This is a genomic window from Cyclobacterium xiamenense, from assembly GCF_009467825.1.
Classification (GTDB): domain Bacteria; phylum Bacteroidota; class Bacteroidia; order Cytophagales; family Cyclobacteriaceae; genus Cyclobacterium; species Cyclobacterium xiamenense.
This window is the reverse complement of record NZ_WIOK01000008.1, coordinates 115,344-173,014: the sequence shown is the minus strand read 5'-3', so window position 1 is coordinate 173,014 and position 57,671 is coordinate 115,344. Positions and strand designations below refer to the sequence as shown.

General features: G+C 49.3%; 39 protein-coding genes, 4 tRNA genes and 1 other RNA gene (1 of these 44 only partly in view). 17 read left to right on the top strand and 27 right to left on the bottom strand.

All coding sequences use genetic code 11. From position 1 onward, the window contains the following. The 13 genes from rpoB to GCU44_RS08230 form a co-directional block, all read right to left on the bottom strand. A protein-coding gene (gene rpoB, locus GCU44_RS08290; protein WP_154855853.1) for a DNA-directed RNA polymerase subunit beta crosses the window boundary here: on the bottom strand, positions 1-2,760 show its 5' portion. Its footprint begins 1,116 nt before the window's first position; only the first 2,760 of its 3,876 coding nucleotides appear in the window; its start codon is at positions 2,758-2,760; its stop codon lies beyond the left edge, outside the window. Between the two features lie 157 nt (positions 2,761-2,917). Further along, positions 2,918-3,298 carry a 50S ribosomal protein L7/L12 gene (rplL, locus tag GCU44_RS08285; RefSeq protein ID WP_092174277.1) on the bottom strand — a complete coding sequence of 127 codons (381 nt, stop codon included), beginning with the start codon at positions 3,296-3,298 and terminating at the stop codon, positions 2,918-2,920. A 48-nt stretch (positions 3,299-3,346) separates the two neighbouring features. Further along, complete coding sequence (rplJ, locus tag GCU44_RS08280) at positions 3,347-3,886, bottom strand: 50S ribosomal protein L10 (protein ID WP_154855851.1); 540 nt, start codon at positions 3,884-3,886, stop codon at positions 3,347-3,349. A gap of 2 nt (positions 3,887-3,888) precedes the next feature. Continuing rightward, positions 3,889-4,587 carry a 50S ribosomal protein L1 gene (rplA, locus tag GCU44_RS08275; protein ID WP_092174271.1) on the bottom strand — a complete coding sequence of 233 codons (699 nt, stop codon included), beginning with the start codon at positions 4,585-4,587 and terminating at the stop codon, positions 3,889-3,891. Positions 4,588-4,597: 10 nt separating this feature from the next. Next, on the bottom strand, positions 4,598-5,041 hold the full coding sequence (rplK, locus tag GCU44_RS08270; protein ID WP_092174268.1) for a 50S ribosomal protein L11: 444 nt from the start codon (positions 5,039-5,041) through the stop codon (positions 4,598-4,600). Positions 5,042-5,044: 3 nt separating this feature from the next. Next, positions 5,045-5,602 (bottom strand): transcription termination/antitermination protein NusG, encoded by a 558-nt coding sequence (gene nusG, locus GCU44_RS08265; protein ID WP_092174265.1) that lies wholly within the window; start codon positions 5,600-5,602, stop codon positions 5,045-5,047. Between the two features lie 18 nt (positions 5,603-5,620). Then, positions 5,621-5,809: a preprotein translocase subunit SecE gene (secE, locus tag GCU44_RS08260; protein ID WP_092174262.1), complete on the bottom strand. Its 189-nt coding sequence runs from the start codon at positions 5,807-5,809 to the stop codon at positions 5,621-5,623. Between the two features lie 130 nt (positions 5,810-5,939). Then, a tRNA-Trp gene (locus tag GCU44_RS08255) sits at positions 5,940-6,010 on the bottom strand. A 113-nt stretch (positions 6,011-6,123) separates the two neighbouring features. After that, the gene (gene tuf / locus GCU44_RS08250; RefSeq protein ID WP_154855849.1) at positions 6,124-7,311 is read right to left on the bottom strand and encodes an elongation factor Tu; all 1,188 of its coding nucleotides are present in this window, start codon (positions 7,309-7,311) and stop codon (positions 6,124-6,126) included. 59 nt (positions 7,312-7,370) lie between these two features. Then, a tRNA-Thr gene (locus GCU44_RS08245) sits at positions 7,371-7,442 on the bottom strand. Between the two features lie 38 nt (positions 7,443-7,480). Next, a tRNA-Gly gene (locus tag GCU44_RS08240) sits at positions 7,481-7,553 on the bottom strand. Positions 7,554-7,723: 170 nt separating this feature from the next. Further along, a tRNA-Tyr gene (locus GCU44_RS08235) sits at positions 7,724-7,806 on the bottom strand. Positions 7,807-7,964: 158 nt separating this feature from the next. Beyond that, complete coding sequence (locus GCU44_RS08230; RefSeq protein ID WP_154855847.1) at positions 7,965-10,580, bottom strand: M1 family metallopeptidase; 2,616 nt, start codon at positions 10,578-10,580, stop codon at positions 7,965-7,967. A 602-nt stretch (positions 10,581-11,182) separates the two neighbouring features. On the opposite strand from GCU44_RS08230, the gene pyrH reads away from it, so the two are divergent. The 7 genes from pyrH (at position 11,183) to GCU44_RS08195 (ending at position 24,386) form a co-directional block, all read left to right on the top strand. Continuing rightward, the gene (gene pyrH, locus GCU44_RS08225) at positions 11,183-11,896 is read left to right on the top strand and encodes a UMP kinase (RefSeq protein WP_092174253.1); all 714 of its coding nucleotides are present in this window, start codon (positions 11,183-11,185) and stop codon (positions 11,894-11,896) included. Positions 11,897-11,902: 6 nt separating this feature from the next. Then, a complete protein-coding gene (gene frr / locus GCU44_RS08220) occupies positions 11,903-12,463 on the top strand; it encodes a ribosome recycling factor (protein ID WP_154855845.1) in 561 nt (186 codons plus the stop codon). A gap of 577 nt (positions 12,464-13,040) precedes the next feature. Next, positions 13,041-16,217 carry a SusC/RagA family TonB-linked outer membrane protein gene (locus GCU44_RS08215; protein ID WP_154855843.1) on the top strand — a complete coding sequence of 1,059 codons (3,177 nt, stop codon included), beginning with the start codon at positions 13,041-13,043 and terminating at the stop codon, positions 16,215-16,217. A gap of 20 nt (positions 16,218-16,237) precedes the next feature. Next, positions 16,238-18,097, top strand: coding sequence for a RagB/SusD family nutrient uptake outer membrane protein (locus tag GCU44_RS08210; RefSeq protein ID WP_092174244.1), 1,860 nt, complete (start codon positions 16,238-16,240; stop codon positions 18,095-18,097). Between the two features lie 155 nt (positions 18,098-18,252). Next, positions 18,253-21,591 (top strand): VCBS repeat-containing protein, encoded by a 3,339-nt coding sequence (locus GCU44_RS08205; RefSeq protein ID WP_154855841.1) that lies wholly within the window; start codon positions 18,253-18,255, stop codon positions 21,589-21,591. A gap of 3 nt (positions 21,592-21,594) precedes the next feature. Continuing rightward, complete coding sequence (locus tag GCU44_RS08200) at positions 21,595-22,968, top strand: vanadium-dependent haloperoxidase (protein WP_241684880.1); 1,374 nt, start codon at positions 21,595-21,597, stop codon at positions 22,966-22,968. Between the two features lie 32 nt (positions 22,969-23,000). Then, entirely contained in the window at positions 23,001-24,386 is a 1,386-nt protein-coding gene (locus GCU44_RS08195; protein WP_241684879.1) for a vanadium-dependent haloperoxidase, read from the top strand. 4 nt (positions 24,387-24,390) lie between these two features. On the opposite strand, the gene nadD is transcribed toward GCU44_RS08195, so the two are convergent. From nadD to GCU44_RS08175, 4 genes are read right to left on the bottom strand one after another with little or no spacing between them, the layout of a single operon-like run. Then, on the bottom strand, positions 24,391-24,957 hold the full coding sequence (nadD, locus tag GCU44_RS08190; protein ID WP_154855839.1) for a nicotinate (nicotinamide) nucleotide adenylyltransferase: 567 nt from the start codon (positions 24,955-24,957) through the stop codon (positions 24,391-24,393). After that, complete coding sequence (gene gmk / locus GCU44_RS08185) at positions 24,954-25,535, bottom strand: guanylate kinase (protein ID WP_154855837.1); 582 nt, start codon at positions 25,533-25,535, stop codon at positions 24,954-24,956. The genes nadD and gmk overlap by 4 nt, the downstream gene beginning before the upstream one ends. Before the next feature lie 6 nt (positions 25,536-25,541). Continuing rightward, the gene (locus GCU44_RS08180; protein ID WP_092174229.1) at positions 25,542-25,823 is read right to left on the bottom strand and encodes an anti-sigma factor; all 282 of its coding nucleotides are present in this window, start codon (positions 25,821-25,823) and stop codon (positions 25,542-25,544) included. A gap of 17 nt (positions 25,824-25,840) precedes the next feature. Continuing rightward, complete coding sequence (locus GCU44_RS08175; RefSeq protein WP_154855835.1) at positions 25,841-26,431, bottom strand: sigma-70 family RNA polymerase sigma factor; 591 nt, start codon at positions 26,429-26,431, stop codon at positions 25,841-25,843. A gap of 113 nt (positions 26,432-26,544) precedes the next feature. Here GCU44_RS08175 and GCU44_RS08170 point away from each other — a divergent pair, with 113 nt between their 5' ends. The 4 genes from GCU44_RS08170 to murA all read left to right on the top strand — a co-directional run bounded on the left by GCU44_RS08170 (position 26,545) and on the right by murA (position 31,783). Beyond that, entirely contained in the window at positions 26,545-27,399 is an 855-nt protein-coding gene (locus tag GCU44_RS08170; RefSeq protein WP_154855833.1) for a lysophospholipid acyltransferase family protein, read from the top strand. A gap of 61 nt (positions 27,400-27,460) precedes the next feature. Further along, on the top strand, positions 27,461-29,704 hold the full coding sequence (locus GCU44_RS08165) for an ATP-dependent helicase (protein WP_154855831.1): 2,244 nt from the start codon (positions 27,461-27,463) through the stop codon (positions 29,702-29,704). 94 nt (positions 29,705-29,798) lie between these two features. Further along, complete coding sequence (locus GCU44_RS08160) at positions 29,799-30,476, top strand: DUF4290 domain-containing protein (RefSeq protein WP_092174217.1); 678 nt, start codon at positions 29,799-29,801, stop codon at positions 30,474-30,476. Then, positions 30,476-31,783 carry a UDP-N-acetylglucosamine 1-carboxyvinyltransferase gene (gene murA, locus GCU44_RS08155; RefSeq protein ID WP_092174214.1) on the top strand — a complete coding sequence of 436 codons (1,308 nt, stop codon included), beginning with the start codon at positions 30,476-30,478 and terminating at the stop codon, positions 31,781-31,783. The genes GCU44_RS08160 and murA overlap by 1 nt, the downstream gene beginning before the upstream one ends. A 6-nt stretch (positions 31,784-31,789) precedes the next feature. On the opposite strand, the gene GCU44_RS08150 is transcribed toward murA, so the two are convergent. From GCU44_RS08150 to GCU44_RS08140, 3 genes are all read right to left on the bottom strand, one after another. Beyond that, positions 31,790-32,815, bottom strand: coding sequence for a PorP/SprF family type IX secretion system membrane protein (locus tag GCU44_RS08150; RefSeq protein ID WP_092174211.1), 1,026 nt, complete (start codon positions 32,813-32,815; stop codon positions 31,790-31,792). A gap of 58 nt (positions 32,816-32,873) precedes the next feature. After that, positions 32,874-42,650 (bottom strand): T9SS type B sorting domain-containing protein, encoded by a 9,777-nt coding sequence (locus GCU44_RS08145; protein WP_154855829.1) that lies wholly within the window; start codon positions 42,648-42,650, stop codon positions 32,874-32,876. Positions 42,651-42,961: 311 nt separating this feature from the next. After that, positions 42,962-43,534: a DUF3109 family protein gene (locus GCU44_RS08140; RefSeq protein WP_092174888.1), complete on the bottom strand. Its 573-nt coding sequence runs from the start codon at positions 43,532-43,534 to the stop codon at positions 42,962-42,964. Positions 43,535-44,037: 503 nt separating this feature from the next. Here GCU44_RS08140 and rnpB point away from each other — a divergent pair. Together rnpB and GCU44_RS08130 are read left to right on the top strand one after the other, a co-directional pair. Beyond that, positions 44,038-44,441: RNase P RNA component class A (rnpB, locus tag GCU44_RS08135), an RNA gene on the top strand. A gap of 24 nt (positions 44,442-44,465) precedes the next feature. Beyond that, complete coding sequence (locus tag GCU44_RS08130; RefSeq protein ID WP_154855826.1) at positions 44,466-45,623, top strand: sigma-54-dependent transcriptional regulator; 1,158 nt, start codon at positions 44,466-44,468, stop codon at positions 45,621-45,623. Between the two features lie 176 nt (positions 45,624-45,799). Here GCU44_RS08130 and GCU44_RS08125 read toward each other — a convergent pair whose 3' ends face one another. Then, positions 45,800-46,792 carry a LuxE/PaaK family acyltransferase gene (locus tag GCU44_RS08125; RefSeq protein WP_092174199.1) on the bottom strand — a complete coding sequence of 331 codons (993 nt, stop codon included), beginning with the start codon at positions 46,790-46,792 and terminating at the stop codon, positions 45,800-45,802. 76 nt (positions 46,793-46,868) lie between these two features. Between GCU44_RS08125 and GCU44_RS08120 the strand changes: the two genes are divergently transcribed. Next, positions 46,869-47,540: a hypothetical protein gene (locus GCU44_RS08120; protein ID WP_092174196.1), complete on the top strand. Its 672-nt coding sequence runs from the start codon at positions 46,869-46,871 to the stop codon at positions 47,538-47,540. 33 nt (positions 47,541-47,573) lie between these two features. On the opposite strand, the gene GCU44_RS08115 is transcribed toward GCU44_RS08120, so the two are convergent. Next, a complete protein-coding gene (locus GCU44_RS08115; RefSeq protein ID WP_154855888.1) occupies positions 47,574-49,988 on the bottom strand; it encodes an alpha-ketoacid dehydrogenase subunit alpha/beta in 2,415 nt (804 codons plus the stop codon). Positions 49,989-50,357: 369 nt separating this feature from the next. Here GCU44_RS08115 and ald point away from each other — a divergent pair, with 369 nt between their 5' ends. The 3 genes from ald to GCU44_RS08100 all read left to right on the top strand — a co-directional run bounded on the left by ald (position 50,358) and on the right by GCU44_RS08100 (position 53,814). Further along, the gene (gene ald / locus GCU44_RS08110) at positions 50,358-51,479 is read left to right on the top strand and encodes an alanine dehydrogenase (protein WP_092174192.1); all 1,122 of its coding nucleotides are present in this window, start codon (positions 50,358-50,360) and stop codon (positions 51,477-51,479) included. A 131-nt stretch (positions 51,480-51,610) separates the two neighbouring features. Further along, positions 51,611-52,960 carry an oxygen-independent coproporphyrinogen III oxidase gene (hemN, locus tag GCU44_RS08105; RefSeq protein WP_154855824.1) on the top strand — a complete coding sequence of 450 codons (1,350 nt, stop codon included), beginning with the start codon at positions 51,611-51,613 and terminating at the stop codon, positions 52,958-52,960. A 35-nt stretch (positions 52,961-52,995) separates the two neighbouring features. Beyond that, positions 52,996-53,814 (top strand): Cof-type HAD-IIB family hydrolase, encoded by an 819-nt coding sequence (locus GCU44_RS08100; RefSeq protein WP_092174883.1) that lies wholly within the window; start codon positions 52,996-52,998, stop codon positions 53,812-53,814. Here the strand turns inward: GCU44_RS08100 and GCU44_RS08095 are convergent. The 5 genes from GCU44_RS08095 to GCU44_RS08075 form a co-directional block, all read right to left on the bottom strand. Continuing rightward, positions 53,811-54,494: a DUF2461 domain-containing protein gene (locus GCU44_RS08095; RefSeq protein WP_154855822.1), complete on the bottom strand. Its 684-nt coding sequence runs from the start codon at positions 54,492-54,494 to the stop codon at positions 53,811-53,813. The two genes, GCU44_RS08100 and GCU44_RS08095, sit on opposite strands and share 4 nt — an antisense overlap. Positions 54,495-54,660: 166 nt before the next feature. Continuing rightward, positions 54,661-55,380: an SIMPL domain-containing protein gene (locus GCU44_RS08090; protein ID WP_161993914.1), complete on the bottom strand. Its 720-nt coding sequence runs from the start codon at positions 55,378-55,380 to the stop codon at positions 54,661-54,663. An 86-nt stretch (positions 55,381-55,466) separates the two neighbouring features. Next, positions 55,467-56,087: an alpha/beta hydrolase gene (locus GCU44_RS08085; RefSeq protein ID WP_154855818.1), complete on the bottom strand. Its 621-nt coding sequence runs from the start codon at positions 56,085-56,087 to the stop codon at positions 55,467-55,469. Continuing rightward, entirely contained in the window at positions 56,075-57,034 is a 960-nt protein-coding gene (locus tag GCU44_RS08080) for a ring-cleaving dioxygenase (RefSeq protein WP_154855816.1), read from the bottom strand. Before GCU44_RS08080 ends, GCU44_RS08085 begins: the two co-directional genes overlap by 13 nt. 50 nt (positions 57,035-57,084) lie before the next feature. Beyond that, positions 57,085-57,612, bottom strand: coding sequence for a YceI family protein (locus GCU44_RS08075; RefSeq protein WP_092174174.1), 528 nt, complete (start codon positions 57,610-57,612; stop codon positions 57,085-57,087). Positions 57,613-57,671 lie beyond the last annotated feature (59 nt).

Below are 57,671 nucleotides of genomic sequence, written 5' to 3'. Positions count from 1 at the left end.
GCGCTCTACCTCAGCTTTGGCCTTGGCCCGGAGATCCTTGTCTTTTTTCGGTCTGGAAAATAATTTGGTCTCAATCACCACTCCGTTTAAGGAGGGAGAGGCTTTCAAGGAAGCATCTTTTACATCACCAGCCTTATCACCAAAGATCGCCCGTAGCAGCTTCTCTTCCGGAGTCGGATCCGTCTCACCCTTTGGTGTAATTTTACCGATGATGATGTCGCCTTCTTTGATCTCCGATCCAACGCGGATAATCCCGTTTTCGTCGAGGTTTTTGACCGCGTCTTCGGATACATTCGGAATTTCAGAGGTTAGTTCTTCCTCCCCTCGTTTGGTATCCCGAACCTCCAGCTGAAACTCTTCGATGTGAATGGAGGTAAATATATCCTCCCGTACCACCCGCTCGGAAATTACAATGGCATCCTCGAAGTTGTATCCCTGCCAAGGCATGTAGGCCACCAGCAGGTTTTTACCCAAGGCCAGTTCTCCTTTATTGGTAGAATACCCTTCGACCAGCACCTGACCTTTCACTACTTTCTGTCCCTTCAAAACGATGGGAGTCAGGTTGATGGTAGTGTCCTGGTTTGTCCTTCTGAACTTAATCAGATCGTATGTTTTGTATTCGTCACTAAAATTGACCAACAGTTCGTCGCTGGACAGTTCGTATTTTAATACGATTTTTTCGGCGTCCACGTAGTCGACTACGCCATCCGCTTCTGCCAAAATAAGGGAACGTGAATCGATCGCGGCCTTGCCTTCGAGTCCCGTACCAACGATTGGCGCTTCCGCCTTCAAAAGAGGAACCGCCTGGCGCTGCATGTTCGAGCCCATGAGTGCCCGGTTGGCATCGTCATGCTCCAGAAACGGAATCAACGAAGCCGCCACAGAAACAATCTGGTTGGGCGCAACGTCCATGTAGGAAATCTCTTTGGGTTCCAATACAGGGAAATCACCCTCAAATCTGGCTTTTACCTTATCGTTAACAAAATTCCCTTTTTCATCCAAAGGTGCATTGGCCTGGGCAATGTTGTTATCATCTTCTTCTTCGGCCGTAAGGAATACAATGTCTTCCACATTCATACTCACTTTTCCCTCGCTTACTTTTCGGTAAGGTGTTTCGAGAAAGCCCATGCTGTTCACCTTTGCATGCACACAGAGAGAAGATATCAATCCAATATTTGGACCTTCAGGAGTCTCGATCGTACACAAACGCCCGTAATGGGTGTAGTGAACATCCCGAACCTCAAATCCGGCACGCTCCCTGGATAGTCCACCCGGACCCAAAGCCGACAACCTACGCTTGTGTGTAAGTTCGGCGAGGGGGTTGGTTTGGTCCATAAACTGGCTCAACTGGTTGGTGCCAAAAAAGGAATTAATTACCGAAGACAAGGTCCTGGCATTAATCAGATCAACCGGTTTGAAATCTTCGTTGTCCCGTACATTCATCCGCTCGCGTATGGTGCGGGCCATTCGGGCGAGTCCTACCCCGAATTGACTGTAAAGCTGCTCGCCCACCGTTCGTACCCGGCGGTTGCTCAGGTGATCAATATCGTCTACTACTGCTTTCGAATTGATCAAGCCGATCAGGTATTTTACAATCGAAATAATGTCCTCGGTAGTCAACACGATCTTTTCGGCATCGATGTTGAGCCCTAACTTCTTGTTGATTCGGTACCGGCCTACTTCTCCCAGGTCGTACCGCTTGTCAGAGAAGAAAAGGCCGTGAATGACCTCTCTTGCGGTGGCTTCATCCGGTGCTTCGGTATTTCTCAGCTGCCGGTAAATCACCTCTACCGCCTCCTTTTCGGAGTTGGAATTATCTTTCTGAAGGGTATTGTAGATGATCGAATAGTCAGCAATGTTTACGTCTTCCCGGTGTAGGATTACGCTTTTCGTGCCGGATTCAAGGATCAGATCAATGTCTTCGTCTGTAAGAATACTGTCCCTTTCGAGCAACACTTCGTTTCGGTCGATGGACACCACTTCCCCGGTATCTTCGTCGACAAAATCCTCCACCCAGGTCCGCAATACGCGGGCTGCCAGTTTTCTCCCAATAATTTTCTTCAGCGTTGATTTGTTGGACTCCACTTCCTCCGAAAGTCCGAACAAATCCAAAATTTGCTTATCCGATCCATAGCCAATCGCCCGCAACAGGGTTGTTACCGGAAACTTCTTTTTCCGGTCAATATAGGCGTACATCACGTTATTGATATCGGTCGCAAATTCGATCCAGGATCCCTTGAAAGGAATGATCCGGGCAGAATACAGTTTGGTACCGTTGGTATGTTTACTCTGGGCAAAGAAGACACCAGGAGACCGGTGCAGTTGGGAGACAATGACCCTTTCGGCACCGTTGATGACGAAGGACCCCTTTTCGGTCATGTAGGGAAGATTACCTAGGAATACCTCCTGCTCGATGGTTTCAAAATCCTCGTTGTCTTCGTCGGAGCAAAGCAGCCGCAATTTCGCCTTCAGGGGTACGGAGTACGTAAGCCCTCGGTCGATGCTTTCGGAAACATTGTATTTTGGGGGATCTACGGTATAGTCGATGAATTCAAGGGTGAAGTTTTCCCGGGAGTCACTGATCGGGAAATTCTCAGAAAATACCTTGAACAGACCATCCTGCCTTCTTTTCTCTGCAGGGGTATCCAACTGGAAGAAATCCTTGAAGGATTGCAGTTGAATATCTAAGAAATCCGGATAGTCTTTGACTACCTTTATGGATGAGAAACTTTTCCTTTCGGTTTGATTCTGGATAGCCAAGGCAGTATATAATTTTAGTGAAAGTTTTTATAAACAAAGGACAATTTGCACTTAAAAAAGTATAATTATTTTATTGTCCACAAACAGGAAAAGACCTGACTGATAAGTCAGGTCTGTTACCGGTAAACCAAATCCAATCGGAGTTGGCTATTCAATGTTATTTAAGCTCGACTTCAGCTCCGGCTTCTTCAAGTTGCTTTTTAAGCGCTTCGGCTTCTTCTTTGCTTACTCCTTCTTTTACAGCTTTAGGAGCGCTGTCTACCACTTCTTTGGCTTCTTTTAGTCCCAAACCTGTCAATTCTTTTACAAGTTTCACGACTGCCAATTTTTGTCCACCTGCAGCTTTTAAGACAACATCAAAAGAAGTTTTTTCTTCTTCAGCAGCACCTTCGCCAGCGGCTCCACCTCCAGCTACTACAGTAGCGGCAGCAGCAGCGGGTTCGATACCATATTCATCTTTCAAAATTGCGGCCAACTCATTTACCTCTTTTACAGTCAAGTTAACTAACTGCTCAGCGAATGCTTTAAGATCTGCCATTGTATTAAATATTTAAATTGATTGTTTTTACTAATTTGAATGATTTGATTAAGCTTCTTTCTCGGCCAGGGTTTTTACCAGACCGGCAAGAATATTTTTACCGCTTTGAAGCGCAGATACCACATTGGTAGCCGGAGATTGCAGCAAGCTGATGACTTCTCCAACCAACTCCTCTTTGGATTTCAATTTAGACAGGACTTCCAGATTTGCTTCTCCAAGAAATTGATCCCCGTCTACAGAGGCTCCTTTGAACACCGGACGTTTCTCCTTAGGTCCCAGTTTTTTCCGGAAATCAAGGATGACTTTTGCCGGCAGGTTACCCACTTCCTGTGAAAACAAGATGCCGGAAAATCCTTTCAGTGTTTGTTCGGCAAGTTCGGCATAGTCAGCTTCCAGGTTTTCAAGGGCTTTTTTGATCAGGGTATTCTTATACACCCGATATTCCAGTCCTTTTTCGAAACAAACCTTTCTGAAGCTATTAATTTGGGCCACGCTGAACCCCGACGCATCGGCAATGTAAAAATGCGGAGTAGTCTTCAGTTTGTCGGTAAGTTCTTCAATTATGGTCTTTTTATCTTCTCTCGTCATAATTATATACCTTGAATACTACTTTTATCGATGACGATACCCGGAGACATAGTGCTGGATAAATGAATACTCCTAAAATAAGTACCCTTTGCAGCAGATGGTTTCAATTTGGATATAGTCAGGATCAACTCCCGGGCGTTTTCCTGAATTTTTTCAGGAGTAAAGGAAACCTTTCCAACGCTTGCGTGAATGATACCAAATTTATCGACCTTGAAATCAATTTTACCAGCCTTCACTTCTTTAACCGCCTTCCCCACATCGAGGGTAACGGTACCGGACTTTGGATTTGGCATCAGTCCTCGCGGACCCAAAACCCTACCCAATCTACCTACTTTCGCCATTACATTTGGAGTGGTGATGATGACATCAATGTCGGTCCATCCCCCTTCAATCTTTGCAATGTACTCGTCTAAACCAACATAATCGGCTCCTGCCTCTTTGGCTTCTTCTTCTTTGTCAGGACTACAAAGCACCAATACCTTTAACTCCTTACCTGTTCCATGCGGCAGTGCTACCACGCCTCTAACCATTTGGTCAGCCTTTCGCGGGTCCACTCCCAACCGGATATCCAGATCTATGGAGGAATCAAACTTGGTGTTTGTAATTTCCTTAACTAACGACGAAGCCTCTGCCAGGGAATAGTGTTGGCTAGGGTCGTATTTAGAAAGAGCTTCTTTTTTCTTTTTTGTTAACTTAGCCATTTTTTACGAATTATTCCTCCCAAGGAGCTTTTCCTGAAACTGTGATTCCCATACTTCTAGCGGTACCGGCTACCATTCGCATGGCAGACTCTACCTGAAAAGCATTCAAATCGGGCATTTTCACTTCTGCAATTTCTTTCACCTGATCCCAGGACACTGCGCCTACCTTTTTCCTGTTGGGTTCAGCAGAACCACTCTTCAACTTTGCTGCCTCCAACAGCATGATCGCTGCGGGTGGCGTTTTTACCACAAAATCAAAGGACTTGTCCGAATAAATCGTCACAAGTACAGGAAGAACCTGGCCCATTTTATCCTGAGTTCTGGCGTTAAACTGCTTGCAGAACTCCATGATGTTCAACCCTTTTGAACCAAGGGCCGGACCAACTGGAGGAGATGGGTTTGCCTGGCCACCCTTCACTTGTAGTTTCAGATAACCAGAGATTTCTTTAGCCATTTCCTAATCTTGTTTTTCTACTTGTATAAAGTTTAACTCTACGGGAGTATTCCGACCGAATATCTTAACCATAACATTAAGCTTTTTCTTGTCTTCAAATACTTCCTCTATTACACCCGAGAATCCACTGAAAGGACCGTCCATTACCTTTACGGTCTCTCCAACTATAAATGGTGTATCCAGTTTTTCCGCAAACTCATCAATCTCCTCAACCCGACCTAAAATCCGGTTGATTTCTGACTGACGTAATGGCTCAGGGGTTTTGGAAGCCCCCCCTTGGTTTGACCCTAAAAAACCGATAACTCCCGGTATGCTCGTAATAACGTGATTGGCTTCTCCATGACTGAGGTCCGCATTGACCAAAACGTAGCCAGGAAAGAAATTTCGCTCCCGAACCCGCTTTTTGCCGTTACGCATCTCGTATACTTTCTCAGAAGGTATCAAAACTTCCGGAATGAATTCCTCGAGTTTCTGACGGGCAATTTCATTGTCAAGATAAGTCTTTGCCTTTTTTTCCTGACCCGCCACTACCCTGAGCACGTACCATTTGTGATCTGCCATCCCGTTTTTTAATTCTCTTTAGAATAAATCATAAAACCATGTCATGATGTTTTCGAAGGTCAGGTCAATTAGCCCAATGACCAAGGCGAAAATCAAGGAAGCCACCAACACCAATACAGCGCTGTTTTGAAGGGATGCGTACTTCGGCCAGGTGACCTTATTCTTCATCTCGTCAATTGACTCTACTACAAAATTTTTAACATTCATTCGTGTAAAATTGGTTAACAAAGAACCATTGTCGGCGCTCCATTTTTAGGAGCTGGTCCTTATTCAAAACATGTGTCCAAAAGCCCTGAAGTCAACCTCTGTCAACGATGGTTTTACTTACATTTTATTGCACGGGCGGAGAGATTCGAACTCCCATCAACGGTTTTGGAGACCGCTATTCTGCCATTGAACTACGCCCGTTTTTTTGCGAACTTCGAATAAGGAACGCAAAAGTAGTGATTAAAGGCCAAAGAAACAAATGCGATCCCGAGTAATTTCAGGATCGCATTCATACTATGATCAGCTAATCAAGCTTAGTCCAAAATTTCAGTTACCTGACCGGCACCTACCGTTCTACCACCTTCTCGGATGGCAAATCGAAGCCCCTTCTCAAGTGCTACCGGATTGATCAGTGTCACCTCGATGGTCACGTTGTCACCTGGCATCACCATCTCCACATTTTCGGGAAGCTTGATTTCACCTGTTACATCCGTGGTTCTCAAGTAGAACTGAGGCCGGTATTTGTTAAAGAAAGGTGTATGTCGTCCACCCTCTTCCTTCGAAAGAACGTAAACTTCTGCTTTGAAGTGAGCATGAGGCGTTACAGATCCAGGCTTACAAATAATCATACCTCGTTTGATCTGGCTCTTTTCGATACCTCTCAGCAACAAACCAACGTTGTCACCTGCTTCCCCACGGTCGAGGATCTTACGGAACATCTCCACACCAGTTACGGTAGACTTCAGTCCCTCGGCACCCATACCGATGATATCAACGCCTTCACCGGAATTGACAACACCACGCTCGATTCGACCCGTCGCTACAGTACCCCTACCGGTGATGGAGAACACATCTTCCACCGGCATTAGGAAATCCTTGTCAATCGCTCGTTCAGGAAGCGGAATGTGCTCGTCTACTGCGTTCATCAACTCCATTACGGTCTCTTCCCATTTGGCATCTCCATTCAGAGCACCCAGGGCAGACCCTGCAATTACCGGAATGTTATCTCCGTCAAATTCGTAGAAGGAAAGCAATTCCCGTACTTCCATCTCTACCAATTCAAGTAGCTCGGGATCATCCACCAAATCTACTTTGTTCATGAATACCACCAAAGCCGGCACCCCTACCTGACGTGCAAGCAGGATGTGTTCTCTGGTTTGAGGCATTGGACCATCAGTGGCGGCAACTACAAGAATTGCACCGTCCATCTGAGCAGCACCAGTAACCATGTTTTTAACGTAGTCTGCGTGACCGGGACAGTCAACGTGGGCGTAGTGCCTTAACTCCGTTTGATACTCTACGTGTGAGGTATTGATCGTAATACCCCTTTCCTTTTCTTCCGGCGCGTTGTCGATGGAAGCAAAGTCTCTTAATTCAGAAAGACCCTTTCTGGCCAATACAGTGGTAATGGCAGCAGTCAAAGTAGTCTTACCATGATCGACGTGACCAATCGTACCGATATTTACGTGTGGTTTGGAACGGTCAAAGGTTGCTTTTGCCATGCGTGAAAATCCTCTGTTTAGTTAAAGATTAAATTTTTTTAAATGATTGAAATGTTCAGAGCCAACGACGGGATTTGAACCCGTGACCTCTTCCTTACCAAGGAAGCACTCTACCCCTGAGCTACGTCGGCTTTTTACATCCAGTTTTATGCCCTATACTAAAGCATAGAGCGGGAGACGAGGCTCGAACCCGCGACCTGCAGCTTGGAAGGCTGCCGCTCTACCAACTGAGCTACTCCCGCTTATTTCGATAATTAAATAGTTCGCTGAACTACGTCCCCGCTTAGAGGCGTCCAAATTCCCTATTTTATTTTTAGAATCCAAAAATATCAAGCTATTATTAAGAAAACAATAACCCGAATCGCTCCCCTATTCCGAATTTACCCAATGAGCAAACGTGAACAAGCTTTCGTGGGGGAAACAGGATTCGAACCTGTGAAGACATAAGTCAACGGATTTACAGTCCGTCCCAGTTGGCCGCTTTGGTATTCCCCCAAAAAACAACAAATTTATTCGTTTCTATCCTCCACGGACCATCTTTGTTGTCGTAACGGATGGCAAAATTATACCCTTTTACTAAACATTCAAAATATTATAAAAAAAAATCTTCGGTTTTTTACGGAACCAAAAGTATCTTGTTCACCGTCAGTAATTTACTCCCCATTCAGATACGGTTCCAGGTAATATTCCTGGTAGCGGCGCACCATTTCATCCTCCTCTCCCGCAAACAAGGATTTGGCTTGTTTTAGCACGCTTTCTTCGTCGATAAATCCGAAGAGCGACTGGAATGCCGCCAATCTCACATAATTCTGCGGATGCTCCCGCCCCAAGGCTACCAGCCGTGCTATCGCTTCTGTTGCGTCCACATCCAACCGACTTGCAAAGTAATCCCCGTAATACCCTATAAAATAATAGAGTGACTCACCAGTAAGAAGCCGAAGCTTATCATGCATCCAGGCAGCCCCCTCCACCTCGGCACTCTCGGTAAGGTAATCCGCCAACGGGGCAATCATCCGTATGTTTTCCTCCTCCCGCAACCGCTCAAATAATTCTTTTTTACTGGCTGCCTCGCCTTCCAGGTCCATAAATGCCCTTAGCGCTGCTCCGGCCACCTGGTAGGATGAATCGTTGATTAGGCGATAAAACAGAGGCTGGAATTTTACGGGATCAACCCCTGCCAATACCTCCAGGGCTACGGACCTTACGGCATTGTTCGGATCGTTTTCTGCCAGATCCAAAATCGCATTTTCCAAGGAAAGCACTGGTTCCCAATCGGACTCGCTGCGAAGCATTCGGTGAAGGGCAAGCTCACGTACCACCCAAAACGAATCCGAAAGGGCCGATTGAAGCAAGGACCGCGTATCCTCCCCATTGCGCGCGTCTGAGGTAAGGCTATCCAACGCTTCTACCCTGGACAGGCCGGACTGGGCGTAGACAAATTGCTTTTCCAAAAGTTTCCTACCTCTATATTGCGCTTTTTCTGCCAATAGTACCTGCCGCTCGTCAAAGAGAATCAGATCCGTACCCGGGCCGTTTTCCAGTGCAAATTGCTGGTAGGCCCGATCCAGCACAAATTCTCTTTCGATGCGTTCGCCCTCCTTGTATAAGGTAACGGTGAACGGCACCTTGTAAAGGGGCGTTTTCTCTAAATCCTGATGCTGCTCAAGGGTTAGCAACACGTTGTCTTCCTCCGAATAATCCCAGTGTATCGCTAACTCGGGATGGCCGGGGGAAAGAAACCATTGATCAAAAAACCACTGCAAATCCATTCCGGATACCGCCTCAAAAGCCAACCGCAACTGGTGTACCTCCACACTACCCAGCGCATTCTCTATGAGGTACCGGTGCAAGCCCTGAAAAAAAGCCTCGTCGCCCAGATACCTTCTCAGCATGTGTAATACCCGCCCGCCTTTCGCGTAGGTGTGGCTGTCAAACAGGTCCTCACTGTCTTCGTACTGGTAACGAATCAGCGGCTCCTGTTTCTCCTCGGCCTCATCCAGGTATTGCTCCACGGCATTAAAATGGTGCATGTCCGCAGGATCAGTTCCCTCTTTGTGCGCTATCCACAGGTATTCGGAGTAGTCGGCAAAGGCCTCGTTTAGGGTAAGGTTGGCCCAGGACTCCGTCGTCACGTAATTGCCAAACCACTGATGAAACAACTCGTGTGCGATGATGTAATCCCATTCGCTATCCAGGGCTTCCCGCTCGTTGAGTTGCAATGCTTCCATGAATACCGACAAGGTGGTGTTTTCCATGGCCCCGGAGACAAAATCCCGAACCACTACCTGATCGTATTTTTGCCAGGGAAAGGGTAGGTCCAGGAGATCCGAAAAAAATCGCATCATCTCTCCGGTATGGGCAAATACTTTTTTGGCCCCCGCCTGGTATTTCGGCTCTACAAAATAACGTAGGGGAATTCCATCCACCGTACCTCCATCAACGGCCGCAAAATCACCAACTACTACCGCGGAAAGGTAGGGAGCATGGGGCATATCCATGCGCCAGTGATCCGTTCGGGTGCCGTCACCATGGGACAGGCTACCCAATAGTTTTCCATTGCTAAGGCTACGGTAGCCTTCCGGTACCCGAAGGTGAAAATCATGGGTTTGTCGCTCGTTGGGATGATCGATTGTTGGGTACCATTTGGAGGTAAATTCCGTTTCTCCCTGGGTCCAAATTTGAACCGGCTTATCCGAATCGGTCGAATCGGCATTTATAAAATAAAGGCCCTTAGTATCCGTAAATGCTGCACTACTTTCCGAGCTACCCTTTTCAGGAAAAGCGGTATAGCGAATCCCTACCTGAAGCGTGTCCCCCTTGCTAAACGTTCTAGGCAGCACCAGTGTCAGCGCTTGCTGATCGTAGGTAAAGGCAAGCGGGATTTGCTCCACCCCCTCCTGTAGGACGGCTTCGTGAACTTCAAAGTCCACCGCATCCACTACCAATGTATTCTGCTCATAAAAATAGGGAGTCACTGTCAGGAGCGCTTCCCCCATCACTGCTTTTTTGGCATAATCGAAAGCCAACCAAAGGTCCGTGTGTACCAGGTCAAAGGTACGGGTTGCACTGGCCTTGTAGCCCTGCAGGGCCTGCTCCTTTTCCCGGATCCGTTGCAGGTGTAGATTCGCTCGCTTTTCCGGGGCGGTTTCCGCCAGTACAGGTTCCGGCCGAGGCGCTTCTCCCTGCAGCGTTTGCGCGGCAGGTTTGCATGAAAGTAGGCAAAGCAGTACGCCCAGGTAGCAAAATAATTGGCTGTATGTTAAATGCATGAATAAATTTCGTTTCTGTGACCAAAAAACAGCAGCCCTTCTGCTGAGTGGAACTACCTGCCAAACAGCTACATCAGTAAGGCTGCACTTACGCGGCTTAAAATTAAGGAAAGGACCGAACTTTAACTAACTAAACCACTACTTATGGATTCGCAAAAATGAATGTAGGGAGAAACTTTCTGGCAGATGCCTGCGGGGTATCCTTCGGTGTTTCGATCAAACTACCCATGCAATCCCGACGGAAAAGCGATTCAGGACCGGTTCGCGGAAACAATGTGGTTGATTCCTATCGTGCTCCCCCGCCACAGATTTGATCTGTTTTAGCCCCATTCCAACCGTCCACCTCAAGAAGGGGGAGGACAGAAAAAAACGACCGCCCGACCCATTTTTAAGAATAAGATTTAGTATTCTAAAAACAAGGATTTATATTTGTCGGGCTATAAATCTAAAATACGTATGCCCGGTATCCAATTATAGTCAGGTCGGTCTACCACTCAAAATTATTCCAACATGAAATCGAGCATGACGTATCCGTCACACAGTGGGGTAATAATAAAGTATGCAAGATTCCATCTGACAGCTAAAAAACAAATTATAAACAGATGAAATACAAACGAATTCTCCTGAAGCTTAGCGGGGAAGCCCTAATGGGTGAAAACAGCTACGGCATTGACTCCAAACGTCTGCAGGAATACGCCACTCAGATAAAAAATGTACACGATATGGGCGTGGAAGTGGCGATCGTAATCGGTGGAGGGAATATTTTCAGGGGAGTTCAGGCTGGAAAAGTAGGAATTGACCGGGTTCAGGGCGACTACATGGGAATGCTTGCGACCCTAATTAACGCCATGGCCCTACAAAGTTCCCTGGAGCAAAACGGGATGTACACCCGGCTGATGTCAGGTATCAAGGTAGAAAGTGTCTGCGAGCCATTTATCCGCAGACGGGCAATCCGCCATTTGGAAAAAGGAAGGATCGTGATATTTGGGGCAGGTATCGGTAATCCCTATTTTACAACCGACTCGACAGCAAGTCTACGGGCGATTGAGATCGAAGCAGAGGTGGTTCTAAAAGGTACACGCGTGGACGGGGTATATTCCGCCGATCCAGAAAAGGACAAAAATGCCACCCGCTATGCCCGCATCACCTTTCAAGAGGTGTACGAAAAAAACCTGAATGTCATGGACATGACGGCGTTTACCCTGTGTCAGGAAAACAACCTGCCCATTATTGTTTTTGACATGAATAGGACCGATAATTTATTGCATCTGATACAGGGAGAGGAAGTAGGAACATTGATTACATCAAACCAATAAAGTCCAATGGAAGAGATCCAAATGTATTTAGAGGAAGCGAAATCGCTGATGGAAAAAGCTGTTCAGCACACGGCTGCCGAACTAGTCAAAATCAGGGCGGGTAAGGCGATGCCCAATTTTCTGGACGGAATACTGGTGGCCTATTACGGTACCCCTACTCCCATTCAGCAGGTAGCCTCCATTACCACTCCAGATGCCCGGACATTGGCCATCAAGCCCTGGGAGAAAACGCTTATTCCGGAGGTGGAAAAAGCCATCATCAACTCTGACTTAGGTCTGAATCCGCAAAATAATGGAGAGATGGTTATGCTCACCATCCCGCCGCTGACCGAGGAACGTAGAAAAAACCTGGTGAAGCAGGTTAAAAACGAGTGCGAAAACGGTAAAATTAGCATCCGAACCGTCCGTAAAGATACCAATGACGCGCTAAAAAAGCTACTGAAAGAGGGCGCTTCCGAGGACGAGGTAAAGCGCGCCGAAGACACCGTTCAAAAATTCACCGACACCTATACTTCCAAGATTGATGCGCATTTCGAAAAGAAAGAGGCGGAGATCATGAAGGTCTAACGCAACCACCGTACTTGGCAGGGGTCCAAAAAAATAAAGAACAGACAGCTAATAGCTGACTATTCTTTCCTGTATTAAACCTTACCAGGCAAAGATAACCATTTTTCCCCTGGATTAAAAACCTACTTTTTGCCGCTTTTTTCCCTGAATACGGTTTTTCCTTCGAAAAGCCTCGGGAAGGGGCTAGCAAACGCGCCTTTTTCCTCTCAATTTCGCGGCGAGTTCGGTGACCTGTCCTCCCTGCTACTTTCCGGTCGGGAAGCACCAGCTGAATAACTACCTCTTCAATCCCCCGAAATCTTCGGCAAATACCAATTGTTTCTACTTTTTTTTACAAGAAACCAAAAAACACCGACTTTACTAACTGTTAATTTTTTGGCCGATTTTTTAAAAAGTGATAACCGTTTGACAAACCTTATTGAAATAATTCATGGAAAAGACAATTCCATTGAAAACAAACCATTGGTCATTTTTGAGGGCTCGAAACGGGCTATTGCATAAGCCAAAAAATACCATCAAGTTTAAAGTGTTATTTTAACAATAACTTCAATCAATTATTAACCTATTTCTTTTACGTATGCAAAACTATTTACCTAAAACAAAACTGTTTTTGTTGGGTTTGGCATTGCTATTAGCAAGCAGCTTGACAGTACATGCGCAGTCCAGGGAGGTGACCGGTACGGTCTTATCCTCCGAGGACGATTTTCCCCTGCCGGGGGTTTCGGTATTGGTAAAGGGCACGACTCGTGGAGCAGTGACCGATATTGACGGTAACTACCGGGTAGCCTTACAATCCGGAGACGAAACGCTGGTCTTTTCTTTTGTTGGGTTTGACAGCCAGGAAGTGGTGGTCGGAAACCAGAGCACCATTGACATCACCCTTAGCCCCGACATGCAGTCGCTAAGCGAGGTGATCGTCGTGGGCTACGGTGAGCAGAAGAAAGAAACCATCACGGGCTCAGTGGCGACGGTTCAGGGCGCCGAATTGGTGAAATCACCTGCCATGAACCTGACCAACTCCATTGCCGGCCGAATGGCGGGGGTAATTGCCGTAAACCGCAGCGGCGAACCGGGTTATGATGGTTCGGGTATTCGAATTCGGGGATCAAACACCCTTGGAAACAACGATGCCCTGATCGTAATCGACGGTATACCAGCCAGAGCAGGTGGTATCGAGCGACTAAACCCCAACGATATCGAAACCATTTCGGTATTGAAAGATGCCTCTGCTGCCATTTATGGAGCCCGGGCAGCCAACGGGGTTATCCTGGTTACGACCAAACGAGGTAAAGAAGGCAAGCCTGAATTGACCTACCAGTTTAACCAGGGATTCGCTCAACCTACCGTTATTCCCGATCTGGCAGATGCTGCCCAGTATGGAGAGATGCTGAATGATCTTAGCGTGTACGAATTACCCGTAAACGAATGGCGGTCTGCTACCGATGCTTACCGATCTACAGGCAGCTACACCCGGCCCGACGGTCAGGTACGAACCGCTCCTTTTAGCCCTGAAGCATTGGCTTTGCACCGGGCAGGGACCGATCCCTGGAACTATCCCAACACCGACTGGTACGGAGAGACGCTTAAGACATGGTCTCCACAAGTACGCCACAACCTACAGTTAAACGGTGGTTCTGAAAACTTGCGGTACATGGCCTCTTTGGGCTACCAAAACCAGGATGCGTATTACAAGAATTCCGCTACCGGTTACAAGCAGTACGACATGCGGATCAACCTGGATGCAAAGATCAACGAATACGTGGATTTGCAGCTGGGCGTGCTAGCCCGTCAGGAATACCGCTTCTTCCCTACTCGGGGCGCAGGTGCCATTTTCCGTATGCAGATGCGAGGTAAGCCCCATGAGCCAGCTTTCTGGCCTGACGGCAGACCCGGACCAGATATCGAAAACGGTGAAAACCCCGTGGTAATCACCACCAATGCGACCGGATACGATCGGGATACGCGCAACTACTTCCAGACAAACGGAGCATTGAACATCAAGATCCCGGGAGTAGAAGGCTTGAAATTTCAAGGTACGGCCTCCGTGGATAACCTGAGCCGATTCATCAAACGATGGGAAACACCCTGGATATTGTACCAAAGAGGCAGCGGCTTTGAAGCGGATGGAGTTACGCCCGTATTGGTTCCCAGTGAGAGGGGACCTGCCGAACCTCGTCTACGGCAGACCAATATCAACCAGTTGAATATCTTGCTGGGAGGTGTTTTCAGTTACGAAAAGCAAATTGGTGATCACGGAATCAATGCGCTGGCCGGTGTGAACCAAGAGACCGTGGGAGGAGACAACTTCTTTGCCTACCGAAGGTTCTTTATTTCCCCCGCTATTGACCAAATGTTTGCCGGCGGTGATGCAGAAAAAGACAACGGCGGAGGAGCCTTTGAAAGAGCCCGTCTCAACTATTTCGGCCGGGTTGCCTACAACTATCAGGAAAAATACCTCTTTGAATTTTTGTGGCGATACGATGGATCCTACATTTTCCCTGAGCCTACCCGATTTGGTTTCTTCCCTGGTGTGATGGCCGGATGGGTTGTTTCCGAAGAAAGTTTCTGGAAAAACAACATCCCGGTGATGGACTTCTTCAAAATAAGAGGATCCTGGGGCCAAATGGGTAACGACCAGATCTTCTTTGGTGGATCCCTTCAGGAATACCAATTCTTATCCACTTACGGTTTCCGAAGCCAGATCTTGGAAAATACCGAAGCGAAAACCTTGTTTGAGACCCGCGTACCCAACACGGCAATTACCTGGGAAGTGGCCAACAACTCTAACCTTGGTGTGGAAGGACAATTGCTTCAGGGTAAAATCTTCTTCGAATTGGATTACTTTTACAACAAGCGAACCAATATCCTTTGGAGAAAGAATGCCTCTGTTCCACAATCTAGTGGACTTTCCTCCTTGCTTCCTGCGGAAAACATAGGTGAGGTAGAAAACCAGGGCTTTGACTTCAATATCGGATACCGTGGTCAGAAAGGCGATCTATCGTACAGCGTCAGTGCCAACGGTGGCTATGCCTACAACAAAATCCTATTCTGGGACGAGCCTCCGGGAGCACCTGACTGGCAACGATCCACCGGCAAGCCGATGAATACCCCTGCCCCGGTTTACCTGTATGACGGCGTATTCCCTAATCAGGCTGCGATCGATGCAGAGACCCTGGATTACACGGATATCACCAACCAATTGCGACCTGGTGACATGCGCTTTAAGGATTACGATGGAGACGGTGCCATTACCCCCCTTGACCGGGTTCGTTTGGACCGAAACAACATCCCCCGTTTCCAGGGAGGTGTCAACATGAATGCCAGTTTCCGAAACTGGGACATGTCTGTGCTGTTTCAGGGAGCTGCCGGAGCCATTGCCTTGGTTAGTTTGGGCGAATCCGGAAACATCGGTAATTACCTATTGGAGTTCTATGAAAACCGATGGACCATCGATAACGAAAGTGCCGAGTACCCACGAATTGCCAACCGTAGCGATCAGTACTATTCAAGTGGAAACGACTTCTGGTTCAGAAGTTCCGATTACATCCGTTTAAAGAACCTGGAGATAGGGTATACCGTACCTCAGCAGGTGGGCGAGCGATTTGGTATCAGCAACCTGCGCTTTTATGCCAACGGGCTAAACCTACTCACCTGGGATAAGCTGGATGTATACGACCCAGAATCCGATAGCGCCACCGGGCAATACTATCCACAAGCCAGGGTAATTAACGCGGGCTTATCCGTTACATTCTAAATCCATAAACTTTGAATATGATGAAAAATATAAAATATTTAGGGTTGGGTCTGGCGATTTCTTTGTTCACTACTTCTTGCGACGAAGAATTTCTGAATACACAACCGTTAGGAGAAGTTTCTGAATCTGCCGTTTGGCGGGATGCAGGGCTTGCAGAGGCCTTCGTTACCGATCTGTACAGTGGCCTGGCCCAAGGTGGATTCAATGAGCAAGCCTTGTCTTCACTGACAGACGAAGCCATCTTTACCCACCCGGGTAGAAATATCAACACCGTCACGGAAGCCCGTTCCAACCCGCAAAATCCAGGCTGGATCGATGCCACCCGGAACTGGCCAAACATGTACAACAGCTTGCGGGCAACCAATATAGCGATTGCAAACCTGAGCGACCCACAGTTTCCCAATACCGGAGGAATCGTGGATCGGCTTTTGGGAGAAGCCACGTTTATGCGCGCATACTTCCACCACCAGTTGCTTCGGAACTTCGGTGCTGTCCCCTTGGCTGACCGCCCCTTTACGCTGGAGGAAGAAACCTACGAACTCCCTCGAAACACCTTCCAGGAAGTCGTGGATTTCATCGTGGCGGATTTGGATCGTGCGGCGGATTTGCTGAGCGACCACAACCCCATCCGCGGACGTGCCAATGAGATTGCCGCGCTTGCCCTGAAGTCCAGGGTATTGATCTACGCCGCTTCTGACCTTCACGACATGCCTACGGCTTCTGCCAAATCGGACGTGATCGCAGGTTATCAGAACAAGGAGCTGATCGGATTCACCTCCGGTAGCCAAACCGAACGTTACCAGCGAGCCCTGGATGCTGCCAAAGCAGTTCTGGACAAAACCAGTGGTAACATGCTTGACCTGACTGCTCCCCTTCCCCACGAAGAGGCCATCCAAACCTACATGAACAACTCCCTCTCCAGAAACGGCGGGGAAGCCGAGATGATTTTTGGAAGGTACTTCCTCTCTCAAAAGCCGGAATGGGGTGGCCGCCACGGGCTTCATAACGGACCCAATGGCTACAACAACTGGGCCGGAAACACGCCCGTACAGCTATTGATCGATGACTACCAGATGATGGATGGCACGGAGTTTGACTGGGATAACGAAGAACACGCCAGCGCTCCCTACGAAGATCGGGAGGCCCGCTTCTACGCCACCTTCTTGTATGAAGGCGCTCCCTGGAAGCCTCGTTCTCCAGCCAATCAGGCCCGTGACCCACTTGGACAAATCCAAACCGGTACCTACGAAGTGGTAAATTCCCAAGGAGAAAAAGTAACCCATTTTGGTCTGGATACCCGAAACAGCCCTATAGAAGACTGGAACGGAAGCTACACCGGGTATTACCTGCGGAAATTTATCGAGCCGGATCCGAATTTCGTCGACCAGAACACCTGGCAGGAAATTCCCTGGCCGCATATCCGCTTCACCGAGGTGGTCTTTAATTACGTGGAAGCGAACATTGCGCTTGGCAACGACGAGGAAGCCAGAAACTGGCTGAACAAAATTCGTTTCCGTGCAGGCCTGCCAGCCATCGACGCGTCGGGTGAGGACCTCTTAAATGCCTTCATTAACGAAAAGCGCGTAGAAATGGTCCACGAGGAGCAACGGTATTACGATGCACGTCGTTGGATGATCGCACCGGAAACATTGGGAAGACAAGCCGATGGAATCAGCATCGTCGGAACCCTTAAGCCGGGCAAAGAGCTTTCCCTCTACCGCTATGATCCCGAATTCTATGATTATTCCTACGAAGTCATTGAAATTGACCCGGGAAAAGAAAACCGTCTCTGGTTGGATAAAATGTACTGGATGCCCATCAATTTTGATGAAATGCAGCGAAACGGCAACCTGATTCAGAATCCGGGTTACGAAAATTAATAGCTTTTGCTGCTCCCAAACGATAAAAGGCGATCTTCGGATCGCCTTTTTTTCTTTCGGCGCTTGCCCGTGATTTCCAGCGACCTATCCAGGGAACAAATTACCGGGAAGCTCCACAATTATTTCTATATTTGCAGGGAAATCGTTTCATTTCTATGTGCAATTACTTCCTTAGTAAAATACAGGTTTTGGCAGGCATCCTGCTTCTTTTATCCTGCCAGGTGGAAACCGAAAAAGCCCCTCAAACAAAGCAGTTTACCCATCTGCCTACGGAAAAAACCAGGGTGCTGTTCGAAAATACACTCACTGAAGGATTGAATACGAACATACTGATGTATGAGTATTTCTACAACGGAGGGGGAGTGGCCGTCGGTGACCTCAATGGAGACGGGCTGGACGATTTGTATTTTTCGGGAAACATGGTTGAAAACCAGCTTTACCTGAACAAAGGGAACCTGGAATTCGAAGATATTACGCAAACCGCAGGGGTCCAAACCCGCCCAGGCCCCTGGAAAACCGGGGTTAGCATGGCCGATGTAAATGGAGACGGCTGGCTGGACATTTATGTCTGTTACTCCGGAAGTCTGCCCCCGGAAAAGCGGAAAAACGAACTGTATATCAACCAGGGACCCAATTCGGACGGCATACCCGTCTTTGAGGAAATGGCTGCTGCTTACGGTATAGACAGCGAGGCCACCAGCACTCAGGCCAGCTTCTTTGACTACGACAACGACGGCGATCTGGATCTTTTCCTACTTAACCACAACCCAAAATCGCTTCCCGTACTGGACGAAGCCAGTACGGCCGACATCCTCAAAAATATGGACCCGGCAGGTCCCCAACTTTTTAGAAACGATGGGGATACCTTTACGGAAGTCACGGCCGAAGCGGGTATTTTGCGGGTGGCCCTTTCCTATGGCCTGGGTGCTGGTATTTCAGACCTGAACGGCGATGGATGGATGGACATCTACATCAGCAATGACTACACGGTGCCCGACTACCTCTATCTAAACAACGGAGACGGAACGTTTACCGATGCTATTGGCGAAGCACTTGGCCATACCTCCCATTTTTCCATGGGCAACGATATTGCCGACATCAATAACGACGGGTACCCCGATATTTTTACCCTGGACATGCTGCCGGAAGACAACAGACGCCAAAAACTACTCATGGCTCCGGACAATTACGAAAAATTTGAATACAACCTCAATGTGGGCTTTCATCACCAATACATGCGGAACATGCTCCACCTCAACCATGGAAACGGCTCGTTTAGCGAAGTGGGGCAGTTGGCAGGTGTATCCAATACCGATTGGAGCTGGGCTGCCTTGCTGGCAGATTTTGACAACGACGGGCACAAAGACCTGTACGTAACCAACGGATATTTTCGGGACTATACCAATCAGGATTTTTTGAAGTACATGGCCGACTACCTGAAAAACAACCAAAACGGTTTGCGGCGAGAAAACATCCTCAAACTGGTACAAAGCATGCCTTCCTCCAACCTGACCAATTACATTTTCAAAAACAAAGACGGCCTGTTTTTTCAAAAAAAATCGGAAGATTGGGGAGTCCATCAGCAGGCAAATAGCAACGGGGCAGCCTATGCCGACCTGGATAATGACGGCGATCTGGACCTGATCGTAAACAACATCAACCAACCGGCTTTTATCTACCGAAACAACGCGGATTCGTTGCAAAGCGATCAGCACTTCCTGCGCATAAAGCTACAGGGAAAGCCGGGAAATAACCTGGGCATCGGTGCAAAAGTCAGCCTTTATTACCAGGATCAACTCCAGGTGATCGAACAAATGCCAAGTCGCGGGTACCAGTCGAGCGTATCGCCTACCCTTCATTTTGGATTGGGCAACGTGGGTAAAATTGATTCCCTCTGGGTTACCTGGCCCGGAGGGCTTTCTGAAAAGCTAACCGATGTTTCAAGTAATCAGACACTGACGCTTGTACAAGAAAATGCCACGAAAAAAAGACCTGCGACGAAGATACCTCCTACGCTCTTTGCGGAGGTTTCACCGGCGATTGATCATCGATCTCCCACAAACACCATTAATGATTTTAAACGGCAACCTCTAATGGTGAATCCTTTGTCGTTTTCTGGCCCTGTGCTGTGCAGCGGCGACGTTACAGGAGATGGCAAACTGGACCTGTATATCGGCGGTGAAAGCGGACAGGCAGGGAAACTCTACATTCAGCAAGCGGACGGTAGCTTTCGCCTGCAAAATGCAAACGCTTTTGAGGTAGACAAAGCATTTCAGGATACGGACGCCCTCATGGCGGACTTTACCGGGGATGGATGGCCTGACTTGTATGTAGCAAGCGGCGGTTACGGCTCGCTCATGCCCCAGGATCCCTTGCTCCAAGACCGGTTGTACGTAAACGACGGTACCGGCACATTCTCCCGCGCACCGGATTTACTCCCGGAAATGCACAGCAGCACCGGGGCTGTTGCCGCCCAGGATCTCAATGGGGACGGTCTGCCCGACCTTTTTGTTGGGAGCAGGGTGATTCCAGGCAGGTATCCGGAAATCCCCCCAAGCTACCTGCTCATCAACCAAGGCGGAGGAAGGATGGTGGATGAGACCGAGGACTGGTATCCGGAATTCTCCAGACTTGGACTGGTAACCGATGCAAGTTGGGCGGACCTTAACGGTGATGGGAAGGCGGAGTTGATTGTTGTGGGAGAATGGATGCCCGTATCGATTTTCGAACAGACCGGAGAAACCCTACAGCCCTCCACCGGTACATTCTTTGACGAACCGCAATCGGGTTGGTGGAATACCCTGCACGTATCCGATGTAAATGGGGATGGCCTTCCAGACCTACTCGTGGGCAATCAAGGGCTGAACAGCCAGGCAACAGCCAGCAAAGAAGCGCCCGCGGAAATGTATTTCAAGGATTTTGATGACAACGGCGCTATCGATCCAATTCTGAGCTTATACATAGAAGGCGAACCCTACCCCTACCTGACCCGGGACGAGTTGCTGGATCAGATCTCCAGTATGCGAACGCGTTTCACGGATTACGCCAGCTACGCCGATGCAAAACTGGAAAACATTTTTTCCAAATCGGAATTGGAAGACGCCGGCTACCTAAAAGCAACCTCTTTGGAAACCAGCTTGTTTATCAATCAGAAAGATGGGGGGTTTAGCCAAGCTTCCTTGCCTGCGGAAGCCCAGTTTTCGCCCGTTTTTTCGGTCATCGGCGAAGATCTAAACGGGGACGGTCACCTGGATTTTATCCTGGGCGGGAACATTGAACGGGCCAGATTGCGTTTTGGTAAATACGATGCAAATTACGGCACGGTACTGCTGGGAGATGGGCAGGGAAACTTTTCCTACCTGCCCCAAAGAAACTCCGGATTGGACATCAAAGGGGATGTACGCAGCATGCAATTGCTGAACGGTGTCCTTTATGTAGGCATCAACCGGGAACGCCTCGTCGCCTATCGGCTACAGAACCAGGAAAACTATTAATGCATGAAATCAACAGGGACACCTCTACTAAACCTTTTCCGTCAAGCAGGGAAGCTCCTTGGCTGGACACTCGCTGTACTCCTGGTTTCTTGCCAGTCTGCCGTAGAAAAAAACCCGGTACCCGCCAAAAGCATCGGGTGGGTGACGGAAAAAATGACAGACCTCATGGTCCACGACATTACCAATCCTCCCCTTGCGGCACGATTTTACGCCTATGCCTGCCTCTCCGGATACGAGGTAATTGCGTCTGGCAGTGAGACCCATCCCTCTCTTTCCGGGCTGGTAAACGGACTGGATTCACTATCCCGGCCGGAAGGAGATAGTCCTTCTGTTCCCATGAGCGCCATTTTTGCCATGGTACACACGGCAGCTGCATTGCAACCTTCCGGCTCGCAACTAAGCGCCTTTGAGGCAACTTTTGCCGACTCCTGCAGGAGTTGGGGGTACGATTCACAGGAAATCGCTCAGGCAAAGGAATATGGAGAACAAATTAGTCAACAGATTTTGGATTATGCCAAGGCTGATAGATACCGGGAAATTAGCAATTATCCCCGGTACCAACCCAGTACAGGGGAAGGGAAATGGTACCCTACTCCTCCCGGTTACTTTCCTCCGGTAGAGCCGTATTTCAACACGATCCGTCCCTTTTTGATTGAAAGCGCCGATCAATTTAAGCCGGATCCCCCCGTTCCGTTTTCCGAGGATCCCGATTCAGAATTTTATACCTTGATGAAAGAGGTATACGAACTCGATTTAGACCGGGAAAAGCGGGAAATTGCTGCGTTCTGGGATTGCAATCCTTTTGCGCTGGAAGAGACCGGACACCTGATGGTGGGCATCAAGCAGATATCCCCAGGTGGCCATTGGATGGGTATCGCAGACATCGCTTGCCAAAAGGCGGGGTTGCCTTTTGACGAATCCATGGAAATAAACACCTTCGTCGCCCTTGGTTTGATGGATGGGTTTATCAGTTGTTGGGATGAAAAGTATCGAAGCGACCGCATCCGACCCGAGACGGCCATCCGGAAACTCCTGAATCCGACGTACCAGCCCTTGCTGCAAACGCCTCCGTTTCCAGAATACCTGAGCGGGCATTCCACGATTTCAACCAGCTCGGCGGTGATTCTAACCCATTTCTTCGGAGATGCATTTTCTTACGTGGATACCGTAGAGGAAAAATATGGATTGGGAACCCGGGAATTCAGTTCGTTTCTCCAGGCATCGGAGGAAGCCAGTATTTCCCGATTGTATGGAGGCATTCATTTCATGGATGCCATCACCCGGGGACAGGACCAGGGAAGAAAGGTGGGCCAATGGATCCTACAGAAACGCGAAGCACACCTGGGACAGCGACAGGCCTTGCAAATAAACGAGTAAATTCATTTTCTTAACCGGCTAGTTCAGAAGACATGATCGCACGAGTAAAACGAAATCAAAACGGATTGTGGGTAAGCCTATTTGCAAGCATGCTTACCTGGATGGCCTGCACACCGGATGAATCCTACAAAGAAATCCTCCAAGAGAGTTTCTTTTTGGTAGATGCCAACGAGCAGTTAACGGAGGTCATGGTGCACGATATATTTTCCCCGCCCGTGGCAAGCCGTATTTACACCTACCCGGCCATTGCTGCGTATGAGGTGGCGGTATTGGCCGAGCCGGATACCTATGTATCCTTAATGGGCCAGTTGAATGGGTCCGAGCCGCTAGACATTTCAGTGGATACGGATGGACAACCAATCAATTACCAGATGGCGGCACTAACTGCCTATTACCGGGTCGCCTCCAAACTGGTGTTTTCCGAACAGGACATAATAGACCGGCGGGATGCGCTGTTTCAAAGGGTAAAAGATGCGGGAATGCCTGCCGCTGAATTTGCCCGTGCGGTTGACTTGGGTGAATCCGTAGCGGAGCAAATCCTGGCCTATGCCGCGCAGGACAACTACCATGAGAGCAGGTCCTTTGAAAAATACACCATTCGCGACGACCTGGGTAGTTGGCGGCCAACACCTCCCGCCTACATGGAAGGAATTGAGCCGCATTGGAACAAGATCCGGACGTTTTTTTTGGATTCGGCAAATCAGTTTGTCCCGGAGCCCCCGCCGCCGTTCGACACACTTCCCGAAAGCCGGTTTTTTCAGGATGCGAAAGAGGTCATGGATGCGGGCAACCAGCTGAACGACTTCCAGGAAGAAATCGCCTATTTCTGGGATTGTAATCCCTATAAAATGAACGTCAAAGGGCACGTGATGTATGCGGAAAAGAAAATTACACCTGGGGGCCACTGGATGGGCATCACGGGGATCGCATCCAAAGCAAAAAATCTGAATTGGCGGCAAACCGCTGAAGCCATGGCCGTCGCATCCATCTACCTGTTTGATGCCTTTATTTCCTGCTGGGATGAAAAATACCGAAGCGTGCTGATTCGACCGGAGACGTATATCAACCGGTACATGGATGAGGAATGGACGCCGCTGCTTCAAACGCCCCCCTTTCCGGAATATACCAGTGGGCATAGCGTGATTTCCACAGCAGCTTCACAAGCCCTTACGGGATTGTTGGGAGAGCCTTTTTATTTTCTGGATTCAACCGAGGTAAAATACGGATTGGGCACCCGGGAATTTAATTCATTTCGGGAAGCTGCGGAGGAGGCGGCAATCAGTCGCTTTTACGGGGGCATCCACTACCTGCCCGCTATCACCAACGGGGTGGACCAGGGAAGAGCCGTTGCCTCCTGGATCGAAGGGCGGATTCGTACCCGGAAAATCTCCTTGGCAGAAACGGCCACTCGCCCATAAGGAATTAGGTGAAGAATTTCTTGTCCCTGATATAATCCAAGACGTGGGGGTGTAGCAGGTACCTCACAGAACCTCCTTTTTGTAGGGTTTTTCGGATAAAGGTAGCCGATATATCCAGCAAAGGGGCCTCCACGTAGCGCACCGCCTCGTGCTCGATGACCTTATTTTTGCCCGGTCGGGGATACACATACAGCCCGTAGTGATGCAGAATTTGTTCGCTGTTTTTCCATCGGTGAAAGTGCGTCATATTATCCCCTCCGACAATGAGGGAAAAATCGTGCCGGGGGTATTTTTCCGAAAGGTACGTCAGGGTATCAATGGTATAACTTGGTCTTGGCATGTGAAATTCCACGTCCAGCACCTTGAATCCAAAATGATCGGCGGTGGCCAATTCTACCATCCGTAACCGGTCAAATTCGTGTAGTAGGGAACGGCTGGATTTGTGGGGGTTTTGTGGGGAGACCACAAACCAAACTTCCTCCAGATCGGTTTGGTCCTGCAAGATATCCGCAATGATCAAGTGGCCCACGTGGATAGGGTTAAACGAGCCGAAAAATAATCCTATTTTCAAACCGTCTTTTCTCCTATAAAGTCCCTAACAAGCTTTTCTGCCTCCCGAAAGGAAACCTCCAGGTCCTTGTTGATCAGCGTCACATCAAACCGGTCTTCGAAACCCATTTCAAATTTGGCTTTGTAAATCCTTCGGGAAAGGCTTTCCTCCGATTCCGTCCCCCGGCCCCGGAGCCGTTCGGCGAGATCCTGCATGGTCGGTACCTTTACAAAGATTGCCAACCCGTTTTCCCCAAAATAATTTTTTAGATTCAGCCCACCCTTAACATCCACATCAAAAATCACGTGTTTTCCCTGATCCCAAATGCGCTGAATTTCCTCTTTCAGGGTTCCGTAAAAGTTACCCTCGTATACTTCTTCCCATTCGATGAAGGCATCCTGATTGATCTTCTTCCGAAATTCCTCTGGCGAGAGGAAATAATAATCCTTTCCGTTGACTTCGTCCCGTCCCCGTTTGTCCCGGGTACAGGCAGATATGGAAAAACCCAATTGGGGGACATGCTGCAAGAGGTGCTTTACGATGGTGGTTTTTCCTGAACCGGAGGGGGCTGAAAAAATAATTGCTTTTCCCTGAGCCATAAAAAGTTATTTGATCTCTTGGATTTTTTGTCGAATGCTATCGGCTAACTCGGCAGGCACCATCTGTTTGGTGCATTTATTTTTTAAAATTTCCCGGATCACCTTTTCCAGGTGGTAATGCTCAAAACAGGGCTGGCACTTGGCTAGTTTTTCATCTAAAATCTCCTTTGAACTTGACGTTTCTTCCCCATCCAGAATGCTTTCCAATAGCTCAAAGCACTTGCTCTCGTCACTACAGTTCAATTTTCGTTTACCGGATTCGCTGGATTTGTTTCGGTTTTTGTCCATTTCAACTTATTTTTCGATTATTCTTCCTCCGTATCGTAGCCCATGTTTTCAGCGTAGGATCGAAGTTTGTCCTTCAATAGGTTCCTGGCTCGGTGAAGTCTGGATCGGACCGTACCAATGGGGATATCCAGTATTTTAGCCATTTCTTCGTAGGTAAATCCTTCAAGGTCACAAAGGATAATAACCGTTCTGAAATCCACGGCAAGGCTATTGAGCGCATTGGAGATCTCGTCTCCCAACATGTCTTTGACTGCGTCCACCCTCAAATCTGAGGTCATCGTATAGTCAACATTATCGGAGTTATAATAAGTTTCAACTTCCTGATAATCTACCTTCGAAGGTTGCTTGCTCTTCTTCCGGTATTCGTTGATAAAACTGTTTTTTAAAATCCGAAAAAGCCAGGCCTTCGCATTGGTGCCTTTTTCAAACGAATTGATAAACCGATAGGCCTTCAGGTAGGTATCCTGTACCAGATCTTTCGCATCGTCCTCATCAAAAGTCAATCGGTAGGCAAAATTGTACATGGAATCAATGTGAGGCATGAACTCATGATCAAAGATGCTATTTTTTTCTTTATCGGAATATTTTTTTCGCTGCACTTCGGACATAGGGCATAAAATTACAAATTGACTTTATTTATAACTAATTTAAACCAAGAAAGTCATCATTATTTCATTATTTTGATCTTTCGTTACCTAGCTAAACACCGCACTCATTCTGCATGCTCCTGATTCGCCTGTTCTCCAGATTGCCGCTTCCGGTCTTGTTTATTTTTTCAGATCTGCTCTACCTGTTGGCCTACTACTTGCTCGGGTACAGAAAAAAAGTTGTACGGGAGAACCTGATTCATGCTTTTCCGGAAAAAACCGACCGCGAACGGCGAGCCATCGAACGAGCTTTTTACCGGAATTTTACCGATTCCCTGGCAGAAACCATCAAACTTCTTACCATCGGCAAAAAGGAATTAACCCGGCGATTTCTTTCTAAAAATCCCGCGCTCATCTTTGACAAAGTGGGCGATGGAGAAATCATCATCGGGATGTGCGGGCATTTTTTCAACTGGGAAGGGCACCTGCTTTCGGTTTCTTCCGAGGTGCAGGAAAAATGCGAAACCATCTACACCCGGGTAAACCAGCCGTTTTTTGAAAACCTGATGCAAAAAATCCGGGGGAGAATGGGCGCGGCACTGACCGAACGTAAATTGTTTCAACGGGTATTCCTAAAAAAGCGGACCGAACCCCGACTCATCGTCCTTGCTGCTGACCAACGACCCTCACGTGCCGATATTCGTTACCGACGATCGTTTATGCATCGCGATACTACTTTTTTTGAGGGTGCTGAAAAACTGGCAAAAAAATTTAACCTGACGGTAATTTATGCCCATACCAGCAAGCCCCGGCGAGGATATTACGAATTTGACTACCGGCTGCTCACTGCTCCTCCCTACACCGATCAACAGCCACATTCCATTACCGATGCATTCGTTTCCGTACTGGAGGAGAATATTCGCGAGCAACCGGCACTGTACCTCTGGTCCCACAATCGATGGAAAAAGCAAGCAAATGCAAACGTGTAACATAGAAAAAGAAATGGTAACTTTGAAGCGGCTATAGTAAAAAGAAAATAGAACTACCCTTATGGATTACCTAGCAAGCCTCAACCCCCCGCAACGAGAAGCAGTAGAACGAACGGAGGGTCCGGTAATGATCATTGCAGGAGCCGGCTCTGGAAAGACCAGGGTATTGACCTATCGAATTGCTCACTTGATTCATGCCCGGCAGATTGATCCTTTTCAGATTCTCTCCCTGACCTTTACCAACAAAGCCGCGAGTGAAATGAAGCATCGGATCGAAAAACTTATCGGCCTGGATGCACGGAATACCTGGATGGGCACGTTTCACTCCGTATTTGCAAAAATTCTCCGGGTGGAAGCTCAAAAGCTTGGCTACCCAAGTAACTTTACCATCTACGATACCGATGACAGCAAATCGCTGTTACGCTCCATCGTGAAGGAGATGAAACTGGACGACAAAGTCTACAAAGCCAATACGGTCCTGTCCCGCATTTCCGGCGCAAAAAACCGACTCATCGCCTGGGAAACGTACCTGAATGATCCCTTCATCAAAGCAGACGACGAAGCAGCCATGAAACCACGGGTCGGAGAAATCTATAAAAACTACCAGAACCGTTTGTTTCGCGCAGGGGCCATGGATTTTGATGACCTGCTTTTCAATACGAATGTGCTCTTCCGTGACCATCCGGACGTCCTGAATAAATACCAGCAACGCTTTCGCTACGTGATGGTGGACGAATTTCAAGATACCAACCTCTCCCAGTACCTGATCACCAAAAAACTGGCGGCCGTCCACCAAAACATTTGTGTGGTAGGGGATGATGCGCAGAGCATTTATGCCTTCCGGGGTGCCGACATTCAAAACATCCTAAACTTTGAAAAAGATTATCCCGATCTTTTCGTTGTAAAGCTGGAGCAAAATTACCGGTCGACGAAAAACATCGTGGAGATTGCAAACTCCATTATTGCCAAAAACAAATCCCAACTCCAGAAAAACGTTTGGACCCAAAATGCCAACGGGGATTTGATCGAACTCATGAAGGCTGCCTCCGACAACGAGGAAGGACGCATGGTGGCTACCACCATCTTCGAAGAAAAAAACAACAAAAAACTGCGAAACAGCGATTTCGCAATTCTTTACCGAACCAATTCTCAATCCCGTTCCATGGAGGAGGCGCTTCGGAAACTGGGTATCTCCTATCGGATCGTCGGGGGCCTCTCCTTCTATCAACGACGGGAAATCAAAGACCTGATGGGCTACCTCCGGTACGTGGTCAACCAGGAGGACGAGGAGGCCTTCAAACGAATCATCAATTACCCCAAGCGAGGGATCGGCTCCACCAGCGTGGAAAAAATGATGATCGCCGCTTACGAACACGACATTCCCCTGTGGGAAGTCATCTCCAATAGCAGCAGCTTTTTGACGGGAAGAGCCGCCAATACGGTAGGGGATTTCTGCACGATGATCCGCAGTTTTAAGATTGAAGCCGAACGAAAAGACGCATTTGAAACTGCAAGCAGCATTGCAAAGCAATCCGGATTGCTGCGCGAACTCTACGAAGACAAAACCATTGAAGGACTAAATCGGTACGAAAACGTACAGGAATTGCTGAATGCCATCAAAGAATACGTAGACAATCCGGAAAACGAGGACAAATCCCTCGGGGCATTCCTGCAGGAGATTGCCCTGCTGACCGATGAGGACCAAAACAAGGAAAACCAGGACACGGTAACCCTGATGACCATTCACTCCTCCAAGGGGCTTGAATTTAAGTACGTATTTGTGGTAGGTATGGAAGAAGACCTCTTTCCCTCCCAAATGATGATGCAAAGCCGGGAGGATCTGGAAGAAGAAAGACGGCTTTTTTACGTGGCTACCACCCGGGCGATGGACCGTTTATTCTTGAGCTATGCCCTGACCCGATACCGCTACGGCAGGCTGCTCAACTGCGAACCCAGCCGCTTTCTGGAAGAGATCGATCCGACCTTTATAAAAGTGAACAAAAAGATCAGCAGCAATCTTTCGAGCAGTTTCCGGGACCGAGAGGGTAGCCAGGGCTTCGTGGGGCTGAAGAAACCAGCCATGCGAGCGAGCACGGCAAAGCTGCATACGCCAAGCCCCGATTTCAAACCCTCCAATACCAACAACCTGCTGGAGGGCATGCAGGTAGAACACCCAAAATTTGGCTTCGGAAAAGTCGCCGCAATAGAGACGGAAGGTGCCAACCGAAAAGCGCGTATTCACTTCGAGCATTTTGGAGATAAAACATTATTACTTAGCTTTGCAAAACTTCGCATCCTAGAATAAACACGAGAAGACCGATACCCAGCGCATGGCAGACTGACCATTACCTATTTTTTAGTATATTGTCAAAAGTTCAGGAAACTTAAATGCAGGTATCATGACTGACAATGAAAAGCCTAAAAACAAAGTTATTTTGAAAGAATACGGAAAAAACATCCAGAAATTAGTGGATTACATCAAGACGGTTGCCGACGAAGAAAAACGAACGGAATACGCTTTTGCCCTGGTGGAATTGATGAAACAGCTCAATCCCCAATTAAAAACCGAAAGCGACCAGAAACTCTGGGACGACATGTACATCATGTCTGACTTTGAGTTGGAAGTAAACGGCCCCTTTCCCATGCCCCCAAAGGAGCTTTTGGGAAAAAAACCCCAGCCTATCGGCTATCCAGAAGGGGAAGTCCGATTCAAACATTACGGCAGAAACATCGAAAAGCTTATCGAAAAAGCCATCGAGATCGAAGATGACGACGAACAAGAGGCTGCCCTGATTTATATCGGCCAATTGATGCGTAGTTTTCATTCCACCTGGAATCGGGAAAATTTTGACGATGCCATCATCATTGACGATATCAAAACCCTATCCAAGGGAAAACTTCACATAGACCTTGAAAAGGTAAAGGAGAACGGACTTTTTGAAACCAGCATGCGCAGGGATTTTAAAACGAATGTGGCAACCCCACAGCCCACTTCTACCAGTGCCGGAGGAAGAAGAAACTATACCGGGGGTAAGCGGAGAAACAGCGGCTCGAATAGCAAAAAAAGAAGGAATTAATGGGTTCATTCCGGGTAAAAGGAGGGACGCAACTCAAGGGAGAGATTATTCCTCAGGGTGCTAAAAACGAGGCGCTCCAGATTCTTTGTGCTGTATTGCTTACCTCGGAGGAGGTAATCATCCACAAAATCCCCGCAATTCGGGATGTCAATAAACTGATCGAGCTGCTTTCCGACATGGGGGTTCGGGTGGAAAAAAAAGGCCCTGAAAGCTATTCGTTTACTGCCCGAAACATCAAAATTGCGTATCTAGATACTGAGGAGTACCTTGAAAAAGCCTCCAGTCTTCGCGGCTCTGTTATGCTGCTCGGGCCCCTGCTTGCCCGATTTGGTAAAGGCCGAATCGCCAAACCCGGTGGGGATAAAATTGGCAGAAGAAGAATGGATACGCACTTTACCGGCTTCCAGAAACTGGGAGCGAAATTTCATTACGATGGGAAAAAAGGCATATACAAGATAGACGGAAGCAAACTTACGGGCGCCTACATGCTTTTGGACGAAGCATCGGTCACCGGCACCGCCAACATCATCATGGCCGCATCCATGGCGCAGGGCAAAACCACTATTTACAATGCTGCCTGTGAACCGTACATCCAGCAACTGTGCCTGATGATCAACCGCATGGGCGGAAAAATCAGCGGTATAGGATCCAATTTACTGCAGATCGAGGGCGTGGAAAGTCTGAAGGGGACCAGCCATACCCTGCTGCCAGACATGATTGAAATCGGTTCGTTTATTGGCCTGGCTGCCATGACCCAATCCGAAATCACCATCAAAAACGCCCGTGTAGATAAACTGGGGCTGATACCCGAGACTTTTCAACGCCTGGGCATCAAACTGGAAATTAAAGGAGACGATATTTACATCCCCTCCCAAAAGCTGTACGAAATCGAAACGTTTATCGATGGATCCATCCTGACGGTTTCCGATGCCATCTGGCCCGGCTTCACGCCTGACTTGTTGAGTATCGTACTTGTGGTGGCCACCCAGGCCAAAGGCACCGTGCTCGTCCATCAAAAAATGTTTGAAAGCCGACTTTTCTTTGTCGACAAATTAATCGATATGGGTGCACAGATCATTTTATGCGACCCACACCGGGCCACCGTTATCGGTCTTGCCCGCAAATATCCCCTCAAAGCTATCCGCATGACTTCCCCCGATATTCGAGCAGGGGTTGCGCTGCTTATCGCCGCCATGTCCTCAGACGGGACATCCGTGATCGATAATGTGGAACAAATCGACCGGGGGTATCAGTACATCGACCAGCGACTCAATGCCCTGGGAGCAGATATCGTACGGTTTGATTGACGGGGTCTAGAACCGGAAACAGGGGATAATCGTGCTTTTCTTGTTGCGGTCTTTGGGATCTCCGTATAAAAATGAATACCGTATCGAAAACTCATGCGCCCCTGCAGAACTACCCAAACTAAGCTTGGATGCGGTAAAATCAAAGCTGTATCCGATATCAATTCCACTACTCAGCGCCACGCCCAGTAATCCGACAATGGATTCATTGTTTGGCAGGTTGTACTTGACAGGAAAGCCCCTGTACCAAACCCCAAGAATCAAGGGTTCGACAAACAGCTGCGCCCCCACATCCAATTGGTTGAAGGGATCCTGGTGCTTGTAATTGAACGCAAAAAATGCGGAACGCTCCTGGCGCGTGTTGCTGTAGTAATTGTTGATCATTCCCTCACCCAGGCTAAATTTAATACCTCCGTGCGCAGAAAGTTTCATGGGTAATTGGCTGATGTTTCCATCCACAAAGGAGGTATTCGGCTCCGATAAATGGTGTCCGGAAATTCCGAACCACATCATTTGGGTGTGAAACAGCATGCCAAAATTATAATCCACGAAACTGTGTTTGTAATCGGCCGCCATCAATTCCCCGCTAAAATCGTCCACGTATCCCCGGTCAATGTCTAACTGCGACCCAAAAATCAAATCGCCAAAATAAGCATCACGGGTGATGAAACTGGCTTGCCCGCCAAATCGGAGGTAAGAATCCAGGCCCAGGTGAAGCTTGTAGGAATAGGCCAGGCCCACTTCGTTGGTGCTCAGCCTCGACTGGCTCTCTCGGGTAGAATTAACAATCAGCCCGACTCCCGAATTGATGTCAAACATGTAATGGTCGATATAAGCCGAATACGATACAAAGGAATGGTCCAGACCAGGCCATTGGTTTCGGTAATTGGCACCAATACGCGTCAATTCCGTGGAACCAGCAAAGGCCGGATTCAGGTACAAAGGCGCTGCATAAAACTGGGAATACTGCATGTCCTGAGCCGTCACCAAATTCCAGCTCAGCAGAAAAATCAGTAGGGTTTGTAATTTTTTCATCGTTCCATTTGTTAAGTCATCCTTCTCGCATCATCACTCCTGTCTCCCGTTCCCTCCGCTAGTATATCAATGTAAAAACACCCGTTCGCGAGCCGGTCTCTCCATCCACCGCAGTAAAGGTTATCTTGTACACGTAGTTGCCATTGGGACTCAATTTGCCGTTCAGTGTTCCATCCCATCCCCCATCTTCCTGACTAAAGGAAGAGTAGACCAGTTCCCCCCATTTATTGAAAACATGCATTTCAAAATCATCTATTCCCCGTAATTTGGGTAGAAAACGATCGTTCAATCCATCCCCATTGGGAGTGAACGCGTTGGGAATCAAAATACGATAGGAGGAAACCACCTCCACGGTACGCTCGGTCTCCGATACGCAGCCCAGCACATCAAATGTGGTCAGCCGGATGGTATAGGTACCGGGACGGCTGTAGGCATGAATCGGATGTTGCTCGTTGCTTCTCGTACCGTCTCCAAAATCCCATTCCCAGGTAAAGACATTTCCCAGAGTCTGATCCCTGAATTGAACCGGGTCATTGACCAATATTTCCCCCTCCACTCCGGTAGAAAGTACCGTGTATAAAAACGAGGCCTCGGAAAAAGCAAGCGGCATGGTCACTACCTCGGATACTTCTACCGAACAGCCGTTTTCGTCGGTAACCCGTACGCCTATTACCCCATCTTCGAAAAATTGGGTTTCCAAAACGCCGCGATCACCGGTATTCCAGGCAATATCAAAAACCTCTCCGCTTCCTCCCCGAATCTCTATCCAGGCTTCTCCCGTAAGCAATTCCTGCTCACAGTCCACATCAATTCGGGTAAACAATTGCACTTCGAGTGCTGGGGGTTCGGCTATTTCCACCTGCGTTACCTGCGAACAATTATTGGCATCGCTCACCAAAACAGTATAGGTCCCTGCTTCCAGACCATTTCTATTCTGTGTACCCAGTTCCGGAGCATCGGCCCAGGTGATTTGATACGGCTGAACTCCTCCGGTGATCGCTAAATTGATAAACCCATTGCTATCCCCGTGACAGGCAAGTGTATCCGTCTGACTGACGGCCACTTCCAGTGGTTCGGGTTCGGCTACGGTATAGGTCGCTCCCGTGGAGCAGCCCATCCGGTCCGTAACCAGTACAGAATACGTACCTGGACCCAAATTACGAAGGTCTTTGCTGCTAGCCCCATTCGACCACTGGTACGAATAGGGAGCGGTTCCGCCCCGCACCTCCAACAAGAGGCTTCCATTTTCGTTTCCAAAGCAGGTCACATCCTGAATGGTTTCGTATACGGCAAGAATTTCCGGTTGCCTGATCTGATAGGCCACGGAGGTAACACAGCCCGCCTCATCGGTAATGGAAGCCGTGTAAATCCCGGGTCCCAAGCCGGATAGCGCCAATTGATCCGAAATACCATTGCTCCAGCTTATCTGGTAGGGACCACTGTTTTCCGGGATACGGATGCGGATGGATCCGTCATTTGCTCCAAAACAGGAGATGCTTTGAAGGTCTTCCAGTCCAACCTGCAGATTACGGGAACGAATAATTTCCACACCTTCCCGGACCGTACAGCCCCGGGCGTCCGTCACGTCCACAAAATAGCTACCTGGACCCAGGTTTTCCACCGCAGAAGTGGTCGCACCATTGGACCACAAAAAGCTGTAGGGAGCCATTCCCCCGCTGACTGTAACTGCGGCTTCTCCCCGCTCGTCATTTGTGCAGATACCCAATTTACCCGTGACGGACAGGTCCATGGGTAAAGTGGGAGACGGAACCTCAAAGCTTTCTACCACCGAACAGCCTTTCGCATCGCTTACCGTCACCTCATAGGTTCCGGGCTGTAGGTCGAAAATGTCTTTTTCTGTAGCTCCGTGAGACCAGGAATAACTGTAGGGTGCGGTACCTCCCGAAACCTGAAGCTCCAGGCTCATCGCATCATCCAACCCACACACTTCGAAAGATCCGATGCCCTCTACCCGCAAGGCTTCCTCCGGCTCGTTTACCAGAAACGTATAGCTATCAAAACAGGATTGTCCATCGAGAATGAAAGCGGTGTAGGTACCCGCCCGCAGCCCGGCAATGGATGCGCCGGTCATCCCATTGCTCCACTGCACCCTGGGCTCCCCACTTCCTCCAGTGATTGCCAAATCAATCGCACCATCAACTCCCATGTAGCAGGAAACATCGGAAACCGAAGCCTGAACGGACACGGGGTCCGGTTCGTCGATAAGGATATCCTCAACCCAAATACAGCCCCGGGCGTCCGAAACCTGTACCTGATAGGTGCCTCCCGGTTTGTTGGAAACCATACTCATATTTTCTCCGGAGGACCAGCGGAACGCATAGGGTGCCGTTCCTCCCGAAACCACCAGACTGATACTGCCCGTTTCCTCGCCAAAACAGCGAATGTCCGTAACCAACGGCACTACCGTCAACGGAGTACTGGGCTCCAACACCTCGTACTCCCGTTGTATGCTACAGCCATTTTCGTCCTGTATCCGCGCGCGGTACCTGCCCGCTTCCAGGCCGGTGACTACCGTACCTGCTCCCCGTTGAATTCCCGAGCCTACTTCCTCCCAAATCACGTCAAACGCCCCAGACCCACCGCTGATATCCAACCGGATCTCACCGTCATTTCCGGCATGACAACTCACTGGAACAATGGATGCCGCCACCAACAGGGCTTCCGGCTGTTGAATCAGCACCTGATCCCGGATGGTACAGCCGTTTGCATCGGTAACAATCACTTCGTAGTTTCCGGGAGCCATGCCCGTTCTGGTGGCAAGGCTGTTGCCGTCCGACCAGCGAAACCTGTAGGGAGCCGTTCCCCCTTGCATACGCACCTCCACGGAACCGTCGTTTGCCGCATAACAGCTTACGTCCACCGCATCGATGTCCAACTGAAGGGGAAGCGGTTCTTCAACGATAACTTCCTGAACAGGGGAGGCACAACCAAATTGGTCCATGACCATGACCTGATAGGTACCGGCAAAAAGACCGGTGGCCAGCATTCCCGGCAATTGAATGCCATTGATCACCAAATGATAGCCAGCACTGCCGCCAAATCCTTCGGCACTGATTTGTCCATTTTGCGAGCCGGAACAAGAGACATCTTGTACTTGATAGGTAAAGCCTACCGGATCCGGTTCTTCAATCTCGTATTCCTCCACCAACATGCAGCCGTTTTCATCCCGGATTTCAACCTCGTACACGCCGGCCCTCAGGTTGGCAAGGTGCCGGCTCGTACCGATTTCCTGACCGGCGGCATCTGTCCACAGGTACTGAACGTTTCCTGTTCCCCCGGAAGCCAAAACCGTAAGGGATCCGTCTTCTCCATCGAAACAACTCACGTTGGCCCGGTTTTCAAGGACTATTTCCAATGCATCAGGCTCTTCCATCAGAATGCTGGTTCCCCAGATACAGCCTGCTGCATCGCTAACTTGTATCGAATAGCTTCCCGCACCCACTCCAGGAAACAATTGTTCTCCCGGACTGGAAAGGATATAGGTCTCTCCCGCAAAAATAGCCGTGTAGGGAGCCGTTCCACCACTTACCAACAGGGCGACGCTTCCTGTATCACCGGCACAGGAAAGGTTTTCGGGGTAATCCACTGATCCGCTGAGGGGCGCTGCCGGTTGGGTTACCTCGATGGAAATGTCTTCGGAGCGACAGCTACCATTCATGACAAAGGCCGTGTAGGTTCCTGCACGCAGCCCGTCCACCGTTGTCCCTTGAATCTCCGCTCCATTGAAAAATATTCGGTAACCGGAGCCGGTACCCCCCGAAGGTAAAAGCTCCACCCTGCCGTCAGTCCCGCCGAAACAAGCGACCGGGAAAACGGTAGCGTCCAGGACAACTGGCGCAGGAGCCTCCACTACCAGCAGGTCCCACAAATCCGAGCAGCTTCCATCGGCGATTGAATACCGGTAATAACCGGGACCAACGTCTAAAAGTAAGTTTTCGTTTTCCCAGGACGGTATGGGGGAAAAATCGGTTCCATCGGTTGCGAATTCCCAGGAAATGGCATAGGGCCTTGACCCACCGGTAATCTGAAGATCAATCGATGTACGGCCTCCAAAACAGGATATGTTAGGAACAATCGCCGATGCTTGTAGCGGTAAAGGCTGCTGCAGTGTCCGCTGAGGCAAGTCCACGGTACAGCTATTGGCATCCCTAACCAGCGGCAAGTAAGCCGTGTCCGCGTTAAGCCCGTCGAAAAGAAGTGTCTCATTTTCACCGGCGGTGTAGGTGCCTCCGTTAAATTCAATGGAATAAGGGGCGGTCCCTCCAGCTAGCGTAAGCGTCATGCTGCCGTCCGCCGCTTCGAAACAGCTCAAGTCCTGCCAGGAATAGTCCACCACCGAAAGCGGTGCCACCGGTTGATCCACTGTAATAAACTGCTCCTCGGAAAGGCATCCGTTGATGTTATCCCGCGCATAGACGGCGTAGGTGCCTGACTGGGCCGTAAACGTATCGCCAAAAATCTGCGCCCCATTAACAAAATACGTAAAACTGTCTTTACCGGGGGCACTGGCGGAAAGCGTTACGACTGTGGTCGCTCCATAACATCCAATATCTCCTGCGTCGAATGATAGACTGACTGGTGCCGCATCCGCAATGTCAACGGTTTCGCTAAGCTCCAAACAGGAAAGGGCATCTGTCACCGTATACCGATAGGTTCCGGCCGGTATTCCGGTAAGGCTGTAGCCAGTAGCAGGAAGCGTTTCCCAGCTATTCCCGGTCGAATTGAAAGCTTCCCAGGTAATCTCATGTGGCAGGGACCCTCCGGTTACCGTAAGCTCCAGAGAAGTAGTTCCCCCTTCGCAAAGCACCTGGCCGGCTTCCAGGTCCGCAGTCAATGCATCGGGTTCCTCCACGGTATACGTTCCGGAAACGACACAATTATCGTTCTGATCCCATACCTCCAGGGTATAATCGCCGGCAGACAAACCGGTGAATTCATAGGGAGTCGCTGCTGCCAGGCCGGACAATGCCTGGGTTGCACCTGCTTCGGGTACCAATACGGCCCGGTAATCCGGTCTTCCACCCGAAAAGGCGAAACGCAGGGAACCGGAAGCCTCCCCATGACAGGCCACTGGAGAGATATCGACCTGGTCAAAGGCCAACGGTCGGTCGGGCTGCGCAATCTCGATAAGTTGAACTCCGGATTGACAGCCACGGCTATCCTGAATCCAAACCTGATACCCACCCGGTAGCAAGTTGAAAAAAGCGGTCTGGTTTCCTTGATTGACTCCATTCACCCAAACCGAGAAGGTTCTTCCCGCCTGAACCTCTGGATTCTCAATTTCCAGTAGGCCGTCGCCCGCGCCAAAGCAGGAAATATCCTGGAAGCTGGTCGAAAACGACGGTTGAATAACCGGGTTAATCGTAAAATCTCCCTCAATAACCGGGCAGGAAGGATCGGTCAACCTCCAGGTATAGGTGCCGGGAGAAAGGTCATCAAAGGTATAGGTACCGGAAACCTCATCCCCATACGATTGGGAATAGCCATTGTTCGCAGAAAGCGTCAATTCTTTTCCCGGATTTCCTCCAGAAAAGGTAATCGAAAAAATACCCAGGTCTTCCGCACACTCGGGTTGTTCCAAGTCTACGGTATGGGCAATCGGTTGTGGGCTGGTGATTTCATAGTCCGGAGAGGTGACGGTACACCCTCCAGCATACACCAATTCCATAAAATAGGTGCCGGCGATCAGGTTATTCAAGTCGGCTGTAGCAACGGGACTTTTTCCTCCCAGGGCTGTCTTTCGGTACCATTGCAGGGAATAACCGCCGGAACCGCCGGAAATTGCAAACGAAATGGCCCCATCGTCCGCTCCAAAACAGGAAACATGGCGAGTGATTTCCGCATCAATTACCGGCGGATTGGGCTCATCGATGGTGATGGTTTCCACATCCTCACAACCCGAGGCATCGGTAACGCGCACCTCGTAGTCACCTGCCGGTAATCCCGCTAGAATTGCACTTGACGCCACTTCCCAAATCCCCCCGTTTCGTACAAAATAACTGTATCCGGGTACCCCTCCCGTAGCAGAAAGAAATAAAATCCCGTTCTCACCCGGACAGGCAGCGTTCTGGGAATTGGTCACCAACTGCAGCGGGCTGGAAGGTCCTGGCACCAGAACCGTACGGGTGACCATACAACCCGCACCGGTACCATACTCCACCCGATAATACCCCGGAGACAATCCATCTACCTGGTTGACATTTTCTGCCACCACGGTTTCGGTGGCCAATTCCACCCAGCGGCTGGTCGAGGTAAGCGGGTTGCCCCCGCTGAATGCCACCTCAATGCCACCGTCCGCCAATCCGCAACTGGGCTCGTCCACCCGGACCAGATCGATCGCCAACTCATCGGGCTGTGTAATGGATATATTTTCTAGCCGGAAGCTGCATCCATTCGCATCTCTCACCGTCACACCGTAGGTGCCCTCACCGAGATTGGTCGGGTTTTGGTTGATAAACCCATGGTCCCAATCAAAGAAATATACGCCCGTTCCGCCGGTTACTTCCAAGGTAATCCGCCCATCGTTTCTTCCAAAACAGGAAACATCCGTTCTTTCGATCAACTGCACATTCAAAGGCGGAGGCGCCTGGAGGTCAACCTCCAGGGTACTTACACAGGAATTTGCATCCCTTACCAGGGCCCGATAGGTGCCCGAACCAATACCGGATAAGGTCAGCGATGAACCTGGATGTGCAACGAATACCCCGGGAGAAATTTCCTTTTCCCAGGATATCAGGTATCCAGGCATTCCGCCCCCTACCTGAATTTCAATGCGCCCATCCTCGGAATCGTGACAGGATGGTGCGACTTGGGTCAAAAGATTTACCGTCAAGGCGGAAGCGGGTTCGCGTATCAAAATATCTGCCAACTCCTCCCAGCAGCCGTTTTCATCCGTGACGCGAACCCGGTACAAGCCTGCTGCGAGATCGTCGGGGTTTTGCTGATCCGAGGTGTAGCCATTGGGGCCCGACCAGGAAAAGGTATAGGCTCCCGTACCGCCTTGCGCCTCCAGGGCGATGGATCCGGTGCTTTCCCCATAGCAGGCTACATCCACCGGATCCCCATCCAGGGCCAGCTGTAGCGCCGGAGTAGGCGGAATGGTATAGATTTCTGAAAGGATGCAAGACGGATTTGCAAGATCCGTAATGTTCAATTGGTACTCACCCGGCCCCTGATTGGCCAGGTCTTCGGTAGTGGCAATGACAGTGGATGGATTGGAGGTACGCCGCCACTCGAAGGAAAAACTCCCGGATCCGCCTGCGACGTCCAGCGATATGGATCCATTCCCCTGACCAAAGCAGGTTTCGGCGAGTACCGATACGTTCGAAACTTGAATCAATGGAGGCGAAGCAATATCGAAATTTATATTTGGAACCGCGCAGCCCCGGGCATCAGTCAGGCTGATAAAATAATTCATGCCCGCTGGCAATCCCGTAATTTCAATCTGAGAGCCAGAAGTCGATTGAGCCGCTCCCCCATTTAATACATAAGTATAAGGAGCCGTCCCGCCACTTACAGGGAAGGAAATCCGGCCATCGCTACTTCCGAAACAACGAACATCTTCAATCACTGGCGTGCCGGTTTGAAGTGGCGCCGGTTCGTCTACCTCGTAATCCTGGTAGACAGCGCAGGCATTCGCGTCGCTCACCTGCAATCGGTACCTGCCACCGGAAAGGTTTACCAACGAGAGTCCATTTTCTCCGGGAAGGTTTTCAAAGGTCCCGCTGATTTCTTGTTGCCATTGGTACAGGTACGGACCCGTTCCTCCAGCTACGGCAAGCCCGGAAATGGATCCGTCACCGAACCCCGCACAACTTACCGGGCTGATCAGCAAATCATCCTCATCGATCAGCAGCGCGTCCGGCTGTCCGATGGTGACAAAATCGGTAATCGAGCAGGCTCCCGAATAGCTGATCCGAACTTCGTACTGATCCGCAGTAAGTCCATTAAACATCAGATCATTGCCCGTTTGGGTGATGCCATCCACCGTAACCTGAAAGGTAATGGAGGACTCATGGATCTGCACCCGTATACTTCCATCCGCTGCCCCAAAACAGGTCGGTTCCGTGAGCGAATAGCTGACATCCGGCGCATCGGGCACCGGAACATCCACGTAAAAAATCTGCTCACAACCCTCTTCGTCGCGAACCATTACCGAATTTGTGCCTGCCGGAAGCTCCGTGGCTTCGGGACCGGTCTCTCCGTTACTCCATTCAATGCTGTAGTTTCCCCACCCTCCCTGCACGTCAGAAAGCCTGGCGGAGCCATCGTTGGCTCCCACACAAGTCAGTCCAGAAACGAGTGCGATGGTTCCGCTTATCACTTCCGAAGGGCCATCTACGGTCACCGGCAGATCCACAAAGCAACCCCTGCTGTCCGAAACGCGGACCGAGTAAGTCCCCGGGGCAAGGCCGGTAGCTGTCCGGCCCGTTTGTCCGTCGCTCCACGAATAACTGTAGCCGCCCCAACCACCGGAACGACTAACGGTGGCAGTTCCGTTTTGTTCACCAAAACAGATTTCCGGTGTGCTGCTGACAGTAGCCGTCAAAGGAGCCACAGGCGCATCGATGGTCACCCCGTAGGTAAGCGTACATTCCGGATAATCCGTGCCTCCGTGCCGTACGATAGCGGTATAATCTCCCGCAGAAAATCCGGAAAAATCAGCCGCTCCGGTAAGTGCCCCGATCGAAACTACTTCGTTGGTACGAACCGGCTGGTTTGCCGCGTCCAGTATATCGACAGTAAGCTGGTTGGGTGGAAAGGCAAACCCCATAAATAAGCGTTCGGCTTCCAAATGGATGACCCCATCGGAAGCACCAAAACAACCGACGGAAGAAGCGCCGAGGGTAACATCCAGAAGTTGCTCGTTTGCAATGGTGAAAACCAGCTCTTCCGGGCAGTCTTCCAAGCGGAAATCATCCCTGATTTCAAGTACGTAGTCGCCCGCAACTAGCTGATCGTACCGAATTTCACCAGAATTGGCAGTAAGCCAGGCAGTTTCGTAACTTCCATTGGCTCGGCGGATCCGAAAAGTAACGTCTCCTGCATAGTCCGAAACATCAAAGCGAATACCTCCGTTAGCAACGCAGGTTTCGGGCGTTGTGCCGGTCCCCGCCGCCGGTGCTATCTGCAAGGGATCTACTTCCTCTATGGTCACGTTGGTCAATTCCTTGCAACCCGAGGCGTCAATCACTTCCACCAGGTACTCTCCGGCCGGAACGCCGTTTAGGTCCAGGTTTCGTCCGTTCAAGACCGTGGTCAATACGATTACCTGATTTTCGTCAAAGAAATTGACGGTAAATGGCGCGATCCCATTTTCGATGGTTCCATATACCTGGCCAAAGGTTTCGCCCTCGCACTCTTGGTTTTCTTCGTAGAGAATGTTTAGTATAAAATTCGTGCTTCCGGAAAAATTAATGACTTCTGTGTAGGTGTTTCCATCACTGTCGGTTACGTTCAGGGTATAGTCCCCTCCCTGGGCCTGCTCAATGGTACTCATCTCGCTTTCCCCTAAATCCACATCGGTCTGGATCACGTTGCCTCCGTAACTCCATACATAGGTGTAGGGAGCCACTCCGTTGCGTACCCGGATAGACGCCATTTTTTCACATTCGGAAAACTGGAAGACATCCCGGATAATCGGGGCGGCTCCCGCTTCGCTGATTCCTGAAAGCCAAAACAAGCTCAAACAGAACCAAACAACGCTATGTGGGATACGGGTCACCATATTAAAATACCTCGCATTTGGCAGGCGTCCGCAGTCCAATCGCAAGCCTTTTTTGAGCAGCAAACCCGTATCGGTACCTGTAACCATCCCGCATCACTTTTACTCCGTGTAATTTGTCGTTTACTTTATCTAAAAAGTATTTTATTTTTTGATAATAAGTAATATTCGTTTTACATATACTAAAACATATATTGTAAAATATAATTACTTTAAGTAATAAATAGAATAATTTGATAGCAACAAAGGAGTTGTGAAAAAAATGTAAAAGCTGATAGTCAGCAGGATAAGCGGGATTTTCGACAAAAAATCAACAGTCGCTTTTATGGTGCGAGCAACTGCAAAAAAGTCAATGAAAACGGCAGCAGGCAACGTCTTATGGAGAAGAATCCCTAACGAAATTATTTTTCAGTGGCAGCTATTTTTTCCAGAAGTTCTGCATACCAGGCTTCTCCGTATTTACGCAGCAGCGCATCTTTCAAAAACTGGTACAGAGGAACACCCAGGGATTTTCCCAGGCTACATGCCGGATCGCAAATATGCCATCGGTCGTAGTTCAGGGCATCGTAGGCATCGTATTTGGTGATTCGAATGGGATACAGGTGGCAACTAATTGGCTTTCTGAAATTGGACTTACCCTCGCTCCATGCCTGCTCAATCCCGCACTTCAATACGCCCTTTTTATCGCGAATGGCAAAGGCACAAGCACCGTTCTTTCCCACGGTGGTGGTCCCTTTTTCGTTTTCCTGATCAATTACCCAGGTACCCTTTTCTTCAATCGCTTTCCTTCCTTCCTCGGTCAGAAAAGGAGCTATGGCTGGCATTTCTCTTTCCAAAGTCTCCGTCTCTTCGTCCGTTAGCGGAGCTCCGGCATCGCCTTCCACACAACAGGCACCTTTGCATGCCTCCAGGTCACACACAAAGAGATGATCTTTGATATCGTCACTGATGACGGCGTTTCCAACTATGATCATGGCTAGATTTTTTTTACAAAGATACCGATTTCGGGAAGGGAAAAAAACGAAACGCAGCATACCGAAGCATCAAGCCGGAATTGAACAAAAATGCCGCCCCCAATGGAGGCGGCATAACCCAGCACTATGAAGAAAAGCTCGTAAAAGCCTTACAAAAAGATAAACAGCAAGCAGCGTAAAATGTTTGAAGATTTTTTTATCAACCCGAAAAAGATTCGCTTGCAGCCACCTATACCCGGCACCCCGGTGCCCTTTACTGCTATCGTTTTTTTGGTGGGGTAAGCACTCCCAGGCTCGGTATTGGTACCAGGATGGTGCCGGCACTGCATCTCAAGTGCCCCAAATTTGCTCGGTTAGGGGCAAGTCTACCCCACTTTCTTGCCGGCTTGGGAGTACTGTGGGTAATCGGTGGCTTGTGTAGGTATGGGCGACCCAAGGCTCGCCACTGTCAAGAAAAGAAGCGTCTGTTGGGATAAATGTCTTTATTTCGTTTATTTTTGCAGGGTGCAGGCCGGTTTGTCGCTGCTCCCTGCTTTGTCGGGGAGAAGAGGAAAGTCCGGGCAACGCAGAGCGCCATACTTCCTAACGGGAAGGTGCCTGCTTAGGAATAGGCAGGCAACAGACAGTGCCACAGAAAATATACCGTCCTCGAGCCGGAAATCGGTACTTGGATAAGGGTGAAATGGTGGAGTAAGAGCCCACCGGGTGAGGGGTGACCGTCACCGCATGGCAAACCTTATGGGTTGAAAGACCAAATAGGCTCCGGTCCAAGGGCTGCTCGTCCAATCCCGGTCAACGGGAAACCGGAGTGGGTAGGTCGTTTGATCTTTTCTGTGAAGAAAAGGCTAGATAAATGACAAACACTTTGAAAAAAGTACAGAACCCGGCTTACAGGCCTGCACATTTTTACGGATAAAAAAAACAACGGTATATGCCCAAGATTTTGATTATTGATGACGAAAAAGTTATCCGGTCCACGCTAAAAGAAATTCTGGAATACGAAAAATACGAGATCTTTGAAGCCCAGGATGGGGCAAAAGGGCTGGAAATGATCCAAAACGAGGAGTTTGACCTGGTTCTGTGCGATATCAAAATGCCGAAAATGGATGGAATCGAGGTGTTGACGAAGGCAGCCGAGATGCAAAAACAGCCCCAGTTCATCATGATATCTGCCCATGGCACCATCGAGACGGCAGTGGAGGCCACCAAAAAAGGGGCATTTGACTTCATCCCAAAACCACCGGACCTTAACCGACTATTACTTACGGTCAGGAATGCGCTGGATAAAAAGCACCTGGTTCAGGAAACGACGGTCCTGAAGAAAAAGCTTTCGAAAAAACTGGATATGGTAGGAGAATCGCAGGCGATCACTATCGTAAAAGAAACCATCGAAAAGGTCGCCCCTACGGATGCCCGGGTATTAATCACCGGGCCAAACGGTACCGGAAAAGAACTGGTAGCTCACTGGATTCACCAAAAAAGCAACCGCTCGTCCGCTCCCTTCATTGCGGTCAACTGTGCGGCAATACCCTCAGAACTCATCGAAAGTGAGCTTTTTGGCCACGAAAAAGGAGCCTTCACTTCCGCGATGAAACAACGGCAGGGGAAGTTTGAACAGGCACACGGAGGCACCTTGTTTTTGGACGAAATCGGAGACATGAGCCTTTCCGCCCAGGCAAAGGTCTTGCGCGCCTTGCAGGAACACAAAGTCAGCCGGGTAGGCGGCGATAAGGAAATAAAGGTAGACGTACGGGTGTTGGCAGCCACCAACAAGGACCTAAAGAAAGAAATTGCTGAAAATAAATTCAGAGAGGACCTGTATCACCGGATAAGTGTCATCCTCATACAAGTACCTCCCCTTAAAGAGCGGGCCGAAGACATCCCCCTTTTGGTAGACAAGTTTTTGACAGAGATTGCAGGAGAATACGGCACCAGCAAAAAGGTGATTGATACCGCTGCACTGAATAAACTACAGGAATTTCCCTGGACGGGGAACATCCGTGAGCTGCGAAACGTGATTGAAAGGCTGGTAATTCTGGGCGGAAAAAACATATCCGCCGAAGACATAAAAAAGTATGCGAACTACTAAGCCGTCTAATCAGCCGTTTACTTCCACATCGGATGTCCAAGCATAGGCTGGACAAGGCTTGCTGGAAGCGCAGGAAGACATCACCAAAACCACTCCTGCTAATAAAATAATCAACGCTGTTTTCATCTTCAACCAATTTATGGCCAAATATGTGTAATAAGTCCTGAAATACAAAATTAATTGATCAATAAATTACAGCCCCGCACCTCGCTGTTATCCATTCGTCCCAACACCGTGAAGCTCCCGTCTGCGTTTTTTTTTCCCAAATCCTCTGTTTCCAGGAATGCGCAGGAATGAAAATTTGCCAGGTCAATGATATTAATCGCCCCGGACTTTCCCACAACACAGGCAAAGGGATCGTAGGTATCCCGAATAACAATCCGCATGGTCCAGGGCTCCCTAAACGTACCCTCTCCGGTAGAATAGGCCTGCGAGAGTAATTCGGTCATTCCATACTCCGAATGTATCCGGTCAACACCAAAAGCCCGGGTCAGCACATCGTGTACCTCTTCCCGAATCATTTCCTTTCTCCTACCCTTCATGCCACCGGTTTCCATCACAAGCAGCCGCTCAAATCCGCTACATGTGAACTGCTCTGCAAGGTCTAGTAAGGCAAATGTCACGCCCAACAAAAGGATCTTTTTTGGACTTTCTTTCAGGGCCAGTAGTTTCTTGTACAATAAATCGTATTCATTCAAGTAAAACCCGGAATGAGGCGACCCGCTTTCCTGAATAAAATGGGCTGCCATAGCGACCAGGGAACTCCCCTCCCGCTCCAGATAGGAGGGTAACAGCGCCAGCACATGGAAATCCCGCAGCGAACCGTAAACGGACTCAAATAAGAGACGGCTGTGCCGCAAGTAAAACTCTTTTGACCAGATGTAGTGCCGGCTGGTCTGCATGCCCGTTGTGCCGCTACTGCTGTAGCTGTAGGCGAAGGCCTCTTCGGGTCCGGAAATAATTTTTTCTGTTTTAAAAAATGAAATGGGTAAAAAAGGAATGTCTTCCAACCGGGTTATGGCCTCGCTGTGTAGGTTTCTGGCTTCAAGGTAGCGACGGTACACCGGGTTGTTACGGGACTGAAAATGAAACAGGTCTAGCGCCAGTGCATCAAAATCCCGAATTTTACCGGAAAATATTTTTTCGCTAAAACTTTTAAAATAATTCATCGTTATTTTATGGTAAAACCCAAAATTTGATCATTTTTACATCGTGCTGCCGGACATGTAAACTTACGGATTACCCATGAAGTTAAAAAATAACATTTACTACCTTCTTTTAATCCTCGCTGCCGGAATGGGCTGCATTTCTCCTCCGGAAGATTTCCCGACTGTCCCTCAGATTGAATTCAATACTATGGAATTTGTGCAGACGCCTGGAGCGGATTCCCTGATTCTTTCGATTCAATTTCGAGATGCAGAGGGTGATTTGGGATTGAATGCGCGGGATATCTTTCCCCCTTTCAACGAATTAAACTACATCACCGATGCCAGTGGAAATTTCATCACCTACAGCAACCGCCCGGAAGATGCCCCGGATTTTAACAACCGGGATTGGGTGATTTTCCCTTTGATTAATAACGTAGAAATTCCAGATACCTTGTGGGTATCCGAAAACCCGGATCATTACAATATTTTTGTGGATTTTTTCATCAAACGCGGGGGAAATTACACCGAGTTTGACTGGTCCGCCCCCCCCTACTTCACCACTTTTGACGGACGGTTTCCGCGGATGCTTGAAGAAGAGCGTCCCCGCTCCATAGAGGGTCAAATACGGTATTCCATGCTTTCCCTTGGATGGAACAGTATCTTTCGGACAGATACCATCCGTTTAGAGATTCAAATTCAAGACCGCGCACTGAACAGAAGTAACGTAGTGAGTAGCCCGGATTTTACGCTTTCTCAGATTGAAAGGTAGTCGGAAATCGCTCGTCAATTGCCGGCTTTTTCCCTAGTAAATGGGAGGAAATCGGTTGGGGTTCGCTTCGTGCATGAGTTGGTATACGTTATCCACCACATCGTCTACACTCGGTTTGGAAAAATAATCGCCGTCGGAAGAATAGGCCGGGCGGTGTTCCCTGGCCGATAGGGTGATGGGTTTGGAGTCCAGGTAAAAATACGCGTTCTGTTCTTCGATGACCTGCTGCATCATGAAAGCCGAAGCCCCACCCGGTACGTCTTCATCAGCAAAGATTACCCGGTTGGTTTTTTGAATGGATCGGGAAATGACCCCCTGCAAATCGAAGGGAACGAGGGTTTGTACGTCAATAACTTCCACGGAAATGCCAATTTCTTCCAACTGCTGGGCGGCGCTCATCACAATCCGGCACATGGCGCCATAGGTAACGATGGTCACGTCCTCTCCCTCCCGCAAAATTTCGGGTACGCCCAACGCCACTTTAAATTCCCCGATATTTGCCGGCATTTTTTCTTTCAGACGGTACCCATTCAACACCTCAATCAGCAAGGCGGGCTCATCCGCTTCCAAAAGTGTATTATACATTCCTGCAGCCTGGGTCATGTTGCGTGGAACACAGACCAGAATGCCCCGCAGACTATTCACTATCATTCCTATGGGCGAACCGGAATGCCATACACCTTCCAGCCTATGGCCACGGGTACGAATGATGAGGGGTGCTTTTTGCCCTCCTTTTGTCCGGTAATGCAAACAGGCCAGGTCATCCGACAAGGTCATCAAGGCATAAATCAGGTAGTCGAGATACTGAATTTCGGTAATGGGACGCAAGCCTCTCAGTGCAGTACCTATTCCCTGACCGATGATGCTTACTTCCCGGATGCCGGTATCTGTTACCCGCAATTCCCCGTGTTTTGCCTGAAGCCCGGCAAACGCCTGATTCACGTCTCCGATCAACCCAACGTCCTCACCGATGGCAAATACCCGGGGATCCCGGCTAAGCATGGCGTCAAAACAGGCCTTTAAAATCTCCCTTCCATCCACCATGGCAGCATCGGGATCATATACGGCCGGCTGGGGAGCAATCGCCCTGGCATTTTCTGCAGATTCACTGTATTGGTGACTTGAGTATCTTTCGTTATTTAACCGTTGTTGTAATTTGTACCAATCCTGAAGGCTGGCTTTGATCTCCTGCGGCTCATTCCGAACCAAAAGCAAGGCTTTTCGAACGGTCCCGATCACATCCATGCGGATGGGGTTTAGCGTTTGTACCAGGTCCTGCGCCAACTGATTCAATTCCTCGGAGCAAGCACAATGCGTGGCCAGCTCACGTATGAGCGCAACCGCCTCGTCCAATTCCTTTTTTATGGTACTGGTAAACGCCTTCCAGGCCTTGTCCTTGTTTTCTTTAACCAACTGTTTGGCTGACTCGTCAATGCGATCCAGTTCTTTTTTGCTTGCGATCTGATTGGTTAAAATATATTCTCTGAATTTTACCACGCAATCAAAAGCCGCTTCCCAGGCCAGCCGCTCTTTGTTTTTGTACCGCTCGTGGGAGCCGGAAGTGGAATGGCCCTGAGGCTGGGTCATTTCGACCACGTGCACCAATACGGGTACGTGTGCTTCCCTGGCTAATTTTGCTGCCTTGCCGTATACCCGCACCAATTCTTCGTAATCCCAGCCCTTTACTACCAGTATTTCGTAGCCTTTTTCGTTCTGATTGCGCCGAAAGCCCTCCAATGCTTTGGAAATACTTGCCTTGGTAACCTGATACTCGTTGGTTACCGAGATACCGTAGTCATCGTCCCAAACGGATATGACCATGGGGACCTGTAGCACCCCACCTGCATTAAAGGTCTCAAAAAACATTCCTTCTGCAGTAGAAGCATTACCGATGGTACCCCAGGCTACCTCCCTCCCTTTGTTTGAAAAGGTTTTCATACCGTGGAGTTTTGGGTTCTCCCGGTACAATTTGGACGCGTAAGCCAAGCCCAAAAGTTTGGGCATTTGAGCAGCTGTGGGCGAAATATCGGCCGTGGAGTTTTTAATTTCCATTAGATTTTTCCAGGTACCATCCGGATTTAACGACCGGGTAGCAAAATGCCCATTCATCAGCCTACCGGCGCTCGCAGGTTCGGCATCAACATCCGTGTGCGCGTATAACTGGGCAAAATACTCCTGCAGACCCAACTCTCCCATGGCAAACATCATGGTTTGGTCGCGGTAATAGCCGGATCTGAAATCTCCCGGCTCAAAATACCTCGCCATGGCCACCTGGGCCAGTTCTTTCCCGTCCCCGTAAATGCCAAACTTGGCCTTTCCCATAAACACCTCCTTTCGCACCGTCAATGAGGCATGCCTACTGATCATCACCAGTTTATAGTCCGCCAAAATGCGCTGCTTGTCCAAAAATGCCGTTTTTTCTTCAGTCAACGTGGATAGGGATTCCATATTCATCACTTAAACTGTTTTCAATAATTGGGTTTGCCAACAATCTCAAAAATACACAAATTTTAGAGTTATCCCAATTTATAAGCCGATATAAAATCGATTAAAAAAAATATTATTTTGTTAAACAAACCTAATAAGTATTATTAGCAAATTTTATTCCGAATGGTTTGTGAAAAGCAGGGGTATTTCATGGGAATCGACGCAAATTTAATTTCCTTGCCGATTCCGACCAGGTCGCGGCTAAAGCCAGAGAAAAGCCGGATGATTTCGGCCCATTGAAAATTTCCGGGCAATTTTTTCCCCAGACGCTACACTTAGGCAAACAGGCTGTTTATATTTGTCTCAGACTTTAACCTAACATCTTAGATTATGCGCATTGCCGTCCCCAAAGAAATCAAAAACAACGAAAACCGGGTAGCCCTTACCCCTGCAGGAGCCAAGGAGTTTGTCAAAGAAGGACACGAAGTTTTTGTACAGCAGACTGCCGGAGAGGGCAGTGGATTTAGCGATGAGGCGTACCAGCTAAGCGGAGCGAAAATCTTACCTACCATCGAATCCACCTACGAAGCGGGCGATATGATCCTGAAAGTTAAAGAACCCATCGGGCCGGAATACGCACTCATCAGGGAAAACCAACTCCTTTTTACCTATTTTCACTTTGCTTCCAACGAACCACTTACCCGTGCCATGATTCGCAGCAAGGCGGTATGCCTGGCTTACGAGACGGTGGAGAAACCCGATAGAAGCCTGCCACTTTTGGTACCCATGTCGGAAGTAGCCGGACGGATGGCCGCACAAAAAGGCGCCAATTACCTGGAAAAACCCTTAGGAGGAAGGGGTATCTTGCTTGGTGGCGTGCCGGGAACCCTACCTGCAAAGGTCCTTATTTTGGGTGGAGGCGTGGTAGGAACTCAGGCAGCCTGGATGGCAGCGGGACTGGGGGCAGATGTGATCATTATGGATGTATCCCTACCCCGCATGCGCTACCTCTCAGATGTCATGCCAAAAAATGTCAAAACCATGATGTCCAACGAATACAATATCCGCAAACTGATCGGATCGACTGACTTAATTATCGGTGCGGTTTTGATTCCCGGAGCCAAGGCACCACACCTTATCACACGGGACATGCTTCAGGAAATGCTTCCCGGGACCGTGATGGTAGACGTGGCAGTTGACCAGGGAGGCTGTATCGAAACCTGTGAGCCTACCACTCACGAAAACCCTACCTATACCATCGATGGTGTACTGCATTACTGCGTAGCAAACATGCCGGGAGCCGTTCCCTATACCTCCACCCTGGCTCTGACCAACGCTACACTTCCCTACGCGCTGGCCCTGGCAAAAAACGGCTGGCAAGACGCCTGTTTGCACTATCCGGAGCTCAGGTCCGGACTCAACATTATCAAAGGAGATGTGGTGTACCAGGCAGTGGCCGAAACCTTCGACTTACCCTATGTGCCCGTTAGTTATTACCTCAATCAGCATTAATCCGGCAGTTAAACGGTAACGGCTCCTTTCAAAAACCTGATTAGTATCAGGTTTTTGAACCGTGTCGGTCATGTTTTTTGATCCCTGGCTTCCCGTACTTTGTTTGCTCAAACAAGCAGCATACGACGATTATGGAGAAGATGTCCCTGATTCAAAAATACAACGTACCGGCCCCCAGGTATACTTCGTATCCTGCAGTTCCGCATTGGAATAATTTCCTAGATCCGATGCGCTGGAAGACGCTCTTTCAACAAGCGTATTCGGAGTTTGGGGAGAAAGAAGGCATGACCTTGTACATACACCTACCTTTTTGCGAAAGCTTATGTACCTACTGCGGCTGCAACAAGCGAATTACACAAAACCACAAGGTGGAACTGCCGTACATTTCTTCCCTTATGAAAGAGTGGAACATGTACCTGGATTGGCTGGATCAAAAACCCAAATTAGCTGGCATCCACCTAGGCGGTGGCACGCCTACTTTCTTTGCTCCGGAAACCCTGAACATTCTTTTGAAGCATCTAGGAAGTACCTCCACCCTCGTAGAAAATCCTTCCTTCAGCTTTGAGGGGCACCCAAACAATACAACGGAAGCACATTTGGAAACCCTGGCACGCCATGGGTTTACACGGGTCAGTTTTGGCATACAGGATTTCGATCCACAGGTGCAGCAAACGATTCACCGGATACAACCTTTCGAAAAAGTAAAGCAGGTAACGGAGAGTAGCCGGCGACTGGGGTACACCTCGGTCAATTTTGACCTGATCTACGGGCTGCCCCACCAAACGCTGGACACACTGAAAGATACCTTCGCAAAGGTACAGGAATTACTGCCGGAGCGAATTGCCTTTTACAGTTACGCACATCTGCCTTCGGCTTTTCCTGCCCAAAAATCGTTTGAAGCTTTCCTACCAAAAGAAGATGAAAAGCGGGCCCTTTACGAGCAGGGAAAAACCTGGCTGGAGGAAATGGGCTACGAAGAAATTGGTATGGATCATTTTGCGCTGCCCGGAGACCCGCTGTTGCAGGCAAAAAAGGACAAAACCCTCCACCGCAACTTCATGGGGTACACTACCTCCCCGTCGAGAATTCTGCTGGGCCTGGGATGCAGCGCAATCAGCGATATTTACCATGCGTACGGCCAAAACGAAAAATCCGTCGAAGCATACAAAAAAAACATCCTTATGGGCGAATTGCCGCTTATCAAGGGGCACGTCCAAACGGAAGAAAACCTAAAAGTCAAGGCCATCATCCTGCAGCTTATTTGCAATCGCTGCGCTTCGTGGACCAATATGGATGAACTCCCGGATGGGCTGCTTGAAAAACTCCTGGATTTTGAAACGGATGGGCTGATCGCGTTTGATCAACAGGGAATGCATATTCTGGACGAAGGAAAACCGTTTGTCCGAAACATTTGCATGGCATTTGACCCCTACATGAGTTTGGACAAAAAATCTGCTACTGCCTTTAGTAAAGCTATTTGATTGCCTATCTTCGCTTTTTCAAAAAACCCTTTTTAATGCCCATAAAAGCGATTTGTACAGACATCGACGGCACCTTGCTGGATCGAAACCGGGAACTCTCCCCGAGAACCCGCAAAGCTTTTGCCAGCTTGCCTCCTGAATTTCCGGTCATTTTGGCTTCTTCCAGGATGCCTTCTGCCATGATTCATTTGCTGAAAGACCTGCGCCGGGAAAACAATCCCCTCATTTGTTACAACGGTGGTTTCGTACTCCCGGCCTACTCCTCCTCCCAACCACTGCCCATTCGTTCGGTTTGGATACCGGTGGAGGTTTGCCAGCAAATCGCCCAGCTCAGCGAATCCACCAACATCCACCTGAGTCTGTATTCGGAAAATTCCTGGTACGCGCCCAAAATGGACGCCTGGACAGCAAAAGAAGAGCATGCCACCAAAGTCAAAGCTACCTTGCTTGAAAACAGCGCCGTCTTGTCACACTGGAAACAGAACCGATCCGGCGCACATAAAGTGATGTGCATGGGTCCGGCCAAGGAAATACAGGCACTGTACGAGGAACTGGACGAACGCTTATCCTCGGTGCTGCACCTGTACCGTTCCAAGGATACCTATCTCGAAATTGCCCCCAAACCCATTTCGAAGGCCACCGGGCTGCGGGAAGTACTGTCAAAGCTGGACATTAAAATGGAAGAGGTCATCGCCTTTGGCGACAACTACAACGATATCGAGCTGCTATCTTCTGTAGGTCTGGGAATAGCCGTGGAAAATGCAGTCCGGGAAGTAAAAGCGGTAGCTCGGGAGATTACCGCCAGTAACACCGCAGATGGCGTAGCCAGGGCCATCGAAAAACACCTGCTTTAAATCAAATAGCCCTCGTCGTCGGAAGTTGCTACCGCGCGATCTAAAAAATCCATAAATGGGCGCATGCATGCAAAAGCTTCCAGCGCCAGAGAGACGTGCCGGCCGGAATCAATCGCTTCATCATCCAGCGGCTTGGATACAATAAAACTTTTATACCGCAGGTAGTGAATGTAGGGATGCTCTTTTGGGTAGTCTTTCGGGGAGGTCTTCAATTGTTCTCCCTGCATGTCGCCAAAATATCCGAAAAACGTGGGTTCTTTTACAATGGCTTCAAAATCCTGCCCGGAATAGTCAATTTCCTGCCGTATCTTTTTCAGGATATCGGGTTCAGGCATCCAAATACCTCCTGCTAGAAAACTTTTACCGGGCTCCAAATGCAGGTAATACCCCGGCCCTTCAGATTTCTTCCCACCTATAGCAAAATAGGCCGACATATTGGTTTTGTACGGCAGCTTATTGGGGGAAAAACGAATGTCCCGATTTTGACGAAAGAGGCAGTCCTTGGGGCGTAAGCTGGCAAATTCAGGCTGATTGGCACTTAACCCAGCCAAAATCACCGCTGCATCGGCTTCCAATACCTGTTTCGCCCGAAGAAAGCGCTTCCGGTTGGCATCCATCCACTCTTTGGAATTGTTCGCCGACAATTCCCGAAGAAAATTCATTAGTATATGCGCATTCATACTGGTAAAACCGCGTCCTGTACCAAATGTTATAACCTGGTCGAAAGGTACGCAGGCCTGCGTACTTATGGAGAAAATATATTCCTTTTTTTTGCTAATGGGTTACCCGGAGAGCGATGCACCGACAATACCGTCTCAACTGCCAATTTACTGACATCGCTCCGGCCTATCGGGGAGCTTTTTGCGCAAAGGTATAAATGATATGCACCCGTTCAGACAGGGTTTGTTCCCCCGGTTGTAGCGTAGGAGGCACGGCTGCATCCGCGGCCTCCATCCGCATCCCCTTGGCCCGGTAGACTACCGGATCAAAAGATTGACCACCCTGATAGCTGACCCGATGCACAACGATCTCATTGATGTCAAGCGCTGTGGCGATCGCCTCTCCTTTCACGCGCGCATCCGCAATGGCCAGTTTTACCAGTTCCTCACCGTAACGTTTCTTTTTTTCAGCGGATAGCTGATAGGCGATCTGAAACTCCAGATCGGTGGATCCATGCAATACCTGAACGATCGAAAGTAACTTTTCGCCCGTATCCCGAACAAGAATTTTTAGGGTTTGACTGGCTACGTAGCCACTATCCCTGGAACTCCCCTTAACGTAGACCCGATTCACGTTTACGTAGTAGTTTTCGGCGGTCAATTCGTAGCCCCTCAACCCGGAATTTTCCAGTGCAGCTGTCACTTCTTCTGCCTTTTTATTTAATTCAGCGGTCGCCTTAGCGGTTTCCATGGCGGTTGCACGTAACATGACGGTCAGTAGGGCCTGATCCGGCATTACCTGAATCTCACTCTGCCCCTCGACGGAGATCTGGGGCAACTCCTGGGAAATCGCCTGAAATAAAGGGCCAACCAGGGCAAGCGCAAAAAACAAAAGGAAAGTTTTCATACAGGCTGCAGTTTTTAAGTAACGATCACCTCCCTTTGTACGAGTAGGGGTGCAGGAATGTTCCGTCAAAACCCGGGCCATACCGCTCACGTATGCTCCCGAAAAACAAATTCTTTCCCAGCGACTATCTCCTCCTCACGAATGGTATGCAAGGCGTCATCGAATCCGAGAACCTTCACCACGGCCCCCATCTGGGATAGGCGTTCACCAGACAACCGAATACGGTTCATGGGCACGTGAATATCCCGTTCACTCGCACCGATAAAAATAGTCGTACCGGCCAGATCCCCCTGGTATTTTTCCTCCGGAAGGTATTTGCCAATCAAGCCTCCCGTGAATGCGCAAACACCACCATAAAACCGGGGATACCGTGCCACGTACTCCAATGCAAGACAAGCCCCCTGAGAAAAACCGATAAAGTAAATGCTGGAGGAAGGCTGGCCCTCAGCCTGCACGGAAGCGACCAGGGCATGGATCCCTTCCAGGGATTGCTGCAAAAACGGTTCGTTATCCGACTCGTCTACCATGAACCCATACGGATACCAGGTATTGCCCGGAGCCTGGGGAATCAGAAAGGCAAATTCCGGGAGATCCAAGGCTGCCAAGAGCGGTTTCATACCGGAAGCGGTTCCGCCCCTTCCATGCAAAACAATGGCGATACCCCTTGCACGGCTGCGGTCAGTGCCGGTCTGTATCAGTTGGTCCATGGTTCTTGATAGTTTACCCGAATGGGCTTCAATTTGCTTTCAATCTGCTCGCGCTGTGGGGCCACCCAGTCCGGCAACATCAGCCGTGTTCCCAGGGATTCCAAAGGTTCGTCTGTTGCAAAACCGGGGGAGTCGGTCGCTACCTCGAATAGCAGGCCGCCCGGCTCGCGGAAATAAATGGACTTAAAATAACTTCGGTCTTTCACTTCGGTGACGGGCACCCCCTGATTCTGCAAATGGCGCTGTATTTCCACTTGCTGGTCCATGGTAGCCGTCCGAAAGGCGATGTGATGGACAGAACCGGCGCTCTGTATGAACTGATCCGGAGGGTCCTGCACCACCAGGTCGATTGCCTCGCCAGGCTTTCCCTCAATTCCATAGCGGAAACGTTTTCCGGGCAGCGCTTGCTCAAACCGGTAATTCAACACCTGCGTCAATAACGCAGCAGTGGGCTCTGGATCGCGGAGGTTTAGCGTTGCTCCAGCGATTCCGCGAATGGCATGCTCCTCAGGAACGCTCGCGCCCGCCCAGCCGGTTCGCGCATCCTGCGTCACTGCCAGCAGCTCGATCCCCATCCCATCCGGATCGGTGAAACGTATCACTTCCTCTCCAAAACGCTGCAACGTATCCGAGACCGGAATCCCAAACCCCTTCAATCGCTTTCGCCAAAACGAAATGGATTCCTGGGGGATGGAAAGTGCCGTAAAGGTTAATTCGCCCATCCCTCGTTTACCCTTTGTCGCTCCACTGAATGGAAAAAAGGTGAGGATCGTACCCGGGCTTCCTCTTTCGTCTCCAAAATAAAAATGGTACACATCCGGCGAATCAAAATTGATGGTCTTCTTCACCAACCTCAATCCCAGCACGCGGGTGTAAAAATCTACATTCCGCTGCGGGTCCGAGGCGATTGCGGTGATGTGGTGGATGCCAGATATCGGCTGAATCATGACTTATGGGTTTTATTCCGGACTCCCGAATACCGGGAGTCCGGATTGGATTATTGTTTGACCAGCTGAATGCTGGCAAAGATTTTAACTTCGTCTCCAACGACGACGCTGCCCGCTTCCGTAACCGCCGACCAGGTCAGTCCGAAGGCTTTTCTGGAGAGTTTGCCTTCTAGCTCAAAGCCGGCCTTTGTCTGCCCGTAGGGATCCTGAGCGATGCCTCCAATGTCCGCTTTCAGCGAGATGGGATGCGTGGTACCCCGAATGGTCAGGTCACCGTTGACGACCCATTCCCCCTCCTTTTTTTCCAGCTTTCCCTTGCTGAAAGTGAGCTCCGGATGGTTTGCGGCGTCAAAAAAGTCGGCTGACTTCAAATGGGCGTCCCGGTCCTTTTGGTTGGTATCAATGCTGTCTACGGCTGCCGAAAAGGCAATGCTAGTATTGGAGAAATCATCCGAATCGCTCTCTGCTTCTCCTTTGAATTCACGAAAATAACCGGTAACGGTAGAAATAACAAGGTGCTTTACCTTGAACGCTACTTCCGAATGGGTGGGATCGATGATCCATTTTGCTTTACTCATCTTTTTAAAATTTAGTATTTGTTGGAATTGATTTATATATTAATACATTAAATGTATAT

What these genes read in the sequence shown, in the direction of transcription:
- rplL (WP_092174277.1), bottom strand. Translation starts at nt 3,298, where the DNA reads ATGGCAGATCTTAAAGCATTCGCTGAGCAGTTAGTTAACTTGACTGTA.
- rplJ (WP_154855851.1), bottom strand. Translation starts at nt 3,886, where the DNA reads ATGACGAGAGAAGATAAAAAGACCATAATTGAAGAACTTACCGACAAA.
- rplA (WP_092174271.1), bottom strand. Translation starts at nt 4,587, where the DNA reads ATGGCTAAGTTAACAAAAAAGAAAAAAGAAGCTCTTTCTAAATACGAC.
- rplK (WP_092174268.1), bottom strand. Translation starts at nt 5,041, where the DNA reads ATGGCTAAAGAAATCTCTGGTTATCTGAAACTACAAGTGAAGGGTGGC.
- nusG (WP_092174265.1), bottom strand. Translation starts at nt 5,602, where the DNA reads ATGGCAGATCACAAATGGTACGTGCTCAGGGTAGTGGCGGGTCAGGAA.
- secE (WP_092174262.1), bottom strand. Translation starts at nt 5,809, where the DNA reads ATGAATGTTAAAAATTTTGTAGTAGAGTCAATTGACGAGATGAAGAAT.
- tuf (WP_154855849.1), bottom strand. Translation starts at nt 7,311, where the DNA reads ATGGCAAAAGCAACCTTTGACCGTTCCAAACCACACGTAAATATCGGT.
- GCU44_RS08230 (WP_154855847.1), bottom strand. Translation starts at nt 10,580, where the DNA reads ATGCATTTAACATACAGCCAATTATTTTGCTACCTGGGCGTACTGCTT.
- pyrH (WP_092174253.1), top strand. Translation starts at nt 11,183, where the DNA reads ATGAAATACAAACGAATTCTCCTGAAGCTTAGCGGGGAAGCCCTAATG.
- frr (WP_154855845.1), top strand. Translation starts at nt 11,903, where the DNA reads ATGGAAGAGATCCAAATGTATTTAGAGGAAGCGAAATCGCTGATGGAA.
- GCU44_RS08215 (WP_154855843.1), top strand. Translation starts at nt 13,041, where the DNA reads ATGCAAAACTATTTACCTAAAACAAAACTGTTTTTGTTGGGTTTGGCA.
- GCU44_RS08210 (WP_092174244.1), top strand. Translation starts at nt 16,238, where the DNA reads ATGAAAAATATAAAATATTTAGGGTTGGGTCTGGCGATTTCTTTGTTC.
- GCU44_RS08205 (WP_154855841.1), top strand. Translation starts at nt 18,253, where the DNA reads ATGTGCAATTACTTCCTTAGTAAAATACAGGTTTTGGCAGGCATCCTG.
- GCU44_RS08200 (WP_241684880.1), top strand. Translation starts at nt 21,595, where the DNA reads ATGAAATCAACAGGGACACCTCTACTAAACCTTTTCCGTCAAGCAGGG.
- GCU44_RS08195 (WP_241684879.1), top strand. Translation starts at nt 23,001, where the DNA reads ATGATCGCACGAGTAAAACGAAATCAAAACGGATTGTGGGTAAGCCTA.
- gmk (WP_154855837.1), bottom strand. Translation starts at nt 25,535, where the DNA reads ATGGCTCAGGGAAAAGCAATTATTTTTTCAGCCCCCTCCGGTTCAGGA.
- GCU44_RS08180 (WP_092174229.1), bottom strand. Translation starts at nt 25,823, where the DNA reads ATGGACAAAAACCGAAACAAATCCAGCGAATCCGGTAAACGAAAATTG.
- GCU44_RS08175 (WP_154855835.1), bottom strand. Translation starts at nt 26,431, where the DNA reads ATGTCCGAAGTGCAGCGAAAAAAATATTCCGATAAAGAAAAAAATAGC.
- GCU44_RS08170 (WP_154855833.1), top strand. Translation starts at nt 26,545, where the DNA reads ATGCTCCTGATTCGCCTGTTCTCCAGATTGCCGCTTCCGGTCTTGTTT.
- GCU44_RS08165 (WP_154855831.1), top strand. Translation starts at nt 27,461, where the DNA reads ATGGATTACCTAGCAAGCCTCAACCCCCCGCAACGAGAAGCAGTAGAA.
- GCU44_RS08160 (WP_092174217.1), top strand. Translation starts at nt 29,799, where the DNA reads ATGACTGACAATGAAAAGCCTAAAAACAAAGTTATTTTGAAAGAATAC.
- murA (WP_092174214.1), top strand. Translation starts at nt 30,476, where the DNA reads ATGGGTTCATTCCGGGTAAAAGGAGGGACGCAACTCAAGGGAGAGATT.
- GCU44_RS08150 (WP_092174211.1), bottom strand. Translation starts at nt 32,815, where the DNA reads ATGAAAAAATTACAAACCCTACTGATTTTTCTGCTGAGCTGGAATTTG.
- GCU44_RS08145 (WP_154855829.1), bottom strand. Translation starts at nt 42,650, where the DNA reads ATGGTTACAGGTACCGATACGGGTTTGCTGCTCAAAAAAGGCTTGCGA.
- GCU44_RS08140 (WP_092174888.1), bottom strand. Translation starts at nt 43,534, where the DNA reads ATGATCATAGTTGGAAACGCCGTCATCAGTGACGATATCAAAGATCAT.
- GCU44_RS08130 (WP_154855826.1), top strand. Translation starts at nt 44,466, where the DNA reads ATGCCCAAGATTTTGATTATTGATGACGAAAAAGTTATCCGGTCCACG.
- GCU44_RS08125 (WP_092174199.1), bottom strand. Translation starts at nt 46,792, where the DNA reads ATGAATTATTTTAAAAGTTTTAGCGAAAAAATATTTTCCGGTAAAATT.
- GCU44_RS08120 (WP_092174196.1), top strand. Translation starts at nt 46,869, where the DNA reads ATGAAGTTAAAAAATAACATTTACTACCTTCTTTTAATCCTCGCTGCC.
- GCU44_RS08115 (WP_154855888.1), bottom strand. Translation starts at nt 49,988, where the DNA reads ATGGAATCCCTATCCACGTTGACTGAAGAAAAAACGGCATTTTTGGAC.
- ald (WP_092174192.1), top strand. Translation starts at nt 50,358, where the DNA reads ATGCGCATTGCCGTCCCCAAAGAAATCAAAAACAACGAAAACCGGGTA.
- hemN (WP_154855824.1), top strand. Translation starts at nt 51,611, where the DNA reads ATGGAGAAGATGTCCCTGATTCAAAAATACAACGTACCGGCCCCCAGG.
- GCU44_RS08100 (WP_092174883.1), top strand. Translation starts at nt 52,996, where the DNA reads ATGCCCATAAAAGCGATTTGTACAGACATCGACGGCACCTTGCTGGAT.
- GCU44_RS08095 (WP_154855822.1), bottom strand. Translation starts at nt 54,494, where the DNA reads ATGAATGCGCATATACTAATGAATTTTCTTCGGGAATTGTCGGCGAAC.
- GCU44_RS08090 (WP_161993914.1), bottom strand. Translation starts at nt 55,380, where the DNA reads ATGAAAACTTTCCTTTTGTTTTTTGCGCTTGCCCTGGTTGGCCCTTTA.
- GCU44_RS08085 (WP_154855818.1), bottom strand. Translation starts at nt 56,087, where the DNA reads ATGGACCAACTGATACAGACCGGCACTGACCGCAGCCGTGCAAGGGGT.
- GCU44_RS08080 (WP_154855816.1), bottom strand. Translation starts at nt 57,034, where the DNA reads ATGATTCAGCCGATATCTGGCATCCACCACATCACCGCAATCGCCTCG.
- GCU44_RS08075 (WP_092174174.1), bottom strand. Translation starts at nt 57,612, where the DNA reads ATGAGTAAAGCAAAATGGATCATCGATCCCACCCATTCGGAAGTAGCG.